The organism is Nitrosomonas mobilis (assembly GCF_900103035.1).
GTDB classification, from domain to species: Bacteria; Pseudomonadota; Gammaproteobacteria; order Burkholderiales; family Nitrosomonadaceae; genus Nitrosomonas; species Nitrosomonas mobilis.
This window is the reverse complement of sequence record NZ_FMWO01000102.1, coordinates 57,672-115,342: the sequence shown is the minus strand read 5'-3', so window position 1 is coordinate 115,342 and position 57,671 is coordinate 57,672. Positions and strand designations below refer to the sequence as shown.

Annotated in this window: 52 protein-coding genes and 2 tRNA genes (1 of these 54 only partly in view); 16 read left to right on the top strand and 38 right to left on the bottom strand. The window is 48.1% G+C overall.

Annotation, left to right across the window (positions count from 1 at the left end; all coding sequences use genetic code 11):
• From hpnA to NSMM_RS14530, 3 genes are all read left to right on the top strand, one after another.
• On the top strand, positions 1–185 hold the final stretch of the coding sequence (gene hpnA, locus NSMM_RS14545) for a hopanoid-associated sugar epimerase (protein WP_090288581.1). Its footprint begins 832 nt before the window's first position; the window shows 185 of its 1,017 coding nt (coding positions 833–1,017); its start codon lies beyond the left edge, outside the window; its stop codon occupies positions 183–185.
• 425 nt (positions 186–610) lie between these two features.
• On the top strand, positions 611–1,093 hold the full coding sequence (locus NSMM_RS14540) for a hypothetical protein (RefSeq protein WP_090288578.1): 483 nt from the start codon (positions 611–613) through the stop codon (positions 1,091–1,093).
• A 363-nt stretch (positions 1,094–1,456) separates the two neighbouring features.
• Positions 1,457–1,819, top strand: coding sequence for a hypothetical protein (locus NSMM_RS14530; protein WP_090288574.1), 363 nt, complete (start codon positions 1,457–1,459; stop codon positions 1,817–1,819).
• A gap of 470 nt (positions 1,820–2,289) precedes the next feature.
• On the opposite strand, the gene NSMM_RS14525 is transcribed toward NSMM_RS14530, so the two are convergent.
• The 23 genes from NSMM_RS14525 to minC form a co-directional block, all read right to left on the bottom strand.
• Positions 2,290–3,591, bottom strand: coding sequence for an adenylosuccinate synthase (locus tag NSMM_RS14525; protein ID WP_090288572.1), 1,302 nt, complete (start codon positions 3,589–3,591; stop codon positions 2,290–2,292).
• A 7-nt stretch (positions 3,592–3,598) separates the two neighbouring features.
• The gene (locus tag NSMM_RS14520) at positions 3,599–4,792 is read right to left on the bottom strand and encodes an ATP phosphoribosyltransferase regulatory subunit (protein WP_090288570.1); all 1,194 of its coding nucleotides are present in this window, start codon (positions 4,790–4,792) and stop codon (positions 3,599–3,601) included.
• A gap of 65 nt (positions 4,793–4,857) precedes the next feature.
• Positions 4,858–5,046: a DUF2065 domain-containing protein gene (locus NSMM_RS14515; protein ID WP_090288568.1), complete on the bottom strand. Its 189-nt coding sequence runs from the start codon at positions 5,044–5,046 to the stop codon at positions 4,858–4,860.
• Between the two features lie 261 nt (positions 5,047–5,307).
• A complete protein-coding gene (gene hflC / locus NSMM_RS14510) occupies positions 5,308–6,186 on the bottom strand; it encodes a protease modulator HflC (RefSeq protein WP_090288566.1) in 879 nt (292 codons plus the stop codon).
• Between the two features lies 1 nt (position 6,187).
• Complete coding sequence (gene hflK / locus NSMM_RS14505) at positions 6,188–7,375, bottom strand: FtsH protease activity modulator HflK (protein WP_090288564.1); 1,188 nt, start codon at positions 7,373–7,375, stop codon at positions 6,188–6,190.
• A gap of 46 nt (positions 7,376–7,421) precedes the next feature.
• Positions 7,422–8,594, bottom strand: coding sequence for a GTPase HflX (hflX, locus tag NSMM_RS14500; protein WP_245654834.1), 1,173 nt, complete (start codon positions 8,592–8,594; stop codon positions 7,422–7,424).
• Complete coding sequence (gene hfq / locus NSMM_RS14495) at positions 8,566–8,820, bottom strand: RNA chaperone Hfq (RefSeq protein ID WP_090288560.1); 255 nt, start codon at positions 8,818–8,820, stop codon at positions 8,566–8,568. Before hfq ends, hflX begins: the two co-directional genes overlap by 29 nt.
• Before the next feature lie 228 nt (positions 8,821–9,048).
• Positions 9,049–10,362 carry a phosphate regulon sensor histidine kinase PhoR gene (phoR, locus tag NSMM_RS14490; protein ID WP_090288608.1) on the bottom strand — a complete coding sequence of 438 codons (1,314 nt, stop codon included), beginning with the start codon at positions 10,360–10,362 and terminating at the stop codon, positions 9,049–9,051.
• A 9-nt stretch (positions 10,363–10,371) separates the two neighbouring features.
• On the bottom strand, positions 10,372–11,394 hold the full coding sequence (locus NSMM_RS14485; RefSeq protein WP_245654833.1) for a YheT family hydrolase: 1,023 nt from the start codon (positions 11,392–11,394) through the stop codon (positions 10,372–10,374).
• A gap of 17 nt (positions 11,395–11,411) precedes the next feature.
• Positions 11,412–12,533 (bottom strand): glutamate 5-kinase, encoded by a 1,122-nt coding sequence (proB, locus tag NSMM_RS14480; protein WP_090288556.1) that lies wholly within the window; start codon positions 12,531–12,533, stop codon positions 11,412–11,414.
• 4 nt (positions 12,534–12,537) lie between these two features.
• Complete coding sequence (cgtA, locus tag NSMM_RS14475; protein WP_090288554.1) at positions 12,538–13,569, bottom strand: Obg family GTPase CgtA; 1,032 nt, start codon at positions 13,567–13,569, stop codon at positions 12,538–12,540.
• A 410-nt stretch (positions 13,570–13,979) separates the two neighbouring features.
• Complete coding sequence (gene rpmA, locus NSMM_RS14470) at positions 13,980–14,237, bottom strand: 50S ribosomal protein L27 (protein ID WP_090288552.1); 258 nt, start codon at positions 14,235–14,237, stop codon at positions 13,980–13,982.
• 12 nt (positions 14,238–14,249) lie between these two features.
• The gene (gene rplU, locus NSMM_RS14465) at positions 14,250–14,561 is read right to left on the bottom strand and encodes a 50S ribosomal protein L21 (RefSeq protein ID WP_090288550.1); all 312 of its coding nucleotides are present in this window, start codon (positions 14,559–14,561) and stop codon (positions 14,250–14,252) included.
• 74 nt (positions 14,562–14,635) lie between these two features.
• Positions 14,636–15,727, bottom strand: a complete 1,092-nt coding sequence (gene ychF / locus NSMM_RS14460; protein WP_090288548.1) for a redox-regulated ATPase YchF — start codon at positions 15,725–15,727, stop codon at positions 14,636–14,638.
• Between the two features lie 66 nt (positions 15,728–15,793).
• Positions 15,794–16,378 carry an aminoacyl-tRNA hydrolase gene (gene pth / locus NSMM_RS14455; protein WP_090288545.1) on the bottom strand — a complete coding sequence of 195 codons (585 nt, stop codon included), beginning with the start codon at positions 16,376–16,378 and terminating at the stop codon, positions 15,794–15,796.
• 96 nt (positions 16,379–16,474) lie between these two features.
• Entirely contained in the window at positions 16,475–17,092 is a 618-nt protein-coding gene (locus NSMM_RS14450) for a 50S ribosomal protein L25/general stress protein Ctc (protein ID WP_090288543.1), read from the bottom strand.
• A 54-nt stretch (positions 17,093–17,146) separates the two neighbouring features.
• The gene (locus NSMM_RS14445; protein WP_090288541.1) at positions 17,147–18,097 is read right to left on the bottom strand and encodes a ribose-phosphate pyrophosphokinase; all 951 of its coding nucleotides are present in this window, start codon (positions 18,095–18,097) and stop codon (positions 17,147–17,149) included.
• A 95-nt stretch (positions 18,098–18,192) separates the two neighbouring features.
• Positions 18,193–18,267, bottom strand: a tRNA-Gln gene (locus tag NSMM_RS14440).
• A 9-nt stretch (positions 18,268–18,276) separates the two neighbouring features.
• Complete coding sequence (gene ispE, locus NSMM_RS14435; RefSeq protein ID WP_090288606.1) at positions 18,277–19,110, bottom strand: 4-(cytidine 5'-diphospho)-2-C-methyl-D-erythritol kinase; 834 nt, start codon at positions 19,108–19,110, stop codon at positions 18,277–18,279.
• Positions 19,111–19,168: 58 nt separating this feature from the next.
• Positions 19,169–19,756, bottom strand: a complete 588-nt coding sequence (gene lolB, locus NSMM_RS14430; RefSeq protein WP_090288539.1) for a lipoprotein insertase outer membrane protein LolB — start codon at positions 19,754–19,756, stop codon at positions 19,169–19,171.
• 152 nt (positions 19,757–19,908) lie between these two features.
• Complete coding sequence (gene minE, locus NSMM_RS14425; RefSeq protein WP_090288537.1) at positions 19,909–20,202, bottom strand: cell division topological specificity factor MinE; 294 nt, start codon at positions 20,200–20,202, stop codon at positions 19,909–19,911.
• Positions 20,202–21,011, bottom strand: a complete 810-nt coding sequence (gene minD / locus NSMM_RS14420) for a septum site-determining protein MinD (RefSeq protein WP_090288535.1) — start codon at positions 21,009–21,011, stop codon at positions 20,202–20,204. The genes minE and minD overlap by 1 nt, the downstream gene beginning before the upstream one ends.
• Positions 21,012–21,043: 32 nt before the next feature.
• Positions 21,044–21,775 (bottom strand): septum site-determining protein MinC, encoded by a 732-nt coding sequence (gene minC, locus NSMM_RS14415; protein ID WP_090288533.1) that lies wholly within the window; start codon positions 21,773–21,775, stop codon positions 21,044–21,046.
• Positions 21,776–22,040: 265 nt separating this feature from the next.
• Between minC and NSMM_RS14410 the strand changes: the two genes are divergently transcribed.
• Both NSMM_RS14410 and NSMM_RS14405 read left to right on the top strand, forming a co-directional pair.
• Positions 22,041–22,613, top strand: a complete 573-nt coding sequence (locus tag NSMM_RS14410; protein WP_090288531.1) for a Slp family lipoprotein — start codon at positions 22,041–22,043, stop codon at positions 22,611–22,613.
• Between the two features lie 40 nt (positions 22,614–22,653).
• A complete protein-coding gene (locus NSMM_RS14405; protein ID WP_245654832.1) occupies positions 22,654–23,952 on the top strand; it encodes a YfiM family protein in 1,299 nt (432 codons plus the stop codon).
• A gap of 15 nt (positions 23,953–23,967) precedes the next feature.
• Here the strand turns inward: NSMM_RS14405 and NSMM_RS14400 are convergent, their stop codons facing one another.
• Positions 23,968–24,936, bottom strand: coding sequence for an RluA family pseudouridine synthase (locus tag NSMM_RS14400; protein ID WP_176753994.1), 969 nt, complete (start codon positions 24,934–24,936; stop codon positions 23,968–23,970).
• Positions 24,937–25,471: 535 nt separating this feature from the next.
• Between NSMM_RS14400 and NSMM_RS14385 the strand changes: the two genes are divergently transcribed.
• The 3 genes from NSMM_RS14385 (at position 25,472) to lpdA (ending at position 31,240) form a co-directional block, all read left to right on the top strand.
• Positions 25,472–28,078, top strand: coding sequence for an Rne/Rng family ribonuclease (locus NSMM_RS14385; RefSeq protein WP_090288525.1), 2,607 nt, complete (start codon positions 25,472–25,474; stop codon positions 28,076–28,078).
• 106 nt (positions 28,079–28,184) lie between these two features.
• Entirely contained in the window at positions 28,185–29,450 is a 1,266-nt protein-coding gene (locus tag NSMM_RS14380) for a glutamate-5-semialdehyde dehydrogenase (protein ID WP_090288523.1), read from the top strand.
• 2 nt (positions 29,451–29,452) lie between these two features.
• On the top strand, positions 29,453–31,240 hold the full coding sequence (gene lpdA / locus NSMM_RS14375; protein ID WP_090288521.1) for a dihydrolipoyl dehydrogenase: 1,788 nt from the start codon (positions 29,453–29,455) through the stop codon (positions 31,238–31,240).
• Between the two features lie 360 nt (positions 31,241–31,600).
• Here lpdA and NSMM_RS14370 read toward each other — a convergent pair whose 3' ends face one another.
• From NSMM_RS14370 to glgC, 6 genes are all read right to left on the bottom strand, one after another.
• A complete protein-coding gene (locus tag NSMM_RS14370; protein WP_090288519.1) occupies positions 31,601–33,553 on the bottom strand; it encodes an amylosucrase in 1,953 nt (650 codons plus the stop codon).
• Positions 33,546–35,723 (bottom strand): HAD-IIB family hydrolase, encoded by a 2,178-nt coding sequence (locus NSMM_RS14365; protein ID WP_090288517.1) that lies wholly within the window; start codon positions 35,721–35,723, stop codon positions 33,546–33,548. Before NSMM_RS14365 ends, NSMM_RS14370 begins: the two co-directional genes overlap by 8 nt.
• 172 nt (positions 35,724–35,895) lie before the next feature.
• Positions 35,896–36,831, bottom strand: a complete 936-nt coding sequence (locus NSMM_RS14360; RefSeq protein WP_245654831.1) for a carbohydrate kinase family protein — start codon at positions 36,829–36,831, stop codon at positions 35,896–35,898.
• 226 nt (positions 36,832–37,057) lie between these two features.
• Positions 37,058–39,082: an alpha-amylase/4-alpha-glucanotransferase domain-containing protein gene (locus tag NSMM_RS14355; RefSeq protein ID WP_090288515.1), complete on the bottom strand. Its 2,025-nt coding sequence runs from the start codon at positions 39,080–39,082 to the stop codon at positions 37,058–37,060.
• Between the two features lie 78 nt (positions 39,083–39,160).
• Positions 39,161–40,879: a glycoside hydrolase family 57 protein gene (locus tag NSMM_RS14350; protein WP_090288513.1), complete on the bottom strand. Its 1,719-nt coding sequence runs from the start codon at positions 40,877–40,879 to the stop codon at positions 39,161–39,163.
• Between the two features lie 79 nt (positions 40,880–40,958).
• Entirely contained in the window at positions 40,959–42,254 is a 1,296-nt protein-coding gene (glgC, locus tag NSMM_RS14345) for a glucose-1-phosphate adenylyltransferase (protein WP_090288511.1), read from the bottom strand.
• A gap of 110 nt (positions 42,255–42,364) precedes the next feature.
• Here glgC and glgB point away from each other — a divergent pair, with 110 nt between their 5' ends.
• Positions 42,365–44,566 carry a 1,4-alpha-glucan branching protein GlgB gene (gene glgB / locus NSMM_RS14340; RefSeq protein WP_090288509.1) on the top strand — a complete coding sequence of 734 codons (2,202 nt, stop codon included), beginning with the start codon at positions 42,365–42,367 and terminating at the stop codon, positions 44,564–44,566.
• An 8-nt stretch (positions 44,567–44,574) separates the two neighbouring features.
• Here glgB and NSMM_RS14335 read toward each other — a convergent pair whose 3' ends face one another.
• Together NSMM_RS14335 and NSMM_RS14330 are read right to left on the bottom strand one after the other, a co-directional pair.
• Complete coding sequence (locus tag NSMM_RS14335) at positions 44,575–45,576, bottom strand: metal-dependent hydrolase (protein WP_090288507.1); 1,002 nt, start codon at positions 45,574–45,576, stop codon at positions 44,575–44,577.
• A gap of 36 nt (positions 45,577–45,612) precedes the next feature.
• Positions 45,613–47,031 (bottom strand): homospermidine synthase, encoded by a 1,419-nt coding sequence (locus NSMM_RS14330; RefSeq protein WP_090288505.1) that lies wholly within the window; start codon positions 47,029–47,031, stop codon positions 45,613–45,615.
• 255 nt (positions 47,032–47,286) lie between these two features.
• On the opposite strand from NSMM_RS14330, the gene NSMM_RS14325 reads away from it, so the two are divergent.
• From NSMM_RS14325 to NSMM_RS14315, 3 genes are all read left to right on the top strand, one after another.
• Positions 47,287–47,484 (top strand): DUF3460 family protein, encoded by a 198-nt coding sequence (locus tag NSMM_RS14325; RefSeq protein ID WP_090288503.1) that lies wholly within the window; start codon positions 47,287–47,289, stop codon positions 47,482–47,484.
• 96 nt (positions 47,485–47,580) lie between these two features.
• A complete protein-coding gene (locus NSMM_RS14320; protein ID WP_245654838.1) occupies positions 47,581–48,867 on the top strand; it encodes an HlyC/CorC family transporter in 1,287 nt (428 codons plus the stop codon).
• Positions 48,868–48,980: 113 nt separating this feature from the next.
• Positions 48,981–49,056, top strand: a tRNA-Arg gene (locus NSMM_RS14315).
• Positions 49,057–49,073: 17 nt separating this feature from the next.
• On the opposite strand, the gene NSMM_RS14310 is transcribed toward NSMM_RS14315, so the two are convergent.
• From NSMM_RS14310 to NSMM_RS14300, 3 genes are read right to left on the bottom strand one after another with little or no spacing between them, the layout of a single operon-like run.
• Positions 49,074–49,550 (bottom strand): c-type cytochrome, encoded by a 477-nt coding sequence (locus tag NSMM_RS14310; RefSeq protein WP_090288501.1) that lies wholly within the window; start codon positions 49,548–49,550, stop codon positions 49,074–49,076.
• Positions 49,551–50,084, bottom strand: a complete 534-nt coding sequence (locus NSMM_RS14305) for a DUF411 domain-containing protein (protein ID WP_090288499.1) — start codon at positions 50,082–50,084, stop codon at positions 49,551–49,553.
• Positions 50,081–50,539 carry a cupredoxin domain-containing protein gene (locus tag NSMM_RS14300; protein ID WP_090288497.1) on the bottom strand — a complete coding sequence of 153 codons (459 nt, stop codon included), beginning with the start codon at positions 50,537–50,539 and terminating at the stop codon, positions 50,081–50,083. The genes NSMM_RS14305 and NSMM_RS14300 overlap by 4 nt, the downstream gene beginning before the upstream one ends.
• Positions 50,540–50,700: 161 nt before the next feature.
• Here NSMM_RS14300 and ttcA point away from each other — a divergent pair, with 161 nt between their 5' ends.
• The 4 genes from ttcA (at position 50,701) to tnpC (ending at position 54,081) form a co-directional block, all read left to right on the top strand.
• Positions 50,701–51,564 carry a tRNA 2-thiocytidine(32) synthetase TtcA gene (gene ttcA / locus NSMM_RS14295; RefSeq protein ID WP_090288596.1) on the top strand — a complete coding sequence of 288 codons (864 nt, stop codon included), beginning with the start codon at positions 50,701–50,703 and terminating at the stop codon, positions 51,562–51,564.
• A 215-nt stretch (positions 51,565–51,779) separates the two neighbouring features.
• The gene (tnpA, locus tag NSMM_RS14290; RefSeq protein WP_090288495.1) at positions 51,780–52,088 is read left to right on the top strand and encodes an IS66 family insertion sequence element accessory protein TnpA; all 309 of its coding nucleotides are present in this window, start codon (positions 51,780–51,782) and stop codon (positions 52,086–52,088) included.
• Complete coding sequence (gene tnpB / locus NSMM_RS14285; protein WP_090288493.1) at positions 52,076–52,426, top strand: IS66 family insertion sequence element accessory protein TnpB; 351 nt, start codon at positions 52,076–52,078, stop codon at positions 52,424–52,426. Before tnpA ends, tnpB begins: the two co-directional genes overlap by 13 nt.
• Positions 52,427–52,488: 62 nt before the next feature.
• Positions 52,489–54,081 (top strand): IS66 family transposase, encoded by a 1,593-nt coding sequence (tnpC, locus tag NSMM_RS14280; protein WP_090288491.1) that lies wholly within the window; start codon positions 52,489–52,491, stop codon positions 54,079–54,081.
• 223 nt (positions 54,082–54,304) lie between these two features.
• Here the strand turns inward: tnpC and NSMM_RS14275 are convergent, their stop codons facing one another.
• The 3 genes from NSMM_RS14275 to NSMM_RS14265 are packed head-to-tail and all read right to left on the bottom strand — an operon-like array spanning position 54,305 to position 57,650.
• Positions 54,305–55,987: an O-linked N-acetylglucosamine transferase, SPINDLY family protein gene (locus NSMM_RS14275; RefSeq protein ID WP_090288594.1), complete on the bottom strand. Its 1,683-nt coding sequence runs from the start codon at positions 55,985–55,987 to the stop codon at positions 54,305–54,307.
• A 22-nt stretch (positions 55,988–56,009) separates the two neighbouring features.
• Entirely contained in the window at positions 56,010–57,107 is a 1,098-nt protein-coding gene (locus tag NSMM_RS14270) for a DegT/DnrJ/EryC1/StrS family aminotransferase (RefSeq protein WP_090288489.1), read from the bottom strand.
• A 12-nt stretch (positions 57,108–57,119) separates the two neighbouring features.
• The gene (locus NSMM_RS14265) at positions 57,120–57,650 is read right to left on the bottom strand and encodes a sugar 3,4-ketoisomerase (RefSeq protein ID WP_245654830.1); all 531 of its coding nucleotides are present in this window, start codon (positions 57,648–57,650) and stop codon (positions 57,120–57,122) included.
• Positions 57,651–57,671 lie beyond the last annotated feature (21 nt).

Here is a 57,671-nt window from a genome sequence, read left to right as displayed (position 1 = left end):
AACCTCCAGTTGCACCGCTGACCGGGGTTCGGCTTGCAGGCAAAAATATGCATTTTTCCTGCAGCAAGGCCAAACAGAAGCTTGGGTTCAACCCAAGACCTCTCCGCGAAAGCCTCACTGATGAAATAACCTGGTTGGTGCAACAAGGATACGTAACACACCCGCTATCGCTGAATAGACCATAGGGCATACTTGAACGCCCACGACATTACATTACATTACATTACATTACATTATGCCAAGTTTAGTCATGAATTTTGAGAAGATAAAGATTGCGGGTACACAGCCTGATTTTGTGTGAAACACATCGTCTCTATTCCTGATGAAATCTACCGAATATCGCCTCATCACCTACCTGCAGCCGCGCAGCGCTACTATCTGCCCTGCCTGAATCAGCACAGTATTACGCCTTGATCACACACTTGGCCGGGTGCGATAATTTGCCGCACAAAGTATCGCCCGGTTCTCTACACACCGAGTTGACACGATGAATGATGTCTGGTAAGAATAAAACAGATGTACTGAGTATTGGTTTTTTGTCAATTCATAAGGGGAGATCCAAATGAAATCCAGAACATTGTTCACAGTACTCGCATAATCCTTGATTAGTATGCTGACAACTGCAGCATCAGCAGAAGTGATCCCAGGCACTAATCTTAGTATCGATTTTCACTCGGGCCATGTGGTGGGCGCCGGGCGCAATATCAATATGATTCGCATACCGGTGACAGATATTAACACTGGTCAGACTGCGCTTTATGATGCCACCTTCAAGTTTACCTTCCTGCTCAACCAGGGCTTTGTGTTCGAGAAAATTTCCTCTGTCGCACCTTCCCTTCCCAACCCGGTTCGATCAGCGGATATTACGCCAGGACTTTATCGCACCCAGAGCGGGCTGTGTTTATTACTGGAAGGCCCGACCCTGCTTAATCAAAGTCGCTCTCTTTATACATTCAGAGGAATTGGCGGTACAGTAAGTGGCATAAATTGTGGCAGTGGAGCCAATTTTTCCGCACAAATTGTCTCCGGCTCTGCTGCTGGGCACCCGGATATTGGTGGGCGTGATGTTGTCCCCAGTTTGACCGAGAACTGAGTGTATGGATTTATGGCAGATAGCGGAGAGTAATAGAGGAGGCGACACTTTTTCATTTTTTCATTTTTTCATTTTTTCATTTTTTCAAAATCATCTAATCGAGGTGCGTCAGAGCGGGGAGCAACTGATTCTGGGGAGATTCAGCGATAATAATACGGATTTTAAGGATCCAGCGGCAACACCTGTTTTAACCAGGGTTACTCAATAACCAGACTTTCGGGGATTGTGATCAGATATTCATGGTTTTGGGACACAAGCCCCGTTTTATTGCCGGTTATTATATTGACTGGCGGGTAAGCGCGCCATCAGAAAGCTAACTGTATCCTGATGGCGCAATAAATACTCTGATGCGAGGAAGTTATGATGACGAACATGAAAACACCCGGCGCCCTTGTTCTTTTGTGCGCTATATTGATGTTGGTGACGGCAACGGCTCAGGCTGATAACTGCGAAAGAATTCAATTCCAGAGCGGGCAAAATACCCATAGTGTTGAGGGCATTATTTCGCCCGATAGCGCACTTTGCTACGAAATAACTGTCGGGGCGGGAAAAACTGTCGATATGGCGATATCGGGTGTAAATGTCATATTCTCAATCGACGGCATTACCGACGCGCAGGATATATACCGCTTCACAACCGATAAGGAAATCTATACATTTAGCGTTGGGCAGCTCTTTCGCTCTGTCACGGATCAGCCATTTACACTGGTGATTTCTGTCTGGTAAACGTTCTTGGGTTATCGATTGCCGCCTTTAGCTAATAATAAGATATAGCCTGCCAGCAGAGCAAAGCCTTTTCTTGTAGTGCTTCAGCCCATTTGTTACCTTCTGGACCGCTACAAGTACTTCTGGGAGCGATAGTTAGCCGGACCGGATTTGCACCGACGAATCAGATACGCCTTAGCAAGGCACACACAATGAACCGGTAGAAAACATCATTCGTCCGAGCGCAACCGGCAAAAAGGCTGGCTGTTCACCGGATCAGAGCGTGCCGGCCAACGTGCCACCGCACAACTCAACGGCCTCGACCTTCCACCGCATGACTTGAGGATAAACTCATCGAACTCCCCACCTGGCTCAATAACCACATCGATGCATTCCTGTCGCTAACGCCAGTATTTATTCAATCACTCCAATGCAAATGGAGATAGATGAAAGCGTTGGGCGCTTACTGAGTAATCGCTCAGGCAAGTCCTCTATTCAAAAGGGTGTTGGAATACGATGGTTTCTTCCCGGTCGGGACCGGTGGAGATCATGGCAATTGGGCTTTCGCAGATGGCTTCGATACGTTTCAGATATTGACGTGCTGCCAGCGGTAATTTTTCAAACTCCCTGATGCCTTTGGTTGTCTCTCCTTGCCAGCCGGGTAATGCTTCGTAGACCGGTTCGACTAATGCGAGCGCCTCTGCGCCAAATGGAGATACATCACAATATTGGTCAGAATCTTTTAGTCGATAGCCGATACAAATCTTGATCTGATCAAAGTCATCCAGCACATCCAGTTTGGTCATGCACAGTCCAGTCACCCCATTTAACTGAATCGACCGCTTGAGTGCTACTGCATCAAGCCACCCGCAACGGCGTGGGCGTCCGGTTGTGGAACCGAATTCATTTCCACGTTTAGCCAAATTTTCACCATCCTGATCCTTTAGTTCTGTCGGAAATGGGCCCGCACCCACACGAGTTGTATATGCTTTGGTAATTCCAAGCACAAAATTCAGAAAATGTGGACCAATACCGCTGCCGACCGAAGCTGCGCCTGCAAGACAGTTACTGGAAGTAACGAATGGATAGGTCCCGTGATCAATATCCAGAAGTGCGCCTTGCGCTCCTTCAAACAAGAGATTATCGTCAGCGCGGTTCGCATCAAACAATAGCTTAGGAACATCTGCCACCATCGGGCGAATTCGCTCAAATTTCGCAAGATTAGAATCAAACACCTGATTGAAATCCACCGCAGCAGAATGGTAATAATTTACCAGTAGAAAGTTATGATAATCGAGAATTTCACGGAGTTTGCAGGCAAAGCGCTCTGGATAGAAAAGATCCTGCAAACGTATCGCACGACGCGCGGCCTTGTCTTCATAAGCCGGGCCAATTCCCCTGCCAGTAGTACCAATTTTATCCATCCCTCTTGCTGCTTCACGCGCGCAATCCAGAGAGATATGATATGGAAGGATCAGAGGACAGGTCGCGCTAATGCGCAGGCGCTCCGCTACAGTTACGTCGCTGCGAGCCAGCATATCAATTTCTTCCAGCAGTGCTTCCGGGGAGAGTACAACGCCATTTCCAATATAACAGACAACGTTTTTACGCAAAATCCCGGATGGAATGAGATGTAGTACCGTTTTGTGCCCATTAACCACTAACGTATGTCCGGCATTATGTCCACCCTGAAACCGGACTACGCCTTGGGCGCGATCGGTCAGCCAGTCAACTATTTTGCCTTTACCTTCATCCCCCCATTGGGTTCCAATAACAACTACATTTTTGGCCATTTTCCCTTTACCTGCCTGGTTCTTCTATTAGAAAATTTTCAGTAATTTCCCAGCGACCATTGCGATGAATCAGCTTGCGATCACAACGAATGCCTTCCTGACCATTTTCCCCTGGCAGCACAACCACGACAACAGTACCGTCTGCCCGCAATTTGGCGATAATTTCATTCAAAGCATCATCACCCGGACACCAGGGTGCAAGAACAGCCTTTGGGTGATCATTACCGTGAATCAAGCCTGCTACTTGCTTCAAATCAAAACTGAAGCCTGTTGCTGGTCTGGCTCGACCAAAAACTTTTCCGATTTCATCGTAGCGACCGCCTAACGCAATTGCATTCGGGCAGCCATGCGTATATGCAGCAAAAACAATACCGGTATGATAGTGATAACCACGTAAATCCGACAGATCAAAGGTAAGGTTGAATACTTCTGAACGCAACGTATCGGCTACGGTGTCCAACTGATCCAGCGCCACACTTATTTCCGTAAAGTTGGGCAGGTAGCGTCGCGCCTGTGCAAGAACGGCCTCATCTCCGTATAGTTCAGGCAGCAACAATAATGCCTCGCCTGTCACCTTATTCAAGTGCTTGTTTAGCCCATTCCGCACCAACTCTCTTAGTACCGCGGTATCCTTGGCTTGCAACGCGCTATAGAGCTCCCGTTCAAGTTCTGGCGATATGTCCGCATCTTGTATCAAGCTACGAAAAATATTGACGTGGCCAAAATCAAGATGAATAGCTGGAACACCGGAAACATACAAGCAAGCAAGCAACAGTCGCTGGATTTCTATATCGCTTTCTATCCCTACATGCCCATATAGCTCGGCACCCACCTGGAAGAGTTCGCGAGTGCGGGCTATTTCACATGGAAGCGCATGCACGACGCTGCTGGCGTAACACAAACGGGTAACACCGGATTGATTCAGCAAATGAGCATCTATTCTGGCGACTTGCGGCGTCATGTCCGCCCGTAAACCCATCATTCTGCCGCTAAGCTGATCCACCACCTTGAACATTCTTAAATTCATATCACTACCGCTGCCGGACAACAGCGATTCGACATATTCCAGTAAAGGTGGAATCACGAACTGATAGCCATGAACATGGAGCAAATCCATGACACGACGGCGCATACTCTCAATATGAGCAGCATCATTCGGCAATACATCTTCAATATACTCAGGAAGTAACCAGTTTGGCATGATTAAGGGCGCGACTTACCCCTTATTAAGGGAAATCAGAAAAGACAGTCACTTGGTATGCAAGATTAATTGTTGACCAAAAAAAGGATAAGTAGTCCTATTAACATAGCAGTGAGCCCCATAAACCGTATTTGTCCATCTTCCATTTGCAGCAGTTTATGAAAGGTTTCTCGCCATGCTCCAGGTAATATAAAGGGGAAGATGCCTTCTAACACCAGCATTAACGCAATTGCCATTAGGAAAGTATCCAACATAGCTCATATCCTAAATTGATCGGCACAAATAGCTTTATCAAGATCCAAATCGTACCTTATATAAAGGTACCAATCTGGACAAAAAACCGGTTTACTTTATCTGCTATAACTGGATAAAGCAAACCGGTTTTCCATTAATGCCAGATGCTAACGATATACTTATTTCTGAAAACTTCAAATAAGCGATTGTGCCAGTAAATTACCGGACCGCACGATATGCTTCCGATACTTAACTTAACCCTCACTTATCGGAAGTCTCATTCACTTGTCTTTACCAGATGATTGTTTCAGGAATTTAAAGAATTCCGAACTAGGTTCGAGTACAAGCAGATCTCCTTTATCCTTAAAAGACTGCTTATAAGCTTCGAGACTACGATAAAAATCATAGAATTTTGCATCTTTTTGGAATGCGGCTGCATAGATGCCTGCTGCCTGACTATCGCCATCACCCATTATTTTCTGAGCTTCACGATAGGCTTCTGCCAGAATAACCTCACGTTGTCTGTCAGCATCAGCTCGAATTTTTTCACTCTCAGCTGCACCGGTTGATCTTAATTCATTTGCAACCCGTGTACGCTCAGCTTCCATTCTCTGATAGACGGAATCACTTACTTCCCGCGGAAGATCAACGCGCTTAAGCCGTACATCGATCACTTCCACACCGATTTTACGTGCATCGACATTAGCTTTTTGCCGCATGATTTCCATGATCACATCACGTTCTCCGGATACAACATCATGAACCGTTCTGTTACCGAACTCATCACGCATACTGGAATTAATAGTTTGCGATAACCGCGTCTGTGCCAAGGCTTCATCTCCATTAACACTGACATAGTATTGTCTGACATCGACGATACGCCATTTAACGAACAAATCCACCAAAACATTTTTCTTTTCGGAAGTAATAAAACGTTCAGGTTCATCCGTGTCCATAGTCAGGATTCTGGATTCAAAAAAACGAACATTCTGGACGATAGGTATTTTGAAGTACAGACCAGGAGAAGTTTTAACATCTACAACCTCACCCAGCTGGAAAACAACCGCCTGTTCGCGTTCATCAACAATATAAACAACGGAGCTGCCTAGCACAACCAGTGCCACCAGCAATCCGATTAATGTAGTAGAAATAGCTTTCATCTTATCTTATCTCCCGCTCACGACTACGAAAGGACTCACGCGAACGCGTGCTGGCATCTTGAGGAAGTTCCGGAATACTCTGCTGTGGCCTCATCCCAGACGAAGGTTTAGCAGCGCCAGACTCCATCTGTATTAACTTATCCAGCGGCAAATATAACAGGTTGTTACCACCTTGCTGATCAATCAAAATTTTGCTGGCACTGGAAAGAATTTGCTGGACAGTATCAAGATACATACGATTACGAGTGACATCCGGTGCTTTTGAATATTCGACCAGAATCTGCTCGAAACGACTCGCATCACCTTCCGCAGTTGAGATCACACGCTGCCTGTAACCATTGGCTTCTTCCATCAAACGTGCTGAAGCACCGCTTGCTCTGGGAATAACATTGTTGGCATAAGCCTGACCTTCGTTAACCTGACGCTCTCTGTCCTGACCAGCTTTAACAGCATCGTCAAAAGCAGCCTGCACCTGCTCGGGCGGTTGCGCATTTTGCATGGTTACCCGATTAATTTGAATACCGATCTGATAACGATCCAGAATGGCTTGCATTAATATGGTGGTTTCTGCCGCGACTTGCTCACGACCCTCATAGAGTACAAAGTCCATTTTACTATTACCGATTACCTGACGGATCGCTGTCTCGGCAACCTGTAGCACTGAAGTCTCAGCATCTCGATTATTAAACAGGAAATCTTCGGGGCTACTCAAAATATATTGCACAGCAAACTGAATATCGACGATATTTTCATCGTCCGTCAACATCAACGATTCTTTGAGAACTTTACTACGAACATTATTTCGGTAACCAATCTCAACCGTACGAACCTGGCTGATATTGACGGCTTCGACCTTCTCAATGGGCGTTGGCATGTGCCATCTCAACCCTGGCGTAGTCGTTTCAACATGCTTACCAAATCTCAGCACCACGCCTCTTTGACCTTCGTCAACGATATAAAAGCCACTCGCTACCCAAGCCAGCACGAGCAGGATAGCAATCACAACGACACCTGCACCACTGTGTTTGCCATGACCCTCTCCGGGATCACCACCCTCGCCACCACCGTTTTCACCCTTACGGCCAAAAATTTCATTTATTTTTTGATTAAAGGCGCGAAAAATATCGTCAAGATCAGGCGGACCCGCGTTACCCCTCCTTTTTCCCCATTGAGGATCATTTAAACCCATGATATTTATTCCTTTCTGTTATTAAAATTAAACAAACACATTATGCTCATTGCACTCCATACCAAGGTGATGGAAGACAATCTATCTGGCTGACCGAAGACTGATTGAGTGCCTCTGACATTGCAATCTGCAGAAACTCCAATCCTGCCCCTGTTTTCGCACTAAGCCGAACGGTACTGATTTTATCACACTCGTCACGTGTGCAATTCGCCGTCAAATTCGATTCGGTTTTGTCTATTTTGTTCAACACCAGTATTTGCGGTATGGTATTTGCACCAATTTCGCATAGCAATTTATTGACTTCTGCTATTTGTCTATCTCGATTAATGCTGGATGCATCAACCACATGTAGCAACAGATCCGCCTGAATCGTTTCTTCAAGTGTCGCGCGAAAAGCTGCTATTAGTGTATGTGGCAAGGATTGAATAAAACCAACCGTATCGGAAACTACAATCGAACCACAGCCAGGCAAATATAGCTTTCGGGTTGTGGTATCCAGAGTTGCAAATAGCTGATCTGCTGCATAAGCCTCGGCACTGACGAGCCGATTGAACAAAGTTGATTTACCGGCATTAGTATAGCCAACAATCGATACCGAAAATACAGCGGCACGTTTCCTAGAACGCCGCTGAACGTCCCGCTGCCGCTTAAGCTTTACCAATCTTTCCTTTAACAGCTTTACACGCTTACCAAGCAGGCGACGGTCGGTTTCAAGCTGTGTTTCGCCTGGTCCACGCAGGCCAATCCCGCCTTTCTGACGCTCAAGATGAGTCCAACCTCGAATCAGACGAGTTGAAAGATGTTCCAGTTGCGCCAGTTCGACTTGTAATTTACCTTCATAACTTTTGGCACGTTGCGCAAAGATATCCAGAATCAGACTGGTGCGATCAATAATACGACATGACAAAGCATTGGAAAGATTTCTTTGCTGCACTGGCGATAAATCATGATTAACTATCACCATCTCGGCTTTCGTTTGCGCCAAAGTCTGGCAAATTTCCGCTACCTTCCCCTTTCCGATAAAGGTGGCTGGGTCTGGGTATTTTCGCTTGCTCTTGATGACAGCAACTACCGATATTTGATCACTGGATACCAGTAACTCAAGCTCTTCGAAACTATTACGCTCAATTTTATCAAAGTCAATATCAACTAGAACTGCTGTATCGCGCCTGACTAACGCCTCATCCACATCACGAATCATCTTGCTCCGTTTGGCCATCAGTCGCAGCCGGCAGCGATATCGCTTTGGCTGGCACTACAGTTGAAATTGCGTGTTTATAAACCATTTGCGTGATGGAATTTCTCAATAGCACCACATACTGGTCGAATGAATCGATGTGCCCCTGTAATTTAATTCCATTGACCAGATAGATAGAAACGGGAATACGTTCTTTTCGCAGAATATTCAGAAAAGGATCCTGCAACAACTGCCCTTTAACGGCCATTTTTCCTGCCCTCCCAAGTATAATTTATTAAGTTATAGTTATTCGCTTCTTCAGAACATTTATCGTTAAAATCAATTACCCACCACGATATCATGGACTTGAGAAGTCAGTCTGCCACAGAATGACAGCCTTAGCCAACAGTGAAACCCGAAAAATAAAACCGGTCACAGGCCAGGACTCATGAAATTGGCGAATTCCGGTATATGACGTTCATTAGTCTACGCCAGATCAGGTCTTTTGACATCCGTCCCACAGCACTCTGGAAGCAGGAAATCTGATCTTAAAAATACTTCCGTGACCCGGTTTACTGACAATTTCCAAACTGGCCCGATGATGAGTAAGAATATGCTTGACGATTGCTAACCCCAGTCCAGTCCCGCCAGTTTCCCGAGAACGTCCACGGTCAACTCGATAGAATCGTTCGGTTAACCGTGGAATATATGATGGTTCAATACCAATACCACTATCCTGCACAAAGAACACACCCTCTTCACCTTCCTGAATCCAGTGCAAGGAAATATTGCCGTCTTGCGGGGTATAGCGCACAGCGTTGCTGACGAGATTACTAAAAGCACTGCGAAGCTCATCTTCGTTACCCAATATCACAGCTTCTCTGGCGACATTCAATCTAATCTGATGACGACCCGAGCTCAAGGACTGAGCTTCCTGATAAATTCCTCGCATGAGTTTTACGATATCAATCCTTTCCTCTTTAGGTGAATTTTGGGAGTTCTCCAAGCGAGACAAAGTCAGGAGATCCTCGATCAGTCGATGCATTCGAGTAGCCTGACGCGCCATCAATTCGAGTACATTTTGTTCCATTTTCTCTAATTTTCCGCTATCAAGTAAAGTTTCCAAGAAACCGCCAATAACCGTTAAAGGTGTGCGTAGTTCATGAGAAACATTGGCAATAAAATCACGACGCATGATTTCAATCTTCTCGAAGCGGGTGATATCGCGACTGATCAGTAATTTTTCACTATCTCCGTAAGGTACCAGCTGCAATGAAAGAAAAATATCGCTTTTCTGGGATTGTTTCAGCACAATGGGTTTACTGAAATCACCAAAATTCAGATAATCGACAAACTGAATCTGTCGAACAATACGAGTTATATGTTGCCCGCCATCCAGTTTAAGATTAAGCCCCAAATGCCCTTCTGCAGCCAGATTGCACCATTCGAGCTGATCAGCATCACCCAATATCACCACACCTTCTGGCATGGCAGATGTTGCACGATGCAATCGGTCGAGAGCATGCTCAAGCCGACGAACTTCATTCTGGTGACGCCTCAATAGTCTTGCCACCCGCGCAAAAACCAAGCCCCACGCACCCGGTCCATCCGGAGCATTCAGATAAGAAATATTATTACTACGCAGCCACTTATCCAGGCGAGACAAGTTATAGTGGTGATAGGCTATCATTCCCAACAGCCCAACACTGAATATGCTCAAAGCGACAACAGAATCAAAAACCGCCCAGAAGATTAACGTGATAGCCGTTAGCCATATCACACCAGCAAGGCCTTGCAAATTAGGATTCACCACTGTAAATCAACGGAGACTGTCTGGCGTATCAGAGTGGTTGCTTGACGAGCAATCTTGCAGGAAGAAATGGAGAATCTTTCTAGGCAACCACTCAAGCTTTCCCGGAAAAGCACCATGAATAAATCCAACATGGCCACCCTGGTCGGGAAACTCCAAGGAAATAAATGCTGAAATGTCGCTCGCGCCCGGCAGTGCATGTTCCGGCAAAAAAGGATCATTACGTGCATTGATCAATAAGGTGGGCGCCCGTATATGACTTAACCATTGTTTACTGCTGGATTGCTGCCAGTAGTCCTCGGTATTCCGAAACCCATGTAAAGGTGCAGTTACCAGATTATCAAACTCATATAATGATTTACACTCCATCACAGCTTTAATATTCAACAATCCCGGGAAGTGTCTATTTTTACCCAGTACTTTACGTTTCAGAGAAGCCAGAAAATGCTGCGTATACAACTTATTAAACCCGGAATCCAGTGCGTTACCCGCCGCCGCCAAATCGACCGGTGTAGAAACCGCAACAGCACCAGCAATCAACTCATTCGCTCGCTCCCCCTGCTCTCCCAGCCATTTTAGCAGGGCGTTACCACCAAGTGAAACCCCGATGACATAACAACGAGAATCATGCACAAAATGGTTAGCTACAACAACTTTATGTAACATCCAATCTATTTCTGCAGAATCTCCGGCATGATAAGCTCGTGGCAAACGATTGGGGTTTCCCGAACACCCACGAAAATGAATGACAGCACCACGCCAATGCATAGTTTGCAAGAGCCGCATGATACTTAGTGCATAATGGCTGCGTGATCCTCCTTCAAGACCATGTAACAACACCACTAAAGGCTTGTCTGGTTGGCCGTCTAGCCAATCGACATCGATGAAATCGCCGTCTTCCAGTTCCCAGCGTTCTCTTCGGTAATAAACAGGTAACTTCCTGCTCAGAAAATAGGGATAAATGGTTTGCGCGTTACCACCCAGCAGCCATTTTGAAGCACGATAGGGGGGGAAATGATCAGTTTCCAGCATGGTAAGGACGTCAGTCATCATAAAATGACCAGATTGTCTCTGTGAATCAGTTCATATTCATCTACATACCCTAATACCGATTCAATCTGGCCGGATGGCAGACACATAATTCTACGAGTCTCGCGCGCGTTATAGTTGATGAGCCCCCGCGCTATTTCGCGACCATTAACTTCCAGGCAAGCTACGGCCTCACCCCGCTCAAACTCACCTCTGACTTCTTGCACACCCACAGGCAGCAGGCTTTTTCCCTTTGATAACAGCGCTCTGACAGCACCATTATCCAGCACGAGGCTGCCCCGAACCTGCAAATGATCAGCCAACCATAATTTTCGCGCGATGCTGACCGGCATGTCTGCCTGCAAGCAGGTTCCGAGAGCCTCTCCTTGTATCAGTCGCATCAAGGCATGCTGTGTTTTTCCTGAGGCAATGATGGTATGCGTACCGCTACGCGCCGCACGTCTTGCCGCCATGATTTTACTTTGCATTCCACCTCGACCTATTTCGCTACCCGCTCCTCCGGCCATGGCTTCAATTGCCGGGTCACTCGCACTCGCCTCGGCAATCAGGGTTGCACTGGGATCCTTACGCGGATCACCGGTATATAAACCCGCCTGATCTGTCAGTATCACCAGCACTTCTGCCTCGATCAGGTTAGCAACCAACGCAGCCAGATTATCGTTATCACCAAACTGAATTCCATCAAAAACCACGGTATCATTTTCGTTGATGATGGGAACAACATTCAGCTTAAGGAGCGCCAGTATGGTCGATCGTGCATTCAAGTACCGTTTGCGATTGGAGAGATCATCATGCGTCAGCAGAATTTGCGCAGTTCGCAAGCCATACTTGGCAAAACTCGTGGCATAGGCTTGCGCCACTCCCATCTGCCCAACTGCTGCAGCAGCCTGGAGCTCATACAATGCCGAAGGACGGCTTTTCCATCCAAGGCGCAGCATTCCTTCCGCAACTGCCCCAGAAGTTACCAGTACCACTTCTTTATTCATTTGACTAATAAAGGCTATCTGTTCTGCCCAACGATCAAGCGCCTCATGATCTAACCCCTGGCCCTGATTGGTTACCAAACTGCTACCAACCTTGACGACAATACGCCGCAAAGATTTCAGAATCTCTCTCGCCATACCGTCACGTCCTTCCGGTAGTTAACCAGAATGTTTCCAGATACTGCATAATGGCATAAGTTAGTGCTTGGCAACCCTCACCTGTTAATGCTGAAATTGCAAACCACGACTCCCGCCAGTCCAACGCCTTTAAAAATTCCTCACAAACGACTGTGCGCTCTGCTTCCGGCAATAAATCTACCTTATTGAAAACTAGCCAGCGGGGTTTTTCATAGAGCGACTGGTCGAACTTATGCAGCTCTTCTATCAGTGCACGCGCCGAATGAACTGGATCTATTTCCTCATTGAAAGGAGCCAGATCAATCAGGTGCAATAGCAGACCTGTTCTACTCAGATGTTTCAAAAAACGATGTCCAAGGCCGGCACCCTCTGCAGCTCCCTCAATCAATCCTGGTATATCTGCCATCACAAAACTGCGACCATCATCCACCCTAACCACGCCGAGATTAGGATAAAGCGTTGTAAAAGGGTAATCCGCCACTTTGGGCCGTGCAGCAGAAACCGCGCGGATCAAGGTGGATTTACCGGCATTTGGCAGACCCAGCAGACCCACATCAGCCAATAACCTGAGTTCCAGTCTAAGCTCGAATTTTTCGCCTGGTTCACCATGCGTAAATTGTCGAGGTGTCCGATTTGTGCTCGATTTGAAATGGATATTACCTAGCCCCCCCTGGCCACCCTTCGCCAACAATGCTCGCTGCTGGTCATGGTGCAGATCAGCCACGATCTCACCAGTCAAATCGTTCGTGATAATTGTTCCTACCGGCATATGCAATATGATGTCGTCTGCACCTTTGCCGTAACAATCCGCTCCTCGCCCGTTCTCGCCACGCTTTGCACGAAAAATCGGCGTAAAACGATAATCAACAAGCGTATTGAGGTTATGGTCAGCCAACGCATAAATGCTTCCGCCATTACCGCCATCCCCACCGTTGGGGCCTCCCTTTGGAATATTTTTCTCTCGACGAAAACTCGCCGCACCGTCGCCACCATCTCCCGCAGCAATCTGTATCTTGACTTCATCTATAAATTTCATGAATTTTGCCTTGGTATAGCATCCAAATTACTGGAAGCAACATGACAATAAGTCACATTATAATCGGCATAAGGGACAGCCATTATAGACTGCGCCCCTGCCACACCACCCGACATGCGGGTTCGCACCGGGCCGCTTGGGGAATTGGGGTCGCTTCGCCGATCTATGGCCCGCTCACTCTGCTCGGCAACTCCTTCTATTCGGTTCTTGTTTATCGGCTCACAGTTTATGTTTCGCGCTTCCTCCTCACGCTCGATCACCCTTATGCAGTTGCGCTTCACTTCATTCCCTGAGATCAACTTACGGCGGGATTTTTACCCGCAGGAGTAGGCTCACGCTGGATACACAAACAAAAAACCCCATTTCATGAATGGGGTTTTTTGTTTGTGTATCCGGACACGAAATGGACATTACGCAGGAACTACTGTTACCGTTCTCCGATTCAGCGGCCCTTTGATAGTAAATACAATTTTTCCATCCAGTTTAGCAAAAAGAGTATGGTCTCGGCCAATACCAACATTCTCTCCTGGATGAAACTGTGTGCCACGTTGACGAACAATAATACCACCAGCCCTAATTAACTCTCCGCCGTAGCGCTTGACACCCAAACGCTTTGAATGAGAATCTCGGCCATTTCGAGAACTACCACCCGCTTTCTTATGTGCCATTAATATTTCTCCTTAGGCAGAAATACCAGTAATCTGGATCTCTGTATAATTTTGCCGATGTCCTTGGTGCTTCTGGTAATGCTTGCGGCGACGCATTTTAAAGATACGTACTTTATCATGTCTGCCATGACTGAGGACAGTTGCATTAACTTTTGCTTTCTCAAGCAAAGGATTACCCGTGGAAATACTCTCACCATCAGCAACCATCAAAACCTTATCCAAGAAAAATTCATCACCAACTGCTACAGACAATGTTTCCACTTTAAGCTTGTTACCAACTTCAACCCGGTATTGTTTACCACCGGTTTTAACCACTGCATACATAAAATCCCCCGTCCAATAACCGCGTATTATAGCGGCTTTCACTCAATACGAGTGTAATTTTAGCAAGAATGTAATTAGACATTGAAGCGAAAATGCATCACATCTCCATCTCTTACGATGTATTCTTTGCCTTCCAATCGCATCTTGCCAGCTTCCTTTGCTTTCTGCTCCCCGCCTAGCGAAACAAAATCCTGATAGGAAATGACTTCTGCACGAATAAATCCTTTCTCGAAATCGGTGTGTATCACACCAGCAGCTTGTGGAGCAGTTGCGCCGGTTGGGATCGTCCATGCCCGAACTTCTTTTACACCCGCGGTAAAATAGGTTTGAAGACCCAGAATTTGGTATGCGGCACGGATCAGGCGATTTAGCCCGGGCTCCTCCATGCCGATATCGGCCAGAAATATCTGTCTATCATCATCAGAAAAGTCTGCAATTTCGGCTTCCAGTGCGGCACAGATTACGACCACCGGCGCTAATTCCTTTGCGGCTTGCTCTTGAATCTGCTGTAACAATGGATTATGCTTTATTTCCTGATTCGCGACATTGGCTACATAGATAACTGGTTTTGCCGTCAACAGGCATAACGACTTCAACAGCATCTGTTCAGATTTATCTAGCGATAGGCTGCGTGCTGGCCGCCCTGCGTCAAGATGTGCATACAACCTTTCCAACAAGCCAGATAGAAAAATACTTTCCTTATTACCTGATTTTGAGAGCTTACTTTCACGCAGCATGGCTTTTTCAACCGTTGCCAGATCAGCCAGCGCCAATTCCGTATGAATAACCTCCATATCGGATAGAGGATCGACCTGACCCGCAACATGGACCACATTATTATCCACAAAACAACGAACCATGTGAACAATCCCGTCAGTTTCACGAATATTCGCCAGAAACTTGTTTCCCAATCCTTCACCCTTCGAAGCACCTGCCACCAATCCGGCAATATCGACAAATTCAACGATAGCGGGTTGAATCTTTTGGGGATTAACGATTTGACTTAACCCTTTGATACGGGGGTCAGGTACCTCGACAATACCAACATTAGGATCAATCGTGCAAAACGGATAATTTTCAGCAGAAATACCTGCTTTGGTCAATGCATTAAACAAGGTAGATTTACCAACATTAGGCAGACCAACAATGCCACATTTCAAACTCATAATTGGATTCTCGTTAACGAATAGCACCACAGCTGAAAGCAGTCGTACACAATAAAACCCTGAAAATTATTTTTTGGTATGCAGCAACAGCATAGCTTCACTCAACCTGCCACCAATAATTTGGGGCCATACCCGCATACTTTGTTCGATGGCATGATCAATCAAGACGGACTCTTCTTTTCCAGGTATATGTAACACATAATTGACAACTGCCTGCCGGTTTCCAGGATGGCCAATTCCAATCCGCAAACGCCAGAATGGTTGATTATCCAAATGTGCCAGAATATTCTTGAGCCCGTTATGACCCCCAGCGCCCCCACCCCATTTCAATTTGATGCTCCCGGGCAGCAAATCCAGCTCATCATGCACTACCAGCATCTGTTCTGGAGAAATCGCGTAATAATGGCAAATTGTGGCAACCGATATACCGCTGGCATTCATGTAAGTCTGAGGTTTCAGAAGCCAGCAATTCATGCCTTCGTTCTGGAAATGCGCACACAAACCATGAAATTTGTGTTCGAACCTGAATGTAACACGCAATTTTTCCGCCAATCCATCCAGCCAATTAAAGCCGGCATTGTGGCGGGTACCCATATATTTTTCACCCGGATTACCAAGACCAACTATCAATTTGACAGGAGATTCGGGCATTTTCGTAGCTTTTAAGCAAAAAACGTGAAACAGAAATCAGTCTGTATTGACTTCATTCCCGGGAAGCCCGAAGTACTTCCTGAAAAATTATATTGATCAGGAGGATGTAGCTCCTTCCTCGGCATCAGATTCATCAGCCGATCCGCCTCGAGGTGTGGTAAGTGTAACCACCGCCTGATCATCACCCTTTGCCAGCGCCAAAATTTCCACGCCTGACGGCAATGTTAAATCACTTAAATGTAAAATACCCCCAACCTTCATTTCTAACAAATCAACCGTTATAAACTCTGGCAAGTCTTTTGGGAGACAAGATATTTCGACCTCAGTCAGAATATGACTGATAATGCCGCCTGACAGTTTCACACCCGGGGCACTCTCAGCGTTAAGAAAATGTAGTGGCAGTTTGACATGCATTTTTTTGCTCTGATTAATCCGCTGAAAATCAATATGTAAAATCTGCTGTTTGAAGGGATGCATCTGATAATCCCGCAAGACTACTTGAACAGGATCACCATCGATATTGAGCGATAAAATGGAAGCATGAAATGCCTCTGCTTTTAGTTTGTAATACATGTCTTTGTGATCCATCTCGATGGATTGTGCCGTTCTGTCCCCACCATAGACCACACCAGGCAGCCTTCCTGATGTACGCATACGGCGGCTGGCACCTGTTCCATGTAACTTGCGAGTATTCGCACTGATTTCAATTTGCATCATATTCCCCAGAAAATGACTTGCCTATAACCAAGCAAGTCAAAACGTTTACCCTCATTCAATAAACAACGAACTTAATGAACTTTCATTGCTGATTCTTAGCATTGACTCACCAAACAAACTCGCCACACTCAATTGATTGATACGATCACTATTCTTCGCTTCTTCACTTAATGGAATCGTATCAGTCACGACCACCTTGTCCAGCTCCGATTCCTCTATACGCGCCACCGCATTACCTGACAACACCGCATGGGTAGAATACGCAATGACATTCAAAGCCCCCTGGCTTTTTAGCGCCGCAGCTGCCTGGCACAAAGTATTGGCAGTATCGACCACGTCATCCACAATCACACAAGTACGACCCCTCACTTCGCCGATAATATTCATTACCACTGATTCATTTGGTTTCGGGCGTCGTTTATCAATAATCGCCAGATCACATTCTAAGCGCTTCGCCATATGCCGCGCTCTGACCACCCCGCCTACATCCGGAGAAACCACAACCAGATTTTCATAGTGGTGCTTCCAGATATCGCCCAGGAGAATTGGCATTCCGTAGATATTATCTACCGGAATATCAAAAAAACCTTGAATTTGATCGGAATGCAGGTCCATGGTCAACAATCTATCCACACCAACACTGGTCAACATGTTTGCCACCACCTTAGCAGTAATCGGAACACGCGCCGAGCGCGGTCTTCTATCCTGCCGCGCATAACCAAAATAAGGTATTGCTGCCGTCACACGCGCTGCAGATGCGCGCTTCAATGCATCCACAATCACCAATATTTCCATGAGACTCTCATTGGTAGGCGCACAGGTAGACTGCAACACAAAAACATCATTGCCACGCACGTTTTCCAAAATTTCCACCATGATTTCGCCATCGCTGAAACGCGAAACCGTTGCTCTACCCAGGTTGATGTTCAGGTGCTTGACTACATCCTGAGCCAGCTTGGGATTGGCCGTTCCAGTGAAAACCATCAAACTATCGTAGGCCATGCGAAATTTTATTCCTGATAATTGGGGGCAACTACTGGCGAAAATTCATATCACTACAAAACAATTAAATCTGTTGTTAACAGATCACTGCTGTTTGGCTGGGGAGGTAGGGATCGAACCTACGAATGCCGGAATCAAAATCCGGTGCCTTACCACTTGGCGACTCCCCATTATCTTCTCTAAAAATGCAGCAATGGATGCTCTGCAAGCCCTTTCGCCATAAAACCACACATATCCACGGGAATTCGCTCGAACACTTTCAATGCACTGGATGCTTCCGGAAACTCAGCAAACAAGCAGGCTCCCGACCCACTCATGCCAACTTTACTTGTTCCCGGTTGCTGCTTTAACCATTGTAACCAGTCACCTACAATCGGTTGCATCCGTGCTGCGACCGGTTCAAGATCATTGTGCCCTGCACCCATGGAAAAGGCCGATATTTTGATAGGAATCGTATTGCGTGTCAACTCTTTACATGCAAAAATATCCGCAGTCAAAATATGTACGGGGGGAGTTAGCACGACATACCAAGCTGGTGGCAAAGCAAGCTGGGTTAATTTCTCACCGACACCTTCTGCAAAAGCATTCTCACCATAGATAAATACAGGCACATCCGCACCTAGTTCCAGACCCAGCATCATCAATCGCGCTCTATCCCAGTTGATACCCCATAATCGGTTCAAGACAATTAAGGTCGTGGCCGCATCTGAGCTGCCGCCGCCCAAACCCCCACCCATTGGTATCTGTTTGTGCAGATAAATCTCCACACCCAAGGTTTTACCGCTTCTATCCCGCAGAAGTTTCGCCGCGCGAGTACATAAATTATCAACTTCAGGCAAATCCGACAATGGATTCATCACTTTGATAATACCATCACTTCTAACAGTAAAAGCCAACCGATCAGAGAAATCAATAAAGCGGAACGTAGTCTGCAATAAATGATAGCCATCGGCACGGCGCCCGACAACGTGAAGAAATAGATTCAACTTCGCAGGCGCTGGAAAAGTTTGCAGGCCAGATGGAAAAAGACTCGCCTCAACTTCACTGTTCAACTTCAATGTTTTTCTTATATCAATCACTAACATCCAGCCAACGATCAATCATTAGCTTTATTTTCAGATTATGGCGGCCAAGCTCAAGCGATTTTGGCAATTCCAGCATACCAAACTTCATCGGAAAAAATGCAGAATACTGAATTTCCCACCCATCCTGACGAATAGCAACAATTCGTCCATTACGGTCCAGATCCAGTTCCGCAATGGTTAGCGGGAAATGCATCCCTCTAACCCAGAAGTGCAATCCAGAAAGTGGCAACATCCACCCCAACACTTCCTGTGTCAGCTGCTCGACATTCTCAGCCTGGTAAAACGCAGGTTCCGCAGTAACCAAACGCACTCCGGTTACGCCTTGCTCTATCCGAGCAATCGTTTGCCCCAGTGGAGAAAAAAAATGAATCTGATCCTCATTTGCGTGGTGCCGCCAATTGATTGTTGCCGAAAATCTCTGCTGCATATTATGCACAGAAAGTCGGCCCACCAAAGTATAGCGGTTATCCCCACCCATTAACGTTTCGGACCCAGGCCGGATAACGACAGTCTTAACCGCATTATTACGAACTTCTGTGACCGTACAACCGATCAACCAAATTGAAAACAGCATCAACAGACAACTACTGCGCTGACGGACAACCCAGTTGTCTATCAGGGATGGAATAATAACCACCAGTTGTCAGTCAAATTCACCAGGCTATGCCGCCCAGAATATATCCCTGGCAGAATCAACTTCAGACTCATTATTCGACCCGAAACTAATCAGAACACGTCTCTGGCAATATGCTCTCTGGCACTGTTCGACTGGGTATCTGGCAGCACAATATTTAGTTCAAGCGTCTCCTGATTTTCATCTTGCTCAAACTTGACGGATATCGCGTCCTGATCTACCTGTACATATTTACGAATCACCTGCATCAGCTCTTCCTGCAATTGCGGCAGATACGATGGCTTATTTCGGTAATAGCGTTCATGCGCGACCAGAATTTGCAATCTTTCTTTTGCAAGTGTTGCTGTTTTAGGTTTGGATAATTTGAAGTAATCCAGCAAGCTCATTATTTACCTCCGAAAAGCTTTCTGAGAAACCCTTTTTTGCTTTCAATAAAACGATGTGGTCGCTTCTCTCCGAGATAACGCGCCACCACATCAGCGTACGCCTGGCCCGCATCACTTTTCTCATCCAAAATAACAGGGACCCCAGCATTGGAAGCAGTCAGAACAGATTTTGATTCGGGAATGATGCCAAGCAAATGGAGTGACAGGATTTCCTGCACATCCTCCAGACTAAGCATCTCACCCGAATCTACCCTACTTGGATCATAGCGTGTTAACAGCAGGTACTCCTTGATTGGATCCATCGCTAATTCGGCACGACGCGATTTGCTCGCCAAAATTCCTAACATGCGATCCGAGTCCCGCACAGAGGACACTTCCGGATTGGTCACCACCAAAGCATCATCTGCATAATACATGGCTAGATAAGCACCCCTTTCAATACCAGCAGGTGAATCACAAACAATGTACTTGAATTCTTTTGATAGCTCTTCCAGTACTCGACCAACACCCTCAAGACTTAATGCATCCTTGTCACGAGTTTGTGATGCGGGCAGAATGTAGAGTTGATTGCAGTTCTTGTCCCGAATCAACGCCTGATTAAGATTAGCCTCACCATTTATGACGTTCACAAAATCATAAACCACTCGACGTTCACACCCCATAATCAGATCAAGATTGCGCAACCCCACATCAAAATCGATGACTGCAGTTTTATGCCCTCGTTTGGCCAACCCCATGGCAATGGCAGCGCTGGTAGTCGTTTTCCCAACGCCACCCTTACCCGATGTGACAACAACGACTCTCGCCAATTGAATCTCCTTTCCCGGAAAAATATAAATACTTAATCAAGCTGCACAATAATCAATGCTTGTTCCTGCAGAAAAACCTGAACCGGTTTCTTTTTGACAGCATCTTTCAGATCCTCGCTGGTTTTGTAAATACCTGCGATCGAGATAAGTTCTGCTTGCAAATCAAGGCAAAAAAGACGCGCAGCCGTATCACCTTGCACGCCAGCCAAGGCTCGGCCTCTTAGCGTATTATAGACATGGATATTACCCTCGGCCATGATCTCGGCACCAGCGCTGACCTGCGCTAGAATAACCAAATCACCGTTGGCATAAATCCGCTGACCGGAGCGTACCGGCTGAGTGACAAGCGTTGCCTGAGCACGAAACACTTCCTTGATGATTTCAACTGGTGCCTCCGGCTGAATATCCGGCTTACTTTGCGTCTCTAAAAGCACACTCCCATTGCTACGACCGGAATCGACCGGTATCGATAGCGTCCATGCCTGTTTCTGCTGAGCGTCATTCCCTCCTCTGATGCCAATCGGAAACAGATGCAGCCCGCGCAACATTGAGGCCAATATCTCGATATCAATTTGCATTCCCTTATTATTTAATTCAGTCAAATCAAATAAAATTGCTGAATTATTAAAAAAATCAGGAGCACCAGAAATTTTTTGCCGCAGTTTTTCAGCAATTAAATGCACCTCATTACTGTACAAAACCAGTACAGGCGCAAAAAAAGTGCTGCTCTTTAACTCCAAAACAGGAGACTGCGATCCATCCATGTCAGAATTTATGAAGTTTCCGCGAAACTGATCATGCGGCAAGGCAAATAAAAAGGCAGAATCAGGAATGTTCAGCCAACCGTTACATTATACCGCTCATTCAGAGGAACAAACTGATTTAACAAATCGCCAAACTCATTATTATATTACACTGTCTAATCAATAGATAAACATAAACATTAGCACAAAAAACAAAAACCCTACAAACAGAGAAGCCTTCTCCTGATTTTTTCCTAAAAATACTGGATACCAACTGGAGGAAGCCATGAAAAAATTACAATTGCTACTCAACCCGTCTTTATCACTTATTTTATTGCTCATGCTTGGCGCATGCGGCAGCATGCCACCCGTGATCAGAGATTTTTCAGTAGTTGACATGCCATATCAGCTTGCTAATCAGAATACCAACAGTTACCTGGGCACACCGATACGCTGGGGTGGGACTGTCATCGAAGTAGAAAATGAAGCGGATTCCTCACTGGTGCAGATTCTTTACTATCCGCTGGATCGTAATGGCTTCCCTCAAACCAACCATACTGGTGAAGGGCGGTTTGCTATCAGAACCAGTGATTTTCTGGATCCGGCCATTTTGACAAAAAATAGCAAAGTTACCGTAATCGGCACCCTTACAGGAGGAATAGAACGAACGATCGGCAATAAACTCATTCGCATTCCGTTGATCACATCCGAAGCAATCTATCTATGGCCAAAAGATTATGACGCAAACCGGACATATGGATATAGTCGATATCCATATGGTTACTATTCCTACCCATACTTTGGATATAGCCCGCCCTTTTTGAGAGGCTACCCTGGACGGGACTGGTACTACTGGTGACATATCGGTCTATTTTGATACTCAAACTAGCTGAATAAAAGTGATACAAACAACACTGAGCCGGGCTATCGCACTACTGCTAATCCTGCTGACTATTACCGGGATAGCGATCAGCACAATTTTTTTTCTGGCAATCGACAGAAAACCCCAAGTCTCAAGAGAAGTGCGAGTTACCCCTGAACACATTGCTCGCGCTAAAAGTATTCTCGACACGCATCGCTACCAAGTCAGACCAGGCACTACCGCTACCGCCACTATAGAGCGGGAAGATATTGATGTCGCACTCAATTATTTGGCGCACCATCTGAGACAAGGACACGCAAAATCTAAGCTGGATAACCAGAGTGTATATATTCAGATCAGCCTGCCAGTCCCGGAGATTGCTGCGATAGTCAATAATGCTTATGTGAATCTCGAAGCTTCATTGATTGAATCAGAAGGGCTGCCGGCAATTCACTCACTGCGCATCGGCAAACTGACCGTACCGGATAGCCTGACTAATTTTGCTCTCCAACAACTCTTTTCCTGGTTAAAAATGATCAGCCCGGATGTGCGCGTCGGCATGGAGGCATTCCGGAAAATAGGTATCTCACACGATGGAATTGCAGTTACCTATTACTGGCAAGACTGGGGTAACAGTCAGGATGATCAGCTCTCATTCAGCGCCCCGCTCTTTAATCAGCAGGCACTTGCAAGACTATTTCATTACCACACCTTCCTCAACCAAATAAACCAGAAAAATCATACACGATCGATTACACTTTCTGAAATATTGACCAGGCTCATGCGGGAAACCACCCGTGACCCATCGCATAACAATACCAGAGAAGAAGTACGGGCAGCGATCCTGATAACAGCATTTCACGCGCTACAGCTTCCACTCAAGCTTATCTCCCCGGAAGCCGCAAAATGGCCACCACCAGCTCGCGCAAGAATTACCCTGGACGGACGAGCTGACTTTGCGATGCATTTCATCTCATCAGCCGCGATAACCGCCTATACCGACACGATATTATCTGATGCAATTGGGCTTTACAAGGAACTGGAAGACGCACGTAGCGGCAGTGGGTTTTCCTTCAATGATATCGCTGCCAATCGTGCCGGCACCAGTTTCGCCGCCAGAATAATGAAAAGTCAACTCTCAGCACAAAAAATACGTGCAACCATTCTTGCCGGCATTGACGATAGCGATCTGATGCCCTACTGGGCAGATTTACCTGAACACCTTGGCGAACAAACCTTTTTAGCAAAATTTGGAGGTACGCATACGACTATTTATCAGGAACTGATTAACAAGATAGAACAGCGCGTATCCTCTTTGAAATTGTTTCACCACTGACTCCGAGCTCCAGGGCTAGCCAAGCGATAGCAGAAATAAACGCAATTCAGCTGCCAAAGGCGCTTCCAGCAACAGAGGTTTCTTAGTTAGCGGATGTATACAGGAAAATTTAGCGGCATGTAAAAACATACGCTTCAGCGACACAGTCTGTCCATTTTTTCGTAACTGCCTGTTCAACTCAAAATCTCCGTATTTATCATCGCCCGCAATTGGAAATCCCAGGTGAGCCAGATGCACTCTGATCTGATGCGTGCGCCCTGTTTTCAATTCCGCATTCAGTAAGCTGAATTTTTCCCAGTTTTGCTGCAAGCAAAAAATAGTATGCGCCTGCTGGGATTTAACTTGCTCATGTTTCTCAGTAGCAACTGCCACGCGGCGCTCTCCTGTCGCCGTCACGTATCTGCTGAGCGGGAATTTAACATTCTGAATTAAATTACGCCACTTCCCAGACACTAGCACTTGATAACTTTTATGCACCATGCCTTCACGGATCTGTTGATGCAAATCAACCAATGCCTGTCTTTTTTTTGCCAGCAACAGCACGCCCGAAGTTTCGCGGTCGAGCCTATGGACCAGCTCAAGAAATTTCCAGCCTGGATGCTGAATACGCAACTGCTCAATCACACCATAGCTGATTCCACTACCTCCATGAACCGCTGTACCTGCAGGTTTATTGACTACCAATAAGCTTTCGTCCTCAAACAGTACCGAAAATTTCGACAATTTTTTCTCTGGTCTGGTCTGCAATATATTGTTTTTACAGCTAACAGGAGGAATACGCACCTTGTCAGCCAACTGTAAGTGGTAACTGGCGGCCACGCGTTTACTATTCACGCGCACTTGCCCGCTACGCAGCAACTGGTAAATATGACTTTTGGGTACACCCTTAAGCAGTTTGCACAAAAAATTATCGATTCGCTGCCCTTCCGCTGTCTCATCTATCTGTTTTATAACCACGCGATCTGGCATAATAATATCTGGCATAATGGCTTTGCTGATTGCCCGGTTATCGCTAAGGTTTTTGCCGATACTTTTACCTGTAATTTTCACACCCGGATTCCTTTGATTTTGCTTTCTAGGCCTGTCGTGACTACACACTCGGAATATGTCTGCGGATCGATTTTTATATTTTCAGATACTGAAAGCAAACCGTTTTTTGTCTGGTTAATGTCGCTCACCACATAAAGTAGCGATAGTAAATAAATTACGCGCTTAAAACATAGATAGATTTCAGTTCCCGGTTTCAGGCAACATATGGCAGCTAATTTAGCTGCCATATGAAAGCAATATTTTTAAAATATTCAATATGTTATATTGATCACAGGCCTCACGGCAACTTAAACTGGTTATTTTTTATCATCACCGATACTATTAACTTCCTGATGGGAACTTACCCAAACAATAAATCCAAGCAGATGCCCGTCATCGGGATACCATCCTTGCCTAGCCTGTTGATCAATCAGCTTCTCCGAACAGTGAACATACAGTCTACCCATGTACTAAGCGCGGGGGGCACTAAATGAAACGAATGTTATTCAACGCGACCCAACCGGAAGAGTTACGTGTCGCGATCGTAGACGGACAGCGACTTATCGATCTTGATATTGAAGTCGCTGGCAAGGAACAACGCAAAAGCAATATTTATAAAGCAATTATTACTCGATTGGAACCCAGTCTGGAAGCTGCCTTTGTTGACTATGGAGCTGGCCGACATGGATTTTTACCCTACAAGGAAATTGCGCCCACCTGCTTTAGCAACTCGACTGGCACAACCAGTAATCGTATTGCTGATTTGCTACGCGAAGGACAGGAACTTATTGTACAGGTTGACAAAGATGAGCGCGGCAATAAAGGTGCGGCACTCACGACCTATATTTCACTGGCAGGCCGCTATTTGGTTCTGATGCCGAATAATCCTCAAGGTGGCGGTGTCTCGCGGCGTATCAGCGCAGAAGAACGCGCTGAATTACGCGAGGTCATTACCAATCTTCATATTCCGAAAGGAATGAGCGTGATCGCACGAACCGCCGGAATAGGCCGTAGTGAAGAGGAACTCCAATGGGACTTAAATTACCTCGTTCAGCTCTGGCGTGCGATTGAGGAAGCAGCAAACAGCCAGAGTGGAATTTTTCTGATCTATCAGGAAAGCAGCCTCGTCATACGTGCAATACGTGATTACTTCCACGCCGAAATCAATGAAATCCTGATTGACAATCCCGAGATATACGAGCAGGCCAATCAGTTCATGGCACATGTGATGCCGGCCAATGTGGAACGGCTCAAACTGTACCAGGATGACATACCACTGTTCTCCCGTTTCCAGATCGAGCACCAAATTGAGACCGCCTACTCGCGGCAGGTCACATTACCCTCTGGTGGCTCAATCGTCATCGATCACACTGAGGCGTTAGTATCGATTGACGTCAATTCCGCACGAGCAATTCGCGGATCGGATATTGAAGCTACTGCATTCAATACCAATCTTGAAGCAGCAGATGAGGTTGCACGGCAATTGCGCCTGCGCGATCTTGGTGGATTGGTAGTCATCGATTTCATTGATATGGAAGTCGCGCGCAATCAGCGGGAAGTAGAGTCAACGCTTCTAAAAGCACTGCGCGTGGATCGTGCGCGCGTTCAGGTTGGAAAGATCTCCCGATTTGGACTGCTGGAACTCTCCCGGCAACGCCTGCGACCCTCGCTGGGAGAAGGAAACTACATCCCCTGCTCCCGCTGCCATGGCACCGGCCATATCCGGGGCACAGATTCTTCCGCACTGCATATACTGCGAATCATCCAAGAAGAAGCGATGAAGGAGCATACCAGTCTGCTACAGGTGCAATTACCGGTTGATGTCGCCACCTTTCTGCTGAATGAAAAGCGCTCCGAGATATACCGACTGGAAGCCAGGCTTAAAGTGGGCATCGTTCTGGTTCCCAATATCCATATGGAAACCCCTAACTACATCATCAATCGGCTGAAACACGAGGATCTCAAATCAGCAGAATTACCCGCCAGCTATGAAATGGTAGAGAAGATTTCCGAAGAAATACTACCTCCTTCAAATTTGCAGGATATCAAAGCCTCACAGCCCAAAGCGGCCGTTACGGGCATCAAACTCGATCAGCCTGCACCGCTTCGCGAAGAAAAATCCCGCGAACCACTGTCATTCCTGGATAAATTTTTTAGCTTGTTCAAGTCCAGTGGTGGGCAAAATCAAGTTCTATCAGAATTGACGCCCGAAGAGGAAAAAGAAAAAAATGCCCGCGTCGAACGCAACCGTAACCGCCGGGATCGTAATCGCAGCAAACGAAGTAAACTCCTGCCGGCAAATCAATCTCAGGAGAACAATAACGCTGCAATTACGAGTAGATCACCATCAGAGACATCTGGATTGTTGCTTGATGATCCAATCAACAACGATGCTACCCCAAGGCAACCCCCTGGAAAGAGCAATCGCAGACCGGCTAAATCCAGCAATCAAATACAAATTCCTCCAACCGAGATATCATTAACCCATTTAGAAATTACTGAATCAGGTGAAGCGTTATCTTCCTCTGAACTATCTACTGACATAAAAACGGAAGAACGACGAGGGCGCTCTCGCCGCCGCCGTGGAGGTGCAAACAGGAATCGCTCAGAGCGACCCAGTGATGCTATCGAAACAAATACAATGCACACGGATGATTCGTTTCAGTCAAACAAGTCATCTGATGACCATTCGGTCAACCATACAGCACAAGTTCCGTTAGCTGCTGCTGTACAAGACAATCCACTCCAATCGCCTTCAACCGAGCAGATACCAGAAATCATGGCTGCTCCTGCCGGTATCATTGAGGCAGACCCTCCAATACCGGCCATAGATAGCAAACCAACCGAATCTGATTCGGTTACACCAAAGCGCCAGCAAGCAATTATTCCTCAATCTGTCGCTCCCGGGAATAACGGGTGTAACGATCTGGATCTTTCTAAAAGTGGTCTGATCATGATTGAAACCGCGCCGGACAAAGTCACCGCTACTGCCGGGATAATAACAGCACCGCCAAGAAAAGCGCGCGTTCGGCAAAACAACATGGATACCAAGGCTACTGATTCGGAACCTCTGGTACAGATCGAAACTAAGAATTAACAGAAAAACAGAAAATATCTGTCTGGAGCGTATCTTCGGATAAGTTTTTTCAGCCTTCTGTAATATAACGAGCAGGTATTATCCATATGATCAACATCCACTCAATATGAACAGCACAGACATACATTCGATGATGCAGGCGTTGGGGCAAGCAGCGCGCGCCGCAGCACAAATGACCGCAAAAGCCAGCACAGCCACTAAAAATCAGGCGTTAACCGTCATGGCTGCTGCCATACGTCGCGATGAACAGCTCCTGGTCGCCGCCAATACCAGTGATCTCGCCCTGGCTAGAAGCAAAGGGCTGGACGCAGCTTTGATCGATCGCCTGACACTGACTGCCGAAGGAGTCGCTACCATGGCGGATGGTCTGGAACAAATTGCGGCCCTGCCCGATCCGATTGGAGCAATTTCCGATCTGAGTTATCGTCCTTCCGGCATTCAAGTTGGCAGGATGCGGGTACCGCTCGGTGTCATTGGCATTATTTATGAAGCACGGCCCAATGTAACCGCCGATGCTGCCGGTTTATGCCTGAAAGCGGGTAATGCCGCGATTTTACGCGGTGGATCAGAAGCCATGCAGAGCAATCAAGCAATTGCCGCATGTGTGCAGGAAGGACTGAAAGTTGCGGGATTACCGGAACATGCCGTGCAAGTCATCAATACACCAGATCGGGCGGCGGTAGGTGAACTTATTACCATGCAGGAATACGTCGATATCATCGTACCGCGTGGCGGCAAGGGGTTGATCGAGCGCATTGCCAATGAAGCGCGCGTACCGGTCATCAAACACCTGGATGGTATATGCCATATCTATATCGATGTATATGCCGACCTGGAGAAAGCACTGCACATCGTCGATAATGCCAAAACACAACGATATGGTACATGTAACACACTGGAAACCTTGCTTGTCCATGCTGGTGTCGCTCAGCAGTTCCTGCCGGTGATTGGCAGGCTCTTACAGGGCAAAAAAGTAGAGTTACGCGGGGATCAAGCAGCGTGCGCGTTACTCTCTGGCACAAAACTCGCGAGCGAAGAAGACTGGCGTACCGAATATCTGGCTCCGATTCTGAGCATACGCGTTGTTGCGGATATCAATCAGGCGATCGAGCACATTACCCGCTATGGCTCGCAGCACACTGATGCTATCGTCACTGAAAATTATGCTCATGCCCGCCAATTTTTGCGTGAAGTGGACTCCAGCTCGGTCATGGTTAACGCTTCCACCCGTTTTGCTGACGGCTTCGAATATGGTCTGGGAGCAGAAATTGGTATTTCTACCGATAAACTGCACGCACGTGGACCGGTAGGACTGAACGGCTTGACCAGTGAAAAATACATTGTCCTCGGCGACGGACATATCAGAATATGACCATGACAAAATTGACTCAAATCACCCTGCCCGATATCGGCGATTTCGAAGACGTCCCCGTCATTGAAATTCTGGTAAAACCTGGTGACCAGGTAGAAGTGGATACTCCCTTGCTGATGCTGGAAAGTGACAAAGCCACGGTGGAAGTGCCATCACCCCAGGCTGGCACCATCAAAACGATTCATGTCAAGGCGGGTGACAAAGTATCACAAGGGATATTGATTGCCACGCTGGAAGTGACTGAAGCAACCGATCAACTCAGCGCATCCAGATTTGGAACACAAACAACCACAACGACTGACATCCGTGAAAATACGGATCAAATACGTGAAGTAGCAGCGTCGGTATCGGCAGCAACATCTTCTCCAGCACCTCCCGACAATCTACATGCCGAGGTACTCGTGCTCGGTGCTGGCCCGGGTGGCTATACCGCAGCCTTTCGCGCTGCCGATCTCGGGAAGCAGGTCGTGTTAATCGAACGCTATCCGGTATTGGGAGGCGTGTGCCTAAATGTCGGCTGCATTCCCTCAAAGGCATTGCTGCACATCGCCAAAATTCTGACAGAGGCACAAGCTGTACGGGAAGTAGGTATAGAATTCGGACAGCCCGCAATCAATCTTGAACAATTACGCCACTGGAAAGACGGTGTAGTAAAGAAACTGGCACAGGGACTGTCCATGCTTGCAAAACAACGTCAGGTCACAGTCATTCAGGGCAGTGGAAAATTCATCAGCCCCAATGCACTTACCGTAGAGACACCCGATGGTATCAAAACGATTTCGTTCGATCACTGTGTAATTGCCGCAGGTTCATCCTCAGCCAGACTTCCCGGCCTGCCCAAGGATCCACGCATCATCAACTCCACCGATGCGCTGGCGCTGCATACCCTACCCAAACGCATGCTGATAATAGGCGGCGGCATCATTGGTCTGGAAATGGCCACAGTCTACCAGGCGCTGGGAACAAAGATCAGCATCGTCGAACGGCTACCACAACTCATCCCCGGCGCGGATAGTGATCTTATCAAACCCCTTGTCAGCAAACTGAAACAGACATGTGAAGCCATCTGGCTCGATACCAGTGTCAGCCAGATCGAAGCCAGCAAAAAGGGGCTGAAAGTCTCATTTTCAGGAGAACAGGCACCCGAAGCACAATGGTTCGATATGGTCCTGGTTGCAATCGGTCGCCGCCCTAATGACAAGCTGATCGCTGCCGAATCTGCCGGTGTGGCAGTCGATGAGCGCGGCTTCATTACAGTTGATGAACAGATGCGCACCAACGCTGCACATATTTTTGCCATTGGCGACATCACTGGCGAGCCAATGCTGGCGCACAAGGCTTCCCATCAAGGCAAAATTGCAGCGGAGGTCATTGCTGGCCACAAGGTGGCATTCGATGCCCGCACCATCCCCTCAGTTGCCTATACCGACCCAGAAATTGCCTGGATGGGCCTGACGGAGACGGAAGCGAAAAAACAGGGCATTGCCTATGAGAAGGCAAGCTTCCCGTGGGCGGCCAGTGGCCGTGCAATCGCGATGGGTAGCGAAACCGGTTTGACCAAACTGCTATACGACAAGACCACCCGGCGCATACTCGGAGCAGGCATCACCGGCGTCAATGCCGGGGAGCTGATCGCGGAAGCAACGCTTGCACTGGAAATGGGAGCGGACATGCAGGACATCGCCTTGACAATCCATCCACATCCCACCTTATCCGAGACCATCATGTTTGCTGCGGAAACTGCAGAAGGTGTAATTACCGATCTTTATATACCCGGTAGCAAGAAATAGAAATGAATTTTCCACTCAATGACCAAAAGACATATTCTTTGTTAAATATCATGAAAATATATCTCATGCCATTGTACTGTCCCTGCTTACAATCTCCATCAACCTCCCATAACTGATCATAAAAATACAAGTGTTTTCGGCACATAAAAGCCGAAATTTTATGAACAAACAGTATAGTCGATGTGGTCAACGCGCCAGAGCGGAGAGACCGCCTGTTGGCCTATAGAAAATCAGTGCCGTCAGACCACTCGGTAAAACAAGAATCGACCGCAGCGATTCAAGAAACCATTGCTTGATCAGCGTAGAGATTCCCTTTCTTTAAGAAGGACATCAAAAAAGTATCATGTATTTACGTTGTAATCAGGTTTGCAGCCAGTAGAAACCGAGTGCAGGGATTTCCAGCTGCTGGTAGTCGACGTTGATCTCATTGCCGCTGTAGTGATCGCGCACGCTGCCGTGCTGGAAAAAGCCGCGTTTGCACAAGCCGGTAATGTCCAGATTTTGCGGGCGATTGTCGAAATTGCAGATTACTAGCACGCGGGACTGTGTGTTGATATAGTCGAAGCGGGAAAAAACGAACAAATGCGGGTTTTCCGTGTCCAGCAATTCGCGATTATTGTGATCGGCAAAGGCGGGAATCTCCTTGCGTACAGCGATCATCTTTTTCAGTGGAGTGAAAATCCGGTTTTCAATAGTGCCATGCGTATTCCTGAGAGCGGCCTTAGTCCAGTCCAGTTTGGGCCGATGAACCCAGCGGGTGTCGTGCTGTTTGTATTCATCTTCCAGATAGGAAATGTCATTCAGGGTGCCAATGGCGTCGCCATAATAGAGCAGTGGAATACCACCAAAAGCCATAATCGCGCTGTGCAACAGCACGATGGTGTCTATGGACTCCTGGATGGCAACCGGGTCGTTGTTCTCAATGGCCGATTCCAGCCCGGCTAGTGAGGCCAGCGATCCGGCGATGCGGGCATCGCCGCTCTTCTTGTTGATACCGAATGCGACGCCACGTGCAGGCGAAACCTTGTGCTGGCCGGTGTAGTAATCGACCAGAAATTTTCGGTGCAGCTTGGGATCGTAACCCGCCAGCCTGATATCGTTGTCGCCGAATCCTAGACCGATGTCGTCATGGCAGCGTACATAATTGAGCCAGGTTGCGCGCTCCAGCTTGTCCGGAATACTCCTGATACCAAGGTTGAGCAAGCCGGCCTTTTTGGTGGCAACGGCGTCCCACAACAGCGCCATGAAGGTGGCATTGTAGGCGATCTCGCATTCCTTGGCATTGATGGCATCCTCGCCGAAATACTTGATGACCTCCACCGGCGCGACGATGGCCTCGGCGATGAACAGCACACCGGGTGCGGTGACCTGACAGCAGTCCTTCATCAGTTGCAGGATCAGGTGAGCTTCGCGTTCGTTCTGACAGGTACCGCCAATTTTCTTCCATAAAAAGGCGACAGCATCCAGCCGGATGATGTCGGCCCCATGATTAGCCCAGTGCAGGATGATTTCGACCATCTCGATGAGGACGGTGGGATTGCTGTAGTTCAGATCCCACTGGTAGTCGTTGAAAACCGTCATCACCCACTTGCCCATCTGCTCATCCCAGGTAAAATTGCCGGGCGAGGTTTCTGGAAAGACCTCAGGCATGGTCTCTTCATACATGTCCGGCAATTCGCGGTTGTCGAACACGTGGTAGTAGTCCTGATAGGCCTTCTCGCCTTTGCGCGCCTTTACGGCCCATTCATGTTCGTTGGAGGTATGGTTGACCACCACATCCAGCACCAGCAGCATGTCGCGCTTATTCATGTTCTCGACCAGCTCGTCCAAGTCACGCATGGTGCCAACTTCCGGGTTGATCTTTTTGAAGTCGCGAACGGCATAACCACCGTCGCTCTTGCCTTTCGGGCAATCCAGAATCGGCATTACATGCAGCAGGTTGATGCCGAGATCCTGCAGATAACCCAGATGCTTTTGCAGCCCTGTCAGATCACCGGCAAACTCCTTGCAGTAGAGCGCGTAACCGACCCATTTCTGGCTGAGGAACCAGTTGTGATCCTTTTCCCGTGCCAGATCCAGTTTGCGCAGCTGTTGCGGTCGCTTGATGTAGGCACAGGTGAGGCTGGTGACCAGTCGCTCCATCTGTTGCTTGAAGTCGGGACGATGGCTATAAAGCTGATGAAACAGGGAATAGATGGCGTAGAAGTTCGCCCCGAGGCGGGTATAGAAATGCTGCAGATTTTTGTCATTGATGTCGCGCTCGAGCTTGATCAAGATGTCGTTCAGCAAGGAATGTGAAACCTGCTCATACATGCGCGAACTCCTCCATACCGTAGTGCTGCAATCCTTCGATGATACCTGCAGCATTGTGACTTTGTGCGAAGTAGATCTGTTCCTGGTCGCGCAATACTGCCAGCTCTGGACTATGATTGCCGACAATGATAGCGCGTGTATCGCCGACCAGCATTTCGATGTCATTACCGGAATCACCGGCTACCAGGAAATTTTCCAGCGGCAATCCCCATTTGTAGGCCAGATAGCGGATGGCATGACCCTTGGAAGCTCTGACTGGCAGCACATCAAGAAACTCTTCATGCGAGTAGATTAGTTGTGCATGCAGTTTCAGATCATGCAGATATTCATAGAGTTCGTTGAGAGGCGGCATGCTGTCTGGCGTAGCCAGATAACTTAGCTTGAACTCGCGCTGGTTTTCCGACGCCTGCAATTCAAGGCCTGAGAATCTGGCCAGCGCCTCGGCCAACGCCTCCCGGCGCCATTGATGACGAATATGCGCAGTCCAGCCAAGATCAGGCACCAGTTTCTTGCTGTAATGGATCTCGGAACCGACCGAAGTGATCAGCACGTCTGGAATGTTGACCTGGTTTTTCGTGAGAACAGCGACAGCGCTTTCGATCGTGCGGCCAGTGGCGATACCGAAAGCCAGCTTGGTACGCTGCGTTTTCAGCCAGGCTGTCAGTTGTTTCAGCGAACGTCTGTCACCGAGCAGGGTGTTGTCGATATCGCTGATCAATGCCTTTTCCACCAGCGGCATATAGGATTTTTCGCCATGCTGGATAATTGCATGCTGTCTCCGCAGACGCTTCTTGTCGCGGCGCAGCAGTCCGCGGATTTCCTTCATATATTTTTCGACATGAGCCGCCCAGCTGTAATGTCGCCAGACACCGGCAATGCCGTTGTTGGCCCATTGGCGCCAGCGTTTTCTATCCTGCAGAATGTATAGTAGCGCCTTGCCGATCTCATCGCTGTGCAGCGTATCGACCACCAGCCCGCTGCGACAGTTGGCGACGATGTCGCGCGGGCCGCCGTCGTCCGGTGCGACAAAAGGCAAACCGCTGGCGGCAGCCTCGATCAGTGTCAGGCCGAACGGCTCGGTAAATGCCGGATTGACGAATATGCCACGGCGCCTGGCTGCCAGCCGATAGAGCTCAGGGACTTCTTCCTGGCCGACGTGTTTTGGCAATGCGACCTTGCCCCACAGGTCATAGCGGTCAATATCGAACAGCAGTTCACTCATGATCTTCTGTTCGGACTCTTCCAGTTCGCGGATATCGCTGCGGGTGCCGGCGACGATCAGCAAGTTGGCGGCTTCCTGTAGTTCCAGATTCTGGCCATAGGCTTTGACCAGACCCTTGATATTTTTTCTGGCATCCGGCCGACTGATGGAGAATATTAGCGGTTTTTCCGGGTCGATGAGGAATTTGTCCACCAGCTGTTGTGCAGCAGGCTGTATCTTTTTGCGTAGCGGCGGTGAGAATCTCGAAGTGTCCGTACCCGGCGGTATGACGCGGAAGCGCGAAGAATGGTTGCAGTTGGTATAGAGACCGTACTGCTGATCGATTTCCTGCTGGGTGCTGGTGACGATGAGCGAAGCATGTTTGATGATTTCTTCTTCGGCATTGATACGCCGTTCGAAATTAAACTGCTTTTCCAGTGCATGTGCCTTGCGTCCGCTGGCCAGCATGCGCTCGAGTTTGGGACGGCCCAGTGAATGGCCAGTGTGTACCTGCGGGATGCCAAGTAGCAGAGAAAGCTGCTGTCCGACATAGCCGGCATCTGCATAGTGAGTATGGATCAGATCCGGCAGGCGGCCCTGTTGACGCAGGAAGTGCAGAGATCTGTCCACGACCTGATTGAGATACGGCCACAATAGTTCCTTGCGCAAATAGCGTCTGGGGCCGCAGGGCAGGCGCACGATACGAGCACCATTGCCAAGGCTTTCTTCTGGCTGTGCGTAGTCCAGACTCACATTCGGGTCTTCAATCAGGCGTGTCAGCAGGTCGACCTTTTCTACTTCATGGTGTCGAGCCAGGGCTTTGGTCAGTTCAACGACATAAGTGACCTGGCCTCCTGTATCGGCATCGCGGCCAAGTTCCATGTCATGACCACGGATGAGGCCATGCATGCTGATCATCAGGATATAGATGGGGTTTTCGGATTTTTGCTGCTGTTTTGTATTCTGCATATTGGGTTAAAGATTACTCCCCTTTTTTAATAAGCCATTGGAAAACTATTGTGGTAGCCGTCTGCAGCGTTGCGCGGTGCTCGTTCCCTCGCCTATCTACTTAATATATCTCGGTCGTTGTGTTCTGTGTATCTTGCATCCGACCATTCTCGCAACATTTTTCAACGGCCTGTTACAGTTGCCATGCCTGCTTGAACGGCAGGTAAAAGTCTTGATTCTGCGGCGCACCGCCTCGAATACCACAAAGGGCTGCGGCGAATTGATCGGCCCGCTGCATGGCGACCGGCATTTCCCACTGGTTGAGCAGGCCGATGATAAAAACCGCAGCGAAGGCGTCACCCGCGCCGACCGTATCGATTATCGTCTGCGTGTTCTCGGCTGGGGTGGTGCTGAATACTTCATGCTGCCGGTTGATCAGCCAAGCTCCGTTTTCGCCGCAGGTAATCAGCAGACAGCTCAGCTCAAACTGCTCCACCAAGGCTTCGGCCTTCAGCAGCGGCGTCTTGTCACTGATCTTGAAGTAATCGGAGACGATTTCCAGCTCGTCTTCATTCATTTTGACGATATCCGAGCGCAGCAGCGAGCGTCGAACCGTGTGTTTGTTGTACCAGGGGCTGCGCAGGTTGATATCCAGAAAGCGCGGGCATTTGCTGTCCGCCAGGAATTTGTCCAGTGCCAGGCGAGATTCCATGCCTCTTTGCGCCAGTGTGCCAAAATACGCCAGTTCCGGCTTCAGCGACATGGTCATCATGTGAGTGACGCCAGCATGAATATGGTCGTAGGCCTGATCGGGCAGAATTTCGAAGCTGTGCCCGCCATCTTTCATGTGCACCCGCACCTGGCCAGTTGGATAGGTGGGGTCGCATTGGATGCCGGTTTTGTCCATGCCCAGCCTGTCCATCTCGCGCAGCAGATCATCACGCAATGCATCGTTGCCGGCACGGCTGATCATGCAAGGATGCAGTCCAAACGCCTGCAAGTGACGCGCTACATTGAACGGCGCACCGCCCAGTACGTTCTGATCCGGGAAGATGTCGGCAAGCACTTCGCCGAACAGGGCCACAGTTTTACTGATCTGTTTTCTGGATGATTCTGTTACTGATGTCAATGTTTCTCCTTTCCGCAAGCTAAACATGCATTGCCGATATCTGCCGACTGACCGCCTTAATATGATGAAAACGGCTTTATTGTACCCACTTCATTCCTGAGTTTCATATCTTGCTAATCAGGGTTTTCTTCGGGGCATTTTCAATCAGGTTGCTGACCATGGATTGATCGATGACTAGCTTACTAGTCAGCTCGGACACGTTCAGCCTTCTTCTTTTAGCCCGCCGCTAATCTCTTTTCTTGAATTCCAGGCAAATTTTTTGCTGGTTGGTAACAAAAGTCCAGATGAGCGTGATTTTTACTGCCTGCATGATTTTTTCAAAACCGCCCTCAGATTGAGATACGGAAAAATGAGGATGTGCCTGAAATATTACTGCTGGTGAGGCATGAAGAATTACGCTACCTTTCAGGGTGTCATCCTCAAGCATAATAGATTCAAAGTCATTGATTTCAAGTGGCAACCCGAAACCGGCAAGATTCCGTTTCTGTTGACGATAGCGTCCACCGGGACCATCACAGCTCGGCATGGCAAGGTTGATTTCTGTCTGCATCTGCAAATTTTCTTTGCCATTCATGTCACCATCGCTTCCATAAGTGACAATCAACTGATTCTGCTTCAGACGTATTTGTTTATTGATTAGAATCTGCCCATGGGTAGATTGAAAACAGACGGTTTTATCGTCATCAGCAGGTAGCTTCTGGTAAGTCAGCAAATTGCCATTCAGATGATCCACGAAAAGGTGCTGCGGGTGTGTGTCAGGTTGTAGATCTGTCTGGCTGATGACATGCTTGAAGCTGATTCGGTCGTGCGCCGAGGCAATTCCTGATTGATGGTGATTCGCTTCCTGTCGAGGCTCTGGCTGAATTTTGCGGTGGTAGTGTTCGGTCTGGCAGGTCAGTGTATCCGCAAAGTTATGCTTGAGAGCGTAAGCATCCAGTTCGCAGAGACTGGCGTAAGTATTCAGCTTGATAACAGCCTGCAACTGACTGTTTTGCAGGTAAATCTCATTGATACCATCCAGATCCGTATCTTCTTCGTAATGAGTTGGGCGAGGCTGGCATTGATCCAGCAGAGCTTCCAACTCAATCAGATTATTGTAGATGGCTCGCCGCAGATGTGGAAGATACAGCCCTCCAAACAAGCCGTGCCAATAAGCGTCGTTGGCTTGGGAAGCGTACAGGCATTGCTGCATGGTGCTGGTGCGCTGTTTTGCTGGCAAGGCGACATAACGCGCAGAAAGCCCAAGCATGCGCTTATGCATCCAGTTTGACTCGGGGTAGCGTGAGAAAAAATTTTTCCAGATACCGCCGCGCAAAAATGATTTGCTGCGTTCATACCAACCTTCTATCTTGGCGCGCTGTACCAGATCCGCATAAGTGTGGGCTGGTATCGCCGGTAGCGTCCATTCGCTCATTTCTATGTAGGAGGTAGTTGGCAAATAGACAATACCACGCGTTTTTTCATGGGCATGATAATCACGAAAATGCTGGGTTTGGATTCGGGAAGATGCCAGCACACCCTGTATAAACTGCTCCAGCCAGCCTTCTGTATAAACCCAGTGATAGGTTTCAGGCCAGATACCAAATTTCTCAATATCATCAAAATAAATGGCTGCCGATTGCCGGTTAGGCTGTTGATGATCGGCTAGTGATGCCAGATAGGCGATGGCGTCATTTGCAGGAGAAAATGGCAATTTATAACGCAACTGTTCCGAAATGGGAAATAGGTCGAGCGTGCGCCGATTTTCCTCGGTAGAAAAATAGCCATCGAGTTCTGCTTGATCCTTACCTGCACAAATGAAATGATAATCGTCGACTATGACATAACGAATGTCACAATCTGCCAGCGATGGAACAACTGTTGCTTCCCAGACGCGCTCGGTCAACCACGCGCCTTGCGGCTTTTGCCCTAAGTTTTTCTTAAGCTTGGATGAAAATGTTTTGATTTGACCAATACGATCCTGCTCCGGAATGACGGCAAGCACTGGCTCAGTCTCACCTGCACCAAAAAGCTCGACTTGTCCACGCTTGACCATTTCTCTCAATATGGCCATATCTTGTGGATAATGCTCGAGCAGAAAATCCAGCAGCCAGCCAGAGAAGTGTACTGCAAAGTGAAATTCAGGATAACGGAACAAGGTCTCTAAGAATGGGCGATAACAACGCTCGTGCGCATCCTTTACAACTTCGGGAAAGTTGCCGATTGGCTGGTGCGCGTGGACACCAAAGAGCAGAGATACGGGCTGAGTCATATGCTATTCCAAGTTTGTGAATCAATCGTTGCATTCTAGCGCCGTCATACTGTAATTTCATGACTATATGCAATTGCTTCAGGTAGTGCGCCGCATTGCTCCGGACTCGCCACTGACAGTTCCGCCATGACTGATGGATTCAAATACGTTAGCAGGTGCCGGAATTTTAAGAAGCTTGTAGAGGTTGATGAGATTTTTGCGAAAAAGCTGATCAAAACTTTCCACTGCGGCGGGTGAGTTGTAGTCACCAAACCACCAGAACCAGTCGGAACTTTCGCAGGAGGCCAGTTGCCGATTGGCTGCTTCTTTTTCTTTTTTGGTTAGCCGTTGACTTTGCATCACAAGATCGTAAGTATGCTTGGCTGCGCAGAGTAGATCCCACGCGGCATTTTTGTCATGACCGCCAACCCAGGTTGAGAAATTACCGTACACCCAGCTACCTGCACATAGTGTGGGCAATGGTTTGATAAAAGTTTTATCTTTTTGCTGCTTATTGATATAACTCTGAAAGGTGGTCGTGTGAATCTCGCTGTGCTGTTCCAGTAATTCGTAAAGATCATTCAGAAAATAATAACCGTTGTACGGATAGGATTCCCAAGCATTTTCACCGTCGAGTATGACACTGACGACAGGACTAGTGGTCTCATGCGTCATATGCCGGATAAGTTCAAGCCGGTCAATAAAATTTTGGGCAGCGTCACGTCCAAACCATTTCGCGTATTCAAAGCCAATCAGATCAGATAGCTGGTCATCTCGAAAAAAACACAGCGTTCCGTCGTTCCCGGTATCGAAGCGATAGGGTTGGTACAGATAAGTCCCGTTATCCAGAATGGGCTGGTTGGGGTAGGATTTTTGTAAACTGTTGGCCAATACACCTTGTCCGCTGGCAATCCATTGGGTACCGTTTTCTACCAGAATATGAACAAAAGCGTCCGATATCGCTCCCTCGGCCGGCCAGACACCTGCCGGTTTGATACCAAATCGTTTGCTGTGACTGGCTACGGCAGATTTTACGTGAAACTCCACCCGCCCACGCCCACCAGGGTAGCAGGTGGTGGCAGGTAACGCCGCATCCGGCAAATTGTCGCGCGCGGAATTGAAATCAATCAGTAATGGCGCCAGCGGATGGTAGTGTGGCGTAGTGGAAAGTTCAATCTGGCCGGATTCTGCCAGCTTGCGATAGCGCGGGATGAGATTGCCGATCAATTCACCGAACAGATTGAACAAGCTAATTCTATCTTCAAAACTGAATTGCTTGCCCTTTGACATGAGTTCGATCACATTCTTATTGGACCGGCGTATGCTCTCACCTGTCCAAGCCAGGTGATACCACATTAATAGGTCAGCCAGATATTGGCCAGAGGCATATACCATTTCCTTGTCACCCTGCGCCTCCATCTCATTATAGATATTGCGTAACGCCTGATAAGCCGGGTACGGCTTGAGCATGGTTTCATGATTACTCAGAAAACAGCTTTTAAAAATCAATGCACGATCTTCTGGAGATATTTGGTCTAAATCAGGCGTGGCCAGCAAACGCAATAGTGGGTCGCGGATAGTCGCTTTGGCAAATTGCTGACAATAATCTTCCAGTTGATCCAGCAGCACGGGAACAAAGTTAACCACCAACCGAATGCTGGGGTGCATTTCCAGGTGATGCGCCATATCGGTGTAATCCTTGATGGCATGAAGATACACCCAAGGCAGGGTAAACTCTTTCGTTTCGCTATCGCGGTAATCTGGCTGGTGCATGTGCCAAAGTATGACCAGGTCGAGCGTAGACGGATGATGGCTCATAGCATAATAACAAATGAAATTAAATCTTTAAAAATCATATAATTGGTTTAACGTGACGACACGCTCTTCGAAATATTCATTAGCGAACATAATGGTAGAATTGCCCCAGCATTTCAGGTGCGATCAATGTCACTCCTTCCTGGGTAACGTAAAAACGTTTTTTATCTTCATCGGCATCAAATCCCACGACAAGGCCCTCTGGAATTACGCAGTTTTTCTCAATAACCACTCGCCTGAGGCGTGCGTGGCGACCAATATCAACGTTGGGTAGAATAACGCAATCCTCAATGGTGCTGAAACTTCTGACCTGAACATTGGAAAAGAGCAGCGAGCGACGAACCGTTGAACCGCTGATGATGCAACCGCCTGAGACCATCGAGTCCAGTGCCTGGCCGCGGCGGCTATCGTCATCGAATACAAATTTGGCAGGAGGCAGTTGTTCCTGATAAGTCCAGATTGGCCAGTCCTCATCGTACAGATTCAGATCAGGCGTGATGGTCGTGAGATCGATATTTGCTTCCCAGTAGGCGTCGACAGTGCCAACATCCCGCCAGTAAGGAGCGTCCGGTGTGGTGCTGACACAACTACGCTGGAAACGGTGTGCATAGACCTGTGCACTTTCAACCAGTCGTGGAATGATATCTCTGCCAAAGTCATGTGATGAAGCGTTAGCATCGTGATCCTCGATCAGATGATCGTATAAAAACCTGGCGTTAAATACATATATCCCCATGCTAACGAGCGCCTTATCGGACTGTCCGGGAATCGGCGTAGGATTCTCTGGCTTCTCACTGAAATTAACAATGCGCCAATCTTTATCAACCGCCATGACGCCAAATGCACTGGCCTCACTGACTGGCACTTCGATGCAGGCAACAGTCAGATCCGCCTGCGTTTCTGCATGATCAGCCAGTAGGCGACCATAGTCCATCTTGTAAATATGATCACCACCGAGAATAAGCACATATTGAGGGTTATGACTGCGCAAGATGTCCAGATTCTGGAAAACCGCATCCGCCGTACCCTGATACCAAGTCTCTTCGGTACGCTGCTGGGCGGGCAATAACTCGATGAATTCCTTAAAACGACCATCTAAAAAACTCCAACCACGTTGAATGTGGCGGATGAGACTTTGTGCCTTGTATTGAGTCACCACACCGATACGACGTACCCCGGAATTAACGCAGTTGGATAGCGCAAAATCGATAATGCGGAATTTACCGCCAAATGGTACTGCTGGTTTGGCGCGCCAGTCAGTGAGATTTTTCAGCCGCGTACCTCTGCCGCCCGCCAGTATCAATGCGAGGGTATTACGTGTAAGTTTGCTGACAAAGCGTGGATGATGACTGAATGGTTCGGTTTGTGGAGTTTCCATAATCGCTCACCTGGTTAATAGTAAAATCATCTTACGTCATTTCGATAGGCAGTTCTAGCCGTATTGACCATAATCTCCTGTTGTATCGGGTTATAATCAAGCGCATGTCAATGAAAAAAATACCGCCTACTGTTAACCCATCTTCAGATGATGACCTTCGGGCGTTGCTGCTGGCTGCCAGACTGCATAACCCGCGACTGTATCTTGGAATGCGCGAGCATGTTCACGGCAAACTGGCCAGAATTTATCAGCCTCACGCATCACGTGTCTGGTTGCAGACCTCGCTCGGGTTTGCGCCAATGCAGCATGTTGACGAAACCGGTATTTTTGAGTGGACTGGCGATAATGCTGTTTTCCCCTATGTGATTCGCCTGGAAAATGCTTCAACACGTGTGATTGAGGAGCGCTGTGACCCCTACGCTTTTCCGTTGCAAATATCCGGTCATGATTTGTACTTGTTCAACGAAGGCCGCCTGCATCAGGCTTATATGATGCTGGGTGCGCACCGCGTCAGGAATCATGGTATCCAGGGAGTACGCTTTTCGGTATGGGCACCTAATGCTGAACGGGTAAGCGTAGTTGGAGATTTCAATCAGTGGGATGGCCGCATCAATCCCATGATTTCACATGCACAAAGTGGCGTATGGGAATTATTCGTTCCGGATTTAGAGGAGAACACCTTATATAAATACGAGATCCGCAACCGCTTTACTGGCGAGATTCTGTTAAAAACGGACCCCTACGCGAACTATTATGAATTGCGTCCGAATAACGCGGCATTAGTACCCGCTACCAGTCTTTTTGAATGGCAGGATGGTGACTGGATGACGCAGCGCGCGCAATGGGACTGGCAGCACGCGCCTATCAACCTTTATGAGCTTCACCCTGGCTCCTGGAGAAGGCGCGCTGACGGCTCCTTTCTGTCTTACCGAGAACTGGCTGCACAATTAGTACCTTATTTGCAGGAAATGGGATATACCCATGTCGAGCTAATGCCGATCTCAGAGCACCCGCTTGATGAATCATGGGGGTATCAAACAACCGGCTATTTCGCGGTAACCAGCCGCTTTGGTCGGCCGGATGATTGTAAATATTTTGTGGATGCGTGCCATCGAGCCGGGATCGGTGTCATTTTAGACTGGGTACCAGCACACTTTCCAAATGACGATTTTGCCCTCGCGCGTTTCGACGGCACAGCTCTCTATGAACATGAAGATCCGAGGCTAGGTTATCACCAGGACTGGGGAACCTGTATTTTCAACTATGGGCGTAACGAGGTAAAGTCCTTCCTGCTGTCAAGCGCGCATTACTGGCTGACAGAGTTCCATCTTGATGGTTTGCGTGTCGATGCGGTCGCCTCGATGCTCTACCTCGATTACTCTCGCCAACCAGACGAATGGCTGCCGAATCGCTTTGGAGGTCGTGAAAATCTCGAAGCCATCGAGTTTTTGCGTGAGCTGAACACCATGGTGCATGGGCATTTTCCTGGCGCATTGACACTGGCGGAAGAATCCACCTCTTGGCCGGCGGTATCACGCCCAGTTTATCTAGGTGGGTTGGGTTTTTCGATCAAATGGAATATGGGCTGGATGAATGACACGCTGCGCTATATGAAGCATGATCCCATCTATCGCCGCTATCATCACAATGACCTGACTTTCAACCAGCTTTATGCCTATACAGAAAACTTTATTCTGCCGTTGTCGCACGATGAGGTTGTGCACGGCAAAGGCTCTCTGCTCGACAAAATGCCCGGAGATGCGTGGCAGAAATTTGCCAATTTACGCCTGTTGTTTACCTATCAAATGACCTGCCCTGGAAAGAAGATGAATTTTATGGGTAATGAGTTTGGGCAGGGGCGAGAATGGCAAGTGGGTGATCAGCTGGACTGGTATTTACTCGAACTGGACTGCCATAAAGGTGCGAAGATTCTGTTGCGAGACCTTAATCATCTGTACCTGACCCTACCAGCGTTACATCAGCTGGATTTTTTCCAGGAAGGTTTCGACTGGGTTGATTGTCATGATGCTGATCACTCTGTGATCAGCTATCAGCGCCGAGCAGCAGACGGCTCTTTTCTACTGGTAATATTAAATTTTACGCCGGTACCGCAGCTCACTTACCGTACCGGCGTACCCCGAGCGTGTCAGTACCAGGAAATTTTTAATAGTGATTCAAGCTATTATGATGGCAGCAATATCGGCAATCATGGCACCGTCAACTCAGAGCCGATACCATGGTCCGGATGCAACGATTCCATAGAAATTACCCTGCCTCCTCTGGCAGGGATCATGCTTCAGCCAGTCAACTAAAAGACTGACTACTTGCTTCCCATCAGCAAGGCAACGAATTCCTCGCGCAGCGTCTTCGACATGCTGCGAAACACGCGAAACTGCGCATGCTGGTCTGGCTGCGCCGGATTCATTTCGATGGCCCAGAGCGGTGCAGTGCTGTTTGGCAAGCTGGAATAACGAATATCCACCAGCAAATCCTGCCTTCCTTGCTGCAAGGCCACAAAGCCGTCCGAAAATATGCTGAAGCGGTCAATATCACCGGCCAGTATGGATCCCATGAAAGAACGATCAAGGTAGTTGGTTTTGACGAATTTCTCAACTGACTCGCCCGGGTAGACGGTCGGGCTTGAGAAAAACCCAACTCGCACTGCATCCACGTAAAATCGGTCGCCATACTCATAAATTGAACGCCACAGCAATAAATTACCAAGCGTTGGTTTAACCAGTAATCGCTCAATCTCGTGATGACGCGACTGGGCAATGGTCAATGCCGTCAGCTCTGCTCGCTGCAGCTGGGCGTAGCCAATCAGCAGGTAGAGACTGGCGATGATTAAACCAAAGATAGCATGAGTCTTCGTTTTGTTCCGGAACGCAATGATTAGCGCCACCAGCAAAATGAGCGTAAAGACTGGATCAATAACGGAAATAATATTCAATGCCACCCGGGTTTCGATGAGCGGCCATAAAAGATGGGTGCCATAACTCGTCAAGGCATCCAGAACGCCGCTTAAGCTGTATCCCAGCAGACAGAATAGGTACAGTCTGGGAAATCCCAGTCGTTTGCGCAGAAAAGGCCATAGCAAAACGGCAGCAATAAACGCGCCAAAAGGGACAAAAAATAGGGAGTGTGTAAAATGACGATGAAACTCGATGGTCAGCAATGGATCCTGCTCGGATTGAATTAGAATATCAGCATCCGCGACCATACCGGCAAAAAAGCCGATCCCCGTTGCCAGACGGATTTCGTGTTTTTGTGCGCCGGTAACAGCCAGGTTTGCACCCAGCAAACCCTGTGTGAGAAGATCCATATTGTTTATGCGAGACTTAGATGTAACGACATGAGTTCAAACCACCCGGAAATTTTTAAACTGCCATGGATCGGTTGTATCCAGGTGCGCTTCATATAAAGCCAAATTGTTTCGTAATGGCGTCCAGTTGCTGTACTGTCCCGTTATGTCGCCAAGATAGGGCGAAGCTATTTGTAGAACACGTTTAAAATCCATTTCTTCCGGCTCGACGATACCTGCTTGCGGATTCTCGATTGCCCACACCATCCCACTGAGCACTCCGGCTGCGACTTGCAGGCTGGTGGCATTATTGTAGGGTGCGAGATCCCTCGCTTCCTCGATCGACAGAATCGAACCATACCAGTACAGCCCCTTGGTATGCCCCATCAATGCCATTCCCAGGGCATCCGAGCCGGATTCAATGTCATTCATCAACAGGCGTTTAGTTTCCTGCTGCTTAAAATTTCGACCACTTAATTCATGGATGGACAGAACAGTTGCATCGGAAGGATGATAGGCATAATAGACAGTGGGACGGTAGTCAAGTTTATCGCCGGTCTTGACAGTAAGGTAGTCGGCAATGGCAATCGATTCGGCATGTGTGATCAAAAACCCCTGATAAGCACCGGTTAACGGATTCCATCCTCTTACCGAGGTGCGTGTTCCCGGGCGACGCAGGTAAATGGCAGCATCGCAGCCATAACCATGGTGACTGGCGTCAAGTGGTTCGGTTTTTTCATGACTGCCCCAACCAAGTTCGGCAGGTTGCAATCCTTCTCCGACAAAACCATCGATCGACCAAGTGTTAACGAACTCATTGATCCGCTTGAACGGTTTCGCAGTTTGCGTATCACGTTCCGCACACTGGATAACCTTGATATTCAGTTTTTGTGCAAGCGCTGCCCATGATTCGCGCGTTTGCGGCAATACAAAATCAACGCCGGTATCCCGGGCAATGTTCACCAGCGCCTGTTTGGTAAAGTGGGAAACCAGTCCTGGGTTGGCACCATGACAAAGCACTGCTGTCGGTCCGCTACCGAGTCGTTCACGCAGATTCTGCGATTGCTCGCGTGCATTGTAATTAGAACGTGCCGATAGCGACAGGGTCGTATCAGTGTAGCCACCTTGCCAGGGTTCGAGACAGGCATCCAGGTAAAGCAGGCCGCGTTGATGGCAATACTCGATCAGTGTCAGGCTGGAAACATTGACGGATAAATTAAGTAGATAATCTCCAGGCACCAGACTTTCATCCAGAATCTGTTGAAAATTTTGTGGGGTAAGCGGGCATACTGTAAAGGAAATATGTGCTTTCTCGGCCTGGATCTGACCTTCTGTATCAGCTGAGATGATCCGTATTTGCGCAGACGGTATGTCTATATGGCGCAGAATAAGGGGTAACACCCCTTGCCCAACACACCCAAATCCGATAAAAACAATCTTGTTCTCAAATTTTACAAATTTTTTATGATTTTCCATGTATGGTTATCTCCTATGAAACAATTTTTTAGCTAATCTATAATGGCATAGCTATATTTGATGCCAGTGGGACCACCTCCATATAACAAAAGTGGATAAGATGAAGTAATTGCGGGACGATATCGTCTAAAGACAGATCGAAACATGATCATGGCATTGCACATCAAGGCAATGTCATGACTCTACATAATAATAAATTCTGTTCCTGGATCTTATAGGATTAGTATTATTAACTTTTTGAGTAAATTGAATAACATGGAACTCTACGAATCCGAGCACACGAAGTTTATGCGCGAACTTTTTGCAAAGCACCCTGAACTGATTGAGAAACAGAAAGCAGCGCGCGCACTCTGGTGGGACAAAAAGGTTGACCAGAAAGCACAGAAGGTACTCAAGGAGGCTGAAGTGGCACCCAAGAGCTATGCCTATTTTGCATGGTTCGAAAAAGATTAACGCTTTGAATTACCATATTTTCTGCTACTTGTTTATTTGAATGACCTTTTGAAAGCTACCGAGAGTATTCTGCTCTTGCTGCAAGGATAGTACGTGCTGGAAGATATTCCTGTCTACCTTTTACTGGCTATATTGGCGCTACTGCTGCTGTTATCCGGTTTTTTTTCCTTATCGGAAACCAGTATGATGGCGGTCAATCGCTATCGTCTCAGGCATCTTGCCAAACAGGGCCATCGTGGGGCACAGCTGACAATCAGATTGTTGCAGGACACTGACAAACTGCTGGGTGTCATTCTGCTGGGCAATAATCTGTTGAATACCGTAGCAGCGACGCTGGTTGCCGTGATCGTTTCACTTTTTTTTGCGCACAGCGAGCTGGCTTTGTTGTTAGGTAGTGTAGTGGTAACGCTGGCAATACTGATTTTCAGTGAAATCACACCAAAAGTGATTGCTGCCGCTTATCCTGAACGCATTGCGCTGACAGTCAGCTATGTTCTGACGCCCTTACTCAAGCTTTTTTCTCCAGTTGTCTGGTTTATTAATCTGTTTGTGCAGATGCTATTGATCGTGCTTCGCCTGAAACCATCGCAGCAGGTGGCACATCAGCTTAGCATGGAAGAACTGAAAACATTGGTACTGGAGGCGGGACATTTTATTCAGAAAAAACATCAGAGTGTACTGGCCAACCTGATTGATCTGGAATCCGTTACGGTTGATGATGTGATGGTGCCTCGGAACCAGATTGAAGCGATTGATCTGGAGGCGGATGAAGCCGTGATCAAAAACCAGTTATTGACCTGTCACCATACAAGATTTCCTTTGTACCGCAAGCATTTTGATAATGTAGTGGGTATTGTGCATGCCCGCAAGATATTAAATCAGCTCAAAGAAGAAAAGGTCAGCGTTGCCATGCTGGAAGCAGTTATGCAGAAGCCTTATTTTATTCCATCCGGTACTCCCCTTTTCTCCCAACTGCAGTTGTTCCAGGAGAATCATCGCCGCATGGGTCTAGTGGTCGATGAATATGGTGAATGGTTGGGACTGGTTACTCTCGAAGATATTCTGGAAGAAGTAATTGGTGAATTCACTACTCATGCCCCCACGCAATCTGGCGCATGCAAACGGGAAGCAGATGGGAGTATAATCGCTGAAGGTGGTACGTTATTACGTGATTTAAATCGTAAGTTAGGCTTACAGCTGCCACTTCACGGACCAAAAACTCTAAATGGACTGATTTTGGAGTATTTTCAGGATATTCCGGAGACCGGCACTGGATTAAAGATTGATGGTTGTCGGATGGAAGTCCTGCAGACAAACAATCAGGGTGTTAAAACGGTAAGAATTTATCCGAATCAACCGATACCGCAACGAGAATCAGAATAGGCTATCACAAACAGTAGCCGCCGCAAGCAGGCCAAAAGATTGGCGAGGAAGCGAGTATCATGCAGCTGGTTTTTGAGATATCCTGATTAAACTCGCACTTGTGTATTTTTACAGCGCCCATAGCTCAGTGGATAGAGTACCGCCCTCCGAAGGCGGGGGTCACACGTTCGAATCGTGTTGGGCGCGCCATCAAAACTATCAATCAGTCAGCGATTCTCGATTCTGGTATACCAACCATGATAAATTTCATCTGGCCATAACGATTTAATCCATACCAGAACATCATCTATTTCCTGATCCTGAAGAATTCCCTCCCAACCCGGCATGCGCCCCTCTCCGGGTGGCCCTCCCTTGAGAATGAATTGTTTCAATTCCTCGGTAGAATGATGCCACCCGTGAGCGGTACCATTTAGCGGCGGCGGTGGATATCTACCGTTATCGAGTGGTTTGCGCCAGTCTGCTGTTCCCTGCGCATATTCACCATGGCAACCAGCACAATTTTGCTGAAATATAATGCGGCCACGTTCAATCTGAGCAGGGTCGAAATTGCGCACAACCACTTTCTCATGCTCGGGGTTGCCCAGAATTCTATCCAGTGCATCCCTTGGACTGGTAGTAGGCTGTTTTGAGCATGCAGCCAGGCTCAAGAGCAACAAGATGGTTGGAAATCTGTAAAAGGCCATTTATTTCAGTCGCAGTATCGATTCTGAAAAATCATTTTTCAATGGTTGTACAGCGCTTGCAGGCGGTAATGCGCCATGCCGGCTGTAAATAGTCGTTGCGCCACGTGTATCACCTGATTTTTTGATCAGTAATACGTCATATGGGTCAACGCGCCCGGTTTCCATGCCCGGAGAACCATGGGGCATATCCGGAACTGTCAGTCCCACTGCACGCGGCTTTTCTTTGAGCAGTCGTTTGATATCTTCTGCCGGTACATGCCCCTCAATGGCATAGCCATCAACCATTGCGGTGTGGCAGGAACCGAGGCTGGGAACTATGCCAGCCTGCGCACGTATTTTCTGATTACCGACATCATGAGTATTAACGGTAAAGCCATGTGATTCCAAATGTTCCACCCATTTAGCACAACATCCGCAGGTTGGACTTTTATAAACTTCAACTGTCTGATTAGCACTGACATGCATTGGAAGGATAACCAAAATGGCCATCATCAGTGCGAGTGTTATCAAAATGTTTAATTGCTCTGCTTTCATTTTTCCTCCACAAAAATTTTGCCACGCATACCCTTGAAATGCCCAGGGATCGGACAAGCAAAATAGATTGTTCCCGCTTGGGTAAACTGCCATATCAGTTCTTTCTCTTCACCCGGGTAGAGCACAATTTTATTAGGGTCCTCATGATGATGCATGCCGGAAGATGAGCGCATCATTTTCGCATGCTTCTTAAGATGCTCCAGGGTATCGATCATCATTTCGTGCCTTTTCTTACCAGTATTCCTGACAATGAACCGGATGGTTTCACCCTGTTTAACGTTTATCTCGAAAGGTGCGAAACGATACTCGTATGCTTCAATATTGATTGTACGTGAAATGTTCGCCACGTTGCCTGGCCTGCCTATCGTTGCATGGTTATAATCCAGCTTTTCTGAGTGGGCAATCGGAATAGTCAAGAACAGAAGCAACATTGCGACACAAGCCTGCTTTTTCATATACCCTCCATTCGAAATTTAATAAACAAAATTTTAAATACTTTGCGTCTTTTCGATAGCAGGAACAATCGAATGTTCCTGCTAAATTGCTTCCGCTGCAGTTTTACTGGCAGCTAGTAATTTCTCGAATCAATATTTTTTCACGTCTGTCAGGAGTCACCATGGTTGCGGAAGCATCTTCCCGAAAACTGGAATATAACACGAACAAGTTGCATAAACGCCTGCGGCGTCTGGTAGGAACGGCAATCGCCGATTACAACATGATCGAACATGGTGATCGTGTCATGGTATGTTTATCGGGAGGGAAAGATAGTTATGCTTTGCTGGAAATTCTACGTAACCTGCAGGCACATGCCCCACTTGATTTCGAGTTGATTGCGGTCAATCTTGATCAAAAACAACCGGGGTTTCCCGAACAGGTATTACCAGATTATCTAGCTGAAATCGGTATCCCGTTTCGTATTGTCGAACAGGACACCTACAGTGTGGTGAAACGCGTGATTGCGGAAGGTAAAACTACTTGCAGCCTCTGTTCCCGCCTGCGCAGAGGAGTACTTTACCGGGTTGCGGGTGAGCTGGGCGCGACTAAAATTGCACTGGGACACCATCGTGATGATATCTTGGAAACTTTCTTCCTCAACATGTTTTACGGTGGAAAACTGAAAGCCATGCCGCCTAAGCTGGTCAGCGACGATGGCCGCCATGTCGTGATTCGTCCACTCGCGTATTGCAAGGAAAAAGATCTGGCGACATTTGCTGAAATTGCTCAATTTCCAATTATCCCTTGCAATTTGTGCGGCTCTCAGCCAAATCTGCAACGTCAGGTAATCAAGGAAATGATGCAAACATGGGATAAGAAATTCCCGGGCAGACTGGAAACCATGTTTACCGCGTTACAAAATATCCAGCTTTCACACCTGGCAGATACTCGACGCTATGATTTTGCCAGCCTCAGACCACATGGCGTTCCATGTGAGGATGGAGACAAGGCGTTTGACGAGGTAATGCCTTGGATTAATGACTGATGAGCGTCTCTAAAAATTCAGAGTTCTAAGCAAGACTAGGCGCGAGTAAAAAATGTTGACGCAGCATATAATTGATATGTAAGGAAACATTTTTTTGTGAGCAACGAAGTATTACGACGAAATATGAATTTTTAGTAACCGTCCAGCCCTTCCATCTACGCAATCATGATTTTCCACATTACCATCCTCTTCGTTACTTTACTGGAGGATATCCAATGGCATTGCAAGATCATCAACAAAAGCATATCTGTGACTGGCAGGCAAGTGGTTTGTCGCAGGCTGCTTATTGCAGGGCGCACGGGTTGAATGCGAAGACGTTTGGCAATTGGTTGCGTGCAAAGCGGCGTGGGGAAAAGCATGCTATCAAGTCTCCCGCGTTGATTCCGGTTACGGTCAAGCCGGCGGCTGGGTTGGTAGAGTCCGTGGAAAGGTTGCAGCTACGCTGTCGTGGCATTCATGTGCTGGAATTGCCGATGAGTGTTTCGCCGCGTTGGCCCGGAAAGTTATTATCATGCCTGGACTGATTGGGCATGCCGGACAGATCTGGCTGGCGGTCGATCCGGTGGACATGCGTCGTGGCATCGATGGTTTGTCGATGATCGTGCAGCAGGGTTTGGGGCATCCACCCTGTGCGGGTTCAGCTTTCATATTTTGCAACCGTGCAGGGAATCGCATCAAGGTTTTGCTGTGGGATGGTACGGGGGTGTGGCTATGCCAGCGCCGTTTGCATCAGGGGCGGTTCGTCTGGCCAAAGCAGGGGGAGGCGTGTGTCGAGTTGACTCCATCGCAGTGGGAATGGCTGATTGCCGGGGTAGACTGGCGGCGGTTATCGGTTTTGCCACCACCGCATTTTCGGGTATAAGAACAGCAAATAATAATTGATTAACAGTTGGTTATGCGTAAATTCACGGTATAATCCGTGCCATGAATTTGCTCACGCAACTGGATCAACTGAACCTCGATGCCGACACCAAACTGCAGGTGGTCGATCTGGTTCAGGCGTTGCTACTCAATCAGTCGCAGCAAGCACAGCAGACGATTCATTTTCAGGAAACCAAAATCCAGGCGCTCACTCTGGAACTGGCGCATCTGCGCCGCATCCGCTTTGGCAAGAAAAACGAAGCATTATCGGCGCTATCCCCCAGCCAACTCAGCCTGTTTGAAGAATCCATGCTGCCCGATATCGCTGCCATCGAAGTGGAAATCGAGCAGCTCGATAGCACGCTCAAAGCGGATACCGCTAAATCGCAGCGGTCACGTGCCGGCCGTCAACCGCTGCCGGATCACCTGCCGCGCATCGAGCACCGGCATGAACCCGCCTCCTGTCAATGCGGTCAATGTGGTCGTGATCTGGTCAAAATCCGCGAAGACATCACCGAGCAGCTCGACGTGGAGCCTGCCAGATTCTTCGTTCACCGTCACATCCGCCCTCAATACGCCTGCCAATCCTGCGAGACCGTCATCGCAGAACCCGTACCGCCGGCAGTCATCGATGGCGGCATGGCCGCCCCCGGCCTGCTTGCCTGGGTGATAACAAACAAATACCTGAATCACCTGCCGCTCTACCGCCTGGAACAGATTGCCGCCCGCGAACAGGTAACCTTGTCCCGTTCCACCCTAGCCGAATGGGTAGGCCGCATCGGTTTTGCCCTGCAACCGCTGGCGGATCGTCTGGCCTGGCACTTGTTGCAGGGCAGCACGCTGCATGTGGATGAAACGCCGGTGGCACAACTCGATCCGGGTGGAGGCAAAACCCGCAAAGCTTACCTGTGGGCCTATCGCAGCAATGATCTTGAGCCCGGACCGCGCATCATCGTCTTCGACTATCAAGCCGGTCGCAGTGGCCGGCATGCACAGCACTTTCTGCAAAACTGGCAAGGACATCTGCTGGTCGACGACTATGCCGGGTACAAAGCCCTGTTTTCCGCAGCCGCTTCTCCCTGCATCGAACTGGGGTGCTGGGCGCATGCGCGGCGTAAATTCTTCGACCTGCATCAGGCCAATGCCAGTGGAATGGCATGGGAAGCACTGCAGCGCATCAGCGCCTTATACGCCATCGAAGCAGAAGGCAAACACCTGAGCATCGAAGACCGCCAGCAGCTGCGCGCAGATAAAAGCCTGCCCGCACTCCATGCATTGCATGACTGGTTGATGCAAACCCGCAGCCAAACCGCAAACGGCGGTGGCTCCGCCAAGGCACTGGACTACATTCTCAGACGCTGGCCAGCGCTCATCCGCTACGCGCAAACCGGCCATCTGCCAATCGACAACAATCCGGTGGAAAATACTATTCGCCCGATCGCAATCGGCAAAAAGAACTGGCTGTTTACCGGATCAGAGCGCGCCGGTCAACGCGCCGCCGTCATTCAAACTCTGTTCGGCACCGCACAACTCAACGGCCTGGACCCCGCCGCATGGCTTGCAGATACCCTCACCAAACTCCCTACCTGGCCCAATAACCGCATCGATGAACTACTGCCGTTAACACCAGCGTTCATTCAATCACTAAAACAGTAGGAAGGATAGATGGGAGCACTGGACGGTTACAATTTTTAGAGGTGCCCTGATGTGTCAACGCTCGTTTGGGCACAGCATTAAGCAGCTTTGTGCTGTAATTCGAAGCCTGCCGGTAACAAACAACCATTGACTAAATGCGGTCGCTCACGGCTGAAAAAGATGCTACAACTCACGTTGTGATATCAAGGAAATCATACTGCCCCGCATTGGCCGGGAGTGAGACTTAATGATTGATCATGACGGATTTAGCCTGCTTATCTGCACACCAGCGCTTCCATATGATTCTGAATGCGGATTTTAAAGCGCCAGCACTTTGTGCTGACTGCGTTAGTAATGAAGCTTTGAAGCGTTGTCTGAGCTGCTGCCTTACATCGTTCAACAAAATCAAATGTTTTGTGAAATAACATGCCTGTCTGACATAGGACTCGGCATCATTCACCACAAAATCACCCAGAGCCACATGCCGCATGATCGCTGCCGCTCCCCGGCTGATCATGCGATCGCCCGCTATACATAATGTCGGCACCCCCATCCATGCTGCATGACAGGTGGTCGTCACGCCACTGGCTGGCATGGTATCCAGACAGATATCGACGCGATGATGCAATGCCAGGTAGTCTTGCAAAGAAGCCTTGGGCATCATGATGAAACGATCCATATTGATGCCTTGCTGTTTAAACCAGTCAAATATAATGCGGTGATTGTTGCTTTGCAAATCCCCAATCAGTAACAGTTTGGCCGTTGGTATCTGTTTTAGAATGGCGCTCCACAAGCAGACCGTACTTTGTGTGATTTTATTGATGCGGTTAAAACAGGCAAACATTATGTGTCCATTGTTGAGCGCAGGCAGCGTATTCACATCTGGCGCATTATCTTCCGGCAGAAACGGGGCATTCACCGGAAGCCGTATCAATTTTTCGCTGAATTGGTTATCCAAAAAATCAGGAGGGTTCAGATAGACGTCGCCGATGTAATAGTCCATGGCAGTCAAACCGGTGGTGGCCAGATATCCAAGCCAGCTTACCTGGATGGGAGCAGGCTTGAGTGCGAACATGGTTAGGCGATTACCGGAGGTGTGTCCATCCAGATCCAGCAGGATGTCTATTTGATCCTGCCGGATGATATCTGCCAGCTCCAGATCGTTTAACCGGTCGATTGTCCGCCAGCATTTGAAATGAGTTTTCAATCTTGCCGTGGTGTCGTCCTCTATTGTTGATGCGGCATAGGCATGCAAACTGAGCTCTGCTGATTGCGCCAGAAAGGGAAGCACTGGTTCAAAGAAGTTACTCAGTGAATGCTCTCTGAACGCTGCAGAGACAAAACCTATATTCAACGCTCGCCCTGGCACTCGTGAATTGGCATGTTTTTTCCAACGCGATTTAACCGGGGCTTCATAAAACTCGGCAAACTTGCGGTGCATATCCCATAAGGTATCGCCATCTGCTGTGTCATTGTGGCTTAAACAGAACAACAAATTACTGAAGCAGCTCGCGTAAGATGGGTCAAGCTGTAATACCCGTGTAAAATAAGCAATCCCTTGCTGTACATCACCGAGATCTTTTCTGACGATTCCAAGATTATTGATTGCGGCAACATAATCCGGTTTTAGCCGAATAGCCTGCTCGAACGCCTCTGCAGCACCATGCAGATCGCTCTGAGATTTGAGCACCAGACCATAATAGCAATGCTCTTTCGGGTCCTGCATATTCAATTGCAAGGCTCGATAGGCAGCTTCCCGTGCATCCTTTTTCTGCACCATATAGGTGTCACTCAAGATTTTCCAGCCAATGAGCCAGTCTGGGAAATAGTTTAGCAGGGCATGTAATTGCGTCTCAAGTTCATGATATTGTTTTGACATAAACAATTGAATGAGCGCTTCCACCTGCTGATCAGCAGGTGGAGCCATCACCATGAAGTCCTGTGAAGCCTTAGCCACCGAAATACCGACGTACTGCGGTTATGATCTTTTCAACGCTGTCTGTCGCCAGATGCGGGCTAATGGGCAAGCTGAGAACTTCTTTTGCATAGCGTGTTGCCACTGGTAAAGCAATACGAACATTCAAATCAGCATAGGCCTGCTGCAAATGGGGGGGGACGGGATAATGAATCAAGGTTTCGATACCCGCCCTTGTCAACTTCGTCTGTAAATCATCGCGTTTCGGGGTTCTCACGACATACTGATGCCAGACGGCAGACACATGCTGAGGTACATCGATCAAATCCAAAGGTAAACCTGCAAAAGCGGCTTGATACCGCTGTGCGATTTCCTGACGCCGCATATTCCATTGATCCAGGTATTTCAGTTTCACCGACAGCACAGCGGCCTGTATCGGATCGAGGCGACTGTTGATACCTCGCTCCAGATTGTAGTATTTCACCTCGGAACCATAATTGGCCAGCATACGGATGCGTTGCGCCAAGTCATCATTATTTGTAGTGACAGCACCGCCGTCACCCAAAGCACCCAGGTTTTTTCCAGGATAGAAACTCCACACAACGGCGTCACCGTGTGAGCCGATCTTTCGGCCATTGACGGTTGCGCCATGGACCTGTGCCGCATCTTCAATCACATATAAATTATGTTGCCTGGCAAGCGAACAGATTCCTTCGATATCGACAGGTATCCCGTATAAATGGACGGGCATGATGGCTCTAGTACGGCTTGTGATATGGGGTGCAATGTCAAAGGAATCGAGCACATAACGCCCTGAAGCTGGCTCGACAGGTACCAGTGTTGCGCCAACCGCACTGACTGCCAGCCAAGTGGCAATATAAGTATGCGAAGGCACAATTACCTCATCGTTTGTTCCGATATCTAACGCTCGTAAGGCCAGAATCAACGCATCAAGGCCATTGCCTGCACCAACACAATTTTTTGCCCCAACATAGCTTGCATAAAGCGCTTCAAAATTTTTTACCTCTGCACCACCAATATACTGACCAGATCGGCTGGCGCGCAATACCGCCTCGTCCAGCTCACTGGCCAGCACATGATAGGCTGCTTTCAGATCTAAAAATGGAATCATAAACTGACCTGCCTAGGCTGCCGCCCAGCGCGCACGCATGAAATCCTCATACTTGCGATAATAATCTTCTTCACTGTACTTATTGGAGGCCAGACACATCAGCACAGAACCCGAGGAAAAATTATCAATTTCGCGCCAGATCATCGGACAAACATATAGGCCATAGTATGAGCGCGCCAAATGAAACTTGCGCTTGTTCTGGCCATCATCCAGGGTAATATCAAAACTGCCGGACATCGCCACAATAAACTGGTGCAAGCCTTTGTGTGCGTGACCTCCCCGCTCCGCTCCACCCGGAACGTCGTACACGTAGTACACGCGCTGAATTTCAAAGGGAATTTGCGAATTGTTTTCCACAAAGGTTAAATTGCCCTGTGGGTCATTGATTTTAGGCAACTCAATCAGTTTACAATCTTCTAATGGCATAAACGCTCCGTCTGATTTTGCTTTGCTCGATTGACTTTGGTTAACGTAAAAGCATTTCACTTTTGCATCGTCCCATATGCCAGATTGCACGTTTTCTCCGATGAAAATAGATTTCACCTGCCAAATCCGGCTTTTACT

Bases quoted from the DNA above. Each gene is read 5' to 3' on its own strand.
- NSMM_RS14335 (WP_090288507.1), bottom strand. From the start codon at position 45,576: ATGGATCTTCTCACACAGGGTTTGCTGGGTGCAAACCTGGCTGTTACC.
- NSMM_RS14525 (WP_090288572.1), bottom strand. From the start codon at position 3,591: ATGGCCAAAAATGTAGTTGTTATTGGAACCCAATGGGGGGATGAAGGT.
- NSMM_RS14310 (WP_090288501.1), bottom strand. From the start codon at position 49,550: ATGGCCTTTTACAGATTTCCAACCATCTTGTTGCTCTTGAGCCTGGCT.
- lolB (WP_090288539.1), bottom strand. From the start codon at position 19,756: ATGCTGTTTTCAATTTGGTTGATCGGTTGTACGGTCACAGAAGTTCGT.
- minC (WP_090288533.1), bottom strand. From the start codon at position 21,775: ATGGATGGATCGCAGTCTCCTGTTTTGGAGTTAAAGAGCAGCACTTTT.
- NSMM_RS14365 (WP_090288517.1), bottom strand. From the start codon at position 35,723: ATGCAGAATACAAAACAGCAGCAAAAATCCGAAAACCCCATCTATATC.
- hfq (WP_090288560.1), bottom strand. From the start codon at position 8,820: ATGGCCGTTAAAGGGCAGTTGTTGCAGGATCCTTTTCTGAATATTCTG.
- proB (WP_090288556.1), bottom strand. From the start codon at position 12,533: ATGGCGAGAGAGATTCTGAAATCTTTGCGGCGTATTGTCGTCAAGGTT.
- hflK (WP_090288564.1), bottom strand. From the start codon at position 7,375: ATGGGTTTAAATGATCCTCAATGGGGAAAAAGGAGGGGTAACGCGGGT.
- pth (WP_090288545.1), bottom strand. From the start codon at position 16,378: ATGCCCGAATCTCCTGTCAAATTGATAGTTGGTCTTGGTAATCCGGGT.
- minE (WP_090288537.1), bottom strand. From the start codon at position 20,202: ATGAGCTTGCTGGATTACTTCAAATTATCCAAACCTAAAACAGCAACA.
- NSMM_RS14380 (WP_090288523.1), top strand. From the start codon at position 28,185: ATGAACAGCACAGACATACATTCGATGATGCAGGCGTTGGGGCAAGCA.
- NSMM_RS14520 (WP_090288570.1), bottom strand. From the start codon at position 4,792: ATGCCAAACTGGTTACTTCCTGAGTATATTGAAGATGTATTGCCGAAT.
- tnpA (WP_090288495.1), top strand. From the start codon at position 51,780: ATGGCATTGCAAGATCATCAACAAAAGCATATCTGTGACTGGCAGGCA.
- NSMM_RS14515 (WP_090288568.1), bottom strand. From the start codon at position 5,046: ATGTTGGATACTTTCCTAATGGCAATTGCGTTAATGCTGGTGTTAGAA.
- NSMM_RS14530 (WP_090288574.1), top strand. From the start codon at position 1,457: ATGACGAACATGAAAACACCCGGCGCCCTTGTTCTTTTGTGCGCTATA.
- glgB (WP_090288509.1), top strand. From the start codon at position 42,365: ATGAAAAAAATACCGCCTACTGTTAACCCATCTTCAGATGATGACCTT.
- NSMM_RS14325 (WP_090288503.1), top strand. From the start codon at position 47,287: ATGGAACTCTACGAATCCGAGCACACGAAGTTTATGCGCGAACTTTTT.
- rpmA (WP_090288552.1), bottom strand. From the start codon at position 14,237: ATGGCACATAAGAAAGCGGGTGGTAGTTCTCGAAATGGCCGAGATTCT.
- hflX (WP_245654834.1), bottom strand. From the start codon at position 8,594: ATGGCCAAACGGAGCAAGATGATTCGTGATGTGGATGAGGCGTTAGTC.
- NSMM_RS14270 (WP_090288489.1), bottom strand. From the start codon at position 57,107: ATGATTCCATTTTTAGATCTGAAAGCAGCCTATCATGTGCTGGCCAGT.
- ttcA (WP_090288596.1), top strand. From the start codon at position 50,701: ATGGTTGCGGAAGCATCTTCCCGAAAACTGGAATATAACACGAACAAG.
- lpdA (WP_090288521.1), top strand. From the start codon at position 29,453: ATGACAAAATTGACTCAAATCACCCTGCCCGATATCGGCGATTTCGAA.
- ychF (WP_090288548.1), bottom strand. From the start codon at position 15,727: ATGAGTTTGAAATGTGGCATTGTTGGTCTGCCTAATGTTGGTAAATCT.
- NSMM_RS14485 (WP_245654833.1), bottom strand. From the start codon at position 11,394: ATGCTGGAAACTGATCATTTCCCCCCCTATCGTGCTTCAAAATGGCTG.
- glgC (WP_090288511.1), bottom strand. From the start codon at position 42,254: ATGGAAACTCCACAAACCGAACCATTCAGTCATCATCCACGCTTTGTC.
- rplU (WP_090288550.1), bottom strand. From the start codon at position 14,561: ATGTATGCAGTGGTTAAAACCGGTGGTAAACAATACCGGGTTGAAGTT.
- NSMM_RS14400 (WP_176753994.1), bottom strand. From the start codon at position 24,936: ATGCCAGATATTATTATGCCAGATCGCGTGGTTATAAAACAGATAGAT.
- NSMM_RS14355 (WP_090288515.1), bottom strand. From the start codon at position 39,082: ATGACTCAGCCCGTATCTCTGCTCTTTGGTGTCCACGCGCACCAGCCA.
- tnpB (WP_090288493.1), top strand. From the start codon at position 52,076: ATGCCTGGACTGATTGGGCATGCCGGACAGATCTGGCTGGCGGTCGAT.
- NSMM_RS14450 (WP_090288543.1), bottom strand. From the start codon at position 17,092: ATGCAAATTGAAATCAGTGCGAATACTCGCAAGTTACATGGAACAGGT.
- NSMM_RS14445 (WP_090288541.1), bottom strand. From the start codon at position 18,097: ATGGCCTACGATAGTTTGATGGTTTTCACTGGAACGGCCAATCCCAAG.
- NSMM_RS14385 (WP_090288525.1), top strand. From the start codon at position 25,472: ATGAAACGAATGTTATTCAACGCGACCCAACCGGAAGAGTTACGTGTC.
- tnpC (WP_090288491.1), top strand. From the start codon at position 52,489: ATGAATTTGCTCACGCAACTGGATCAACTGAACCTCGATGCCGACACC.
- NSMM_RS14410 (WP_090288531.1), top strand. From the start codon at position 22,041: ATGAAAAAATTACAATTGCTACTCAACCCGTCTTTATCACTTATTTTA.
- NSMM_RS14275 (WP_090288594.1), bottom strand. From the start codon at position 55,987: ATGGCTCCACCTGCTGATCAGCAGGTGGAAGCGCTCATTCAATTGTTT.
- NSMM_RS14305 (WP_090288499.1), bottom strand. From the start codon at position 50,084: ATGAAAGCAGAGCAATTAAACATTTTGATAACACTCGCACTGATGATG.
- NSMM_RS14350 (WP_090288513.1), bottom strand. From the start codon at position 40,879: ATGAGCCATCATCCGTCTACGCTCGACCTGGTCATACTTTGGCACATG.
- NSMM_RS14540 (WP_090288578.1), top strand. From the start codon at position 611: ATGCTGACAACTGCAGCATCAGCAGAAGTGATCCCAGGCACTAATCTT.
- NSMM_RS14370 (WP_090288519.1), bottom strand. From the start codon at position 33,553: ATGTATGAGCAGGTTTCACATTCCTTGCTGAACGACATCTTGATCAAG.
- hflC (WP_090288566.1), bottom strand. From the start codon at position 6,186: ATGAAAGCTATTTCTACTACATTAATCGGATTGCTGGTGGCACTGGTT.
- NSMM_RS14300 (WP_090288497.1), bottom strand. From the start codon at position 50,539: ATGAAAAAGCAGGCTTGTGTCGCAATGTTGCTTCTGTTCTTGACTATT.
- cgtA (WP_090288554.1), bottom strand. From the start codon at position 13,569: ATGAAATTTATAGATGAAGTCAAGATACAGATTGCTGCGGGAGATGGT.
- NSMM_RS14330 (WP_090288505.1), bottom strand. From the start codon at position 47,031: ATGGAAAATCATAAAAAATTTGTAAAATTTGAGAACAAGATTGTTTTT.